General features: G+C 50.3%; 49 protein-coding genes, 1 tRNA gene and 1 pseudogene (1 of these 51 running past the window's edge). 34 read left to right on the forward strand and 17 right to left on the reverse strand.

Annotation, left to right across the window (positions count from 1 at the left end; translation table 11 throughout):
- The first annotated feature begins 27 nt into the window (after positions 1-27).
- Complete coding sequence (locus DWY25_RS15255) at positions 28-384, forward strand: RpnC/YadD family protein (RefSeq protein ID WP_147336702.1); 357 nt, start codon at positions 28-30, stop codon at positions 382-384.
- A gap of 229 nt (positions 385-613) precedes the next feature.
- On the opposite strand, the gene DWY25_RS15260 is transcribed toward DWY25_RS15255, so the two are convergent.
- The 3 genes from DWY25_RS15260 to DWY25_RS15270 are packed head-to-tail and all read right to left on the reverse strand — an operon-like array spanning position 614 to position 3,839.
- Entirely contained in the window at positions 614-1,378 is a 765-nt protein-coding gene (locus tag DWY25_RS15260; RefSeq protein WP_117895946.1) for a sugar phosphate isomerase/epimerase family protein, read from the reverse strand.
- The gene (locus DWY25_RS15265; protein WP_181981858.1) at positions 1,375-2,607 is read right to left on the reverse strand and encodes a lipid II:glycine glycyltransferase FemX; all 1,233 of its coding nucleotides are present in this window, start codon (positions 2,605-2,607) and stop codon (positions 1,375-1,377) included. Before DWY25_RS15265 ends, DWY25_RS15260 begins: the two co-directional genes overlap by 4 nt.
- Positions 2,604-3,839, reverse strand: a complete 1,236-nt coding sequence (locus DWY25_RS15270) for a peptidoglycan bridge formation glycyltransferase FemA/FemB family protein (RefSeq protein ID WP_181981859.1) — start codon at positions 3,837-3,839, stop codon at positions 2,604-2,606. The genes DWY25_RS15265 and DWY25_RS15270 overlap by 4 nt, the downstream gene beginning before the upstream one ends.
- 199 nt (positions 3,840-4,038) lie before the next feature.
- On the opposite strand from DWY25_RS15270, the gene DWY25_RS15275 reads away from it, so the two are divergent.
- The 6 genes from DWY25_RS15275 (at position 4,039) to DWY25_RS15300 (ending at position 10,451) form a co-directional block, all read left to right on the forward strand.
- A tRNA-Val gene (locus DWY25_RS15275) sits at positions 4,039-4,114 on the forward strand.
- Between the two features lie 246 nt (positions 4,115-4,360).
- Positions 4,361-5,191 (forward strand): MerR family transcriptional regulator, encoded by an 831-nt coding sequence (locus DWY25_RS15280; RefSeq protein WP_117895949.1) that lies wholly within the window; start codon positions 4,361-4,363, stop codon positions 5,189-5,191.
- A 79-nt stretch (positions 5,192-5,270) separates the two neighbouring features.
- Complete coding sequence (locus tag DWY25_RS15285) at positions 5,271-7,220, forward strand: FAD-dependent oxidoreductase (RefSeq protein WP_117895950.1); 1,950 nt, start codon at positions 5,271-5,273, stop codon at positions 7,218-7,220.
- A 146-nt stretch (positions 7,221-7,366) separates the two neighbouring features.
- Positions 7,367-7,600, forward strand: coding sequence for a hypothetical protein (locus DWY25_RS15290; RefSeq protein WP_117895951.1), 234 nt, complete (start codon positions 7,367-7,369; stop codon positions 7,598-7,600).
- A gap of 58 nt (positions 7,601-7,658) precedes the next feature.
- Entirely contained in the window at positions 7,659-9,083 is a 1,425-nt protein-coding gene (locus tag DWY25_RS15295; RefSeq protein WP_117895952.1) for an FAD-dependent oxidoreductase, read from the forward strand.
- Between the two features lie 150 nt (positions 9,084-9,233).
- Positions 9,234-10,451: a helix-turn-helix domain-containing protein gene (locus tag DWY25_RS15300; RefSeq protein WP_117895953.1), complete on the forward strand. Its 1,218-nt coding sequence runs from the start codon at positions 9,234-9,236 to the stop codon at positions 10,449-10,451.
- 36 nt (positions 10,452-10,487) lie between these two features.
- Here DWY25_RS15300 and DWY25_RS15305 read toward each other — a convergent pair whose 3' ends face one another.
- Both DWY25_RS15305 and DWY25_RS15310 read right to left on the reverse strand, forming a co-directional pair.
- A complete protein-coding gene (locus tag DWY25_RS15305; RefSeq protein ID WP_181981860.1) occupies positions 10,488-11,696 on the reverse strand; it encodes a helix-turn-helix domain-containing protein in 1,209 nt (402 codons plus the stop codon).
- 208 nt (positions 11,697-11,904) lie between these two features.
- Positions 11,905-12,219, reverse strand: coding sequence for a hypothetical protein (locus DWY25_RS15310; protein ID WP_006061121.1), 315 nt, complete (start codon positions 12,217-12,219; stop codon positions 11,905-11,907).
- 138 nt (positions 12,220-12,357) lie between these two features.
- On the opposite strand from DWY25_RS15310, the gene DWY25_RS15315 reads away from it, so the two are divergent.
- Both DWY25_RS15315 and DWY25_RS15320 read left to right on the forward strand, forming a co-directional pair.
- Positions 12,358-12,732, forward strand: a complete 375-nt coding sequence (locus DWY25_RS15315; protein WP_117895955.1) for a helix-turn-helix domain-containing protein — start codon at positions 12,358-12,360, stop codon at positions 12,730-12,732.
- A gap of 531 nt (positions 12,733-13,263) precedes the next feature.
- Complete coding sequence (locus DWY25_RS15320) at positions 13,264-15,903, forward strand: hybrid sensor histidine kinase/response regulator (protein ID WP_117895956.1); 2,640 nt, start codon at positions 13,264-13,266, stop codon at positions 15,901-15,903.
- 201 nt (positions 15,904-16,104) lie between these two features.
- Here DWY25_RS15320 and DWY25_RS15325 read toward each other — a convergent pair whose 3' ends face one another.
- Positions 16,105-16,500: a DUF2871 family protein gene (locus DWY25_RS15325; RefSeq protein ID WP_006061117.1), complete on the reverse strand. Its 396-nt coding sequence runs from the start codon at positions 16,498-16,500 to the stop codon at positions 16,105-16,107.
- A gap of 20 nt (positions 16,501-16,520) precedes the next feature.
- Positions 16,521-17,084, reverse strand: a complete 564-nt coding sequence (locus tag DWY25_RS15330) for a TetR/AcrR family transcriptional regulator (RefSeq protein ID WP_181981861.1) — start codon at positions 17,082-17,084, stop codon at positions 16,521-16,523.
- A gap of 174 nt (positions 17,085-17,258) precedes the next feature.
- On the opposite strand from DWY25_RS15330, the gene DWY25_RS15335 reads away from it, so the two are divergent.
- A complete protein-coding gene (locus DWY25_RS15335) occupies positions 17,259-17,930 on the forward strand; it encodes a hypothetical protein (protein WP_117895958.1) in 672 nt (223 codons plus the stop codon).
- 122 nt (positions 17,931-18,052) lie between these two features.
- Here DWY25_RS15335 and DWY25_RS15340 read toward each other — a convergent pair whose 3' ends face one another.
- A complete protein-coding gene (locus tag DWY25_RS15340) occupies positions 18,053-18,817 on the reverse strand; it encodes an HAD family hydrolase (protein ID WP_117895959.1) in 765 nt (254 codons plus the stop codon).
- Positions 18,818-18,939: 122 nt separating this feature from the next.
- On the opposite strand from DWY25_RS15340, the gene DWY25_RS15345 reads away from it, so the two are divergent.
- The 7 genes and pseudogenes from DWY25_RS15345 to DWY25_RS15370 all read left to right on the forward strand — a co-directional run bounded on the left by DWY25_RS15345 (position 18,940) and on the right by DWY25_RS15370 (position 23,828).
- Positions 18,940-19,386, forward strand: coding sequence for a GNAT family N-acetyltransferase (locus tag DWY25_RS15345; RefSeq protein ID WP_220412965.1), 447 nt, complete (start codon positions 18,940-18,942; stop codon positions 19,384-19,386).
- A 115-nt stretch (positions 19,387-19,501) separates the two neighbouring features.
- Entirely contained in the window at positions 19,502-20,317 is an 816-nt protein-coding gene (locus DWY25_RS15350) for an alpha/beta fold hydrolase (protein ID WP_117895960.1), read from the forward strand.
- Complete coding sequence (locus DWY25_RS15355; RefSeq protein WP_117895961.1) at positions 20,314-20,979, forward strand: response regulator transcription factor; 666 nt, start codon at positions 20,314-20,316, stop codon at positions 20,977-20,979. Before DWY25_RS15350 ends, DWY25_RS15355 begins: the two co-directional genes overlap by 4 nt.
- A gap of 150 nt (positions 20,980-21,129) precedes the next feature.
- A pseudogene (locus tag DWY25_RS17985) lies at positions 21,130-21,482 on the forward strand (ATP-binding cassette domain-containing protein); the annotation flags it as partial.
- Positions 21,483-21,485: 3 nt separating this feature from the next.
- A complete protein-coding gene (locus DWY25_RS17990; RefSeq protein WP_244925999.1) occupies positions 21,486-21,971 on the forward strand; it encodes an ABC transporter ATP-binding protein in 486 nt (161 codons plus the stop codon).
- Positions 21,964-22,806 (forward strand): ABC transporter permease, encoded by an 843-nt coding sequence (locus tag DWY25_RS15365; protein WP_117895962.1) that lies wholly within the window; start codon positions 21,964-21,966, stop codon positions 22,804-22,806. Before DWY25_RS17990 ends, DWY25_RS15365 begins: the two co-directional genes overlap by 8 nt.
- A gap of 113 nt (positions 22,807-22,919) precedes the next feature.
- Positions 22,920-23,828 (forward strand): sensor histidine kinase, encoded by a 909-nt coding sequence (locus DWY25_RS15370; RefSeq protein WP_117895963.1) that lies wholly within the window; start codon positions 22,920-22,922, stop codon positions 23,826-23,828.
- A gap of 108 nt (positions 23,829-23,936) precedes the next feature.
- On the opposite strand, the gene DWY25_RS15375 is transcribed toward DWY25_RS15370, so the two are convergent.
- The 5 genes from DWY25_RS15375 to DWY25_RS15395 form a co-directional block, all read right to left on the reverse strand.
- Positions 23,937-25,109: an FMN-binding protein gene (locus DWY25_RS15375; protein ID WP_117895964.1), complete on the reverse strand. Its 1,173-nt coding sequence runs from the start codon at positions 25,107-25,109 to the stop codon at positions 23,937-23,939.
- A 323-nt stretch (positions 25,110-25,432) separates the two neighbouring features.
- Positions 25,433-26,374: a carbohydrate kinase family protein gene (locus DWY25_RS15380; RefSeq protein WP_117895965.1), complete on the reverse strand. Its 942-nt coding sequence runs from the start codon at positions 26,372-26,374 to the stop codon at positions 25,433-25,435.
- Entirely contained in the window at positions 26,371-27,687 is a 1,317-nt protein-coding gene (locus tag DWY25_RS15385; protein ID WP_117895966.1) for a glycoside hydrolase family 32 protein, read from the reverse strand. The genes DWY25_RS15380 and DWY25_RS15385 overlap by 4 nt, the downstream gene beginning before the upstream one ends.
- A complete protein-coding gene (locus DWY25_RS15390; RefSeq protein ID WP_117895967.1) occupies positions 27,684-29,585 on the reverse strand; it encodes a sucrose-specific PTS transporter subunit IIBC in 1,902 nt (633 codons plus the stop codon). The genes DWY25_RS15385 and DWY25_RS15390 overlap by 4 nt, the downstream gene beginning before the upstream one ends.
- A gap of 205 nt (positions 29,586-29,790) precedes the next feature.
- Positions 29,791-30,774: a LacI family DNA-binding transcriptional regulator gene (locus DWY25_RS15395; protein ID WP_244925995.1), complete on the reverse strand. Its 984-nt coding sequence runs from the start codon at positions 30,772-30,774 to the stop codon at positions 29,791-29,793.
- Positions 30,775-31,278: 504 nt separating this feature from the next.
- Between DWY25_RS15395 and pflB the strand changes: the two genes are divergently transcribed.
- Genes pflB through pflA form a run of 4 tightly spaced genes read left to right on the forward strand, consistent with a single transcriptional unit; the run spans position 31,279 to position 34,595 of the window.
- Positions 31,279-33,336, forward strand: a complete 2,058-nt coding sequence (gene pflB / locus DWY25_RS15400) for a formate C-acetyltransferase (protein ID WP_006061093.1) — start codon at positions 31,279-31,281, stop codon at positions 33,334-33,336.
- Positions 33,337-33,339: 3 nt separating this feature from the next.
- The gene (locus tag DWY25_RS15405) at positions 33,340-33,579 is read left to right on the forward strand and encodes a hypothetical protein (protein ID WP_117895969.1); all 240 of its coding nucleotides are present in this window, start codon (positions 33,340-33,342) and stop codon (positions 33,577-33,579) included.
- Positions 33,580-33,593: 14 nt separating this feature from the next.
- Complete coding sequence (gene grcA3 / locus DWY25_RS15410) at positions 33,594-33,836, forward strand: autonomous glycyl radical cofactor GrcA3 (RefSeq protein WP_006061091.1); 243 nt, start codon at positions 33,594-33,596, stop codon at positions 33,834-33,836.
- 6 nt (positions 33,837-33,842) lie between these two features.
- Complete coding sequence (gene pflA / locus DWY25_RS15415; RefSeq protein WP_117895970.1) at positions 33,843-34,595, forward strand: pyruvate formate-lyase-activating protein; 753 nt, start codon at positions 33,843-33,845, stop codon at positions 34,593-34,595.
- Positions 34,596-35,130: 535 nt separating this feature from the next.
- On the opposite strand, the gene DWY25_RS15420 is transcribed toward pflA, so the two are convergent.
- A complete protein-coding gene (locus DWY25_RS15420; protein WP_117895971.1) occupies positions 35,131-36,015 on the reverse strand; it encodes a LysR family transcriptional regulator in 885 nt (294 codons plus the stop codon).
- Positions 36,016-36,167: 152 nt separating this feature from the next.
- On the opposite strand from DWY25_RS15420, the gene DWY25_RS15425 reads away from it, so the two are divergent.
- Positions 36,168-37,640, forward strand: a complete 1,473-nt coding sequence (locus tag DWY25_RS15425) for an FAD-dependent oxidoreductase (RefSeq protein ID WP_117895972.1) — start codon at positions 36,168-36,170, stop codon at positions 37,638-37,640.
- Positions 37,641-37,985: 345 nt separating this feature from the next.
- On the opposite strand, the gene DWY25_RS15430 is transcribed toward DWY25_RS15425, so the two are convergent.
- Positions 37,986-39,833, reverse strand: coding sequence for an FAD-dependent oxidoreductase (locus DWY25_RS15430; RefSeq protein ID WP_244925996.1), 1,848 nt, complete (start codon positions 39,831-39,833; stop codon positions 37,986-37,988).
- Between the two features lie 131 nt (positions 39,834-39,964).
- Here DWY25_RS15430 and DWY25_RS15435 point away from each other — a divergent pair, with 131 nt between their 5' ends.
- From DWY25_RS15435 to DWY25_RS15450, 4 genes are all read left to right on the forward strand, one after another.
- The gene (locus DWY25_RS15435) at positions 39,965-40,858 is read left to right on the forward strand and encodes a LysR family transcriptional regulator (RefSeq protein WP_117895974.1); all 894 of its coding nucleotides are present in this window, start codon (positions 39,965-39,967) and stop codon (positions 40,856-40,858) included.
- 321 nt (positions 40,859-41,179) lie between these two features.
- On the forward strand, positions 41,180-42,712 hold the full coding sequence (locus DWY25_RS15440; RefSeq protein WP_117895975.1) for a hypothetical protein: 1,533 nt from the start codon (positions 41,180-41,182) through the stop codon (positions 42,710-42,712).
- 13 nt (positions 42,713-42,725) lie between these two features.
- A complete protein-coding gene (locus tag DWY25_RS15445; RefSeq protein WP_181981862.1) occupies positions 42,726-43,604 on the forward strand; it encodes a substrate-binding domain-containing protein in 879 nt (292 codons plus the stop codon).
- A 307-nt stretch (positions 43,605-43,911) separates the two neighbouring features.
- Positions 43,912-45,258 carry an MATE family efflux transporter gene (locus tag DWY25_RS15450; protein ID WP_117895977.1) on the forward strand — a complete coding sequence of 449 codons (1,347 nt, stop codon included), beginning with the start codon at positions 43,912-43,914 and terminating at the stop codon, positions 45,256-45,258.
- A gap of 75 nt (positions 45,259-45,333) precedes the next feature.
- Here the strand turns inward: DWY25_RS15450 and DWY25_RS15455 are convergent, their stop codons facing one another.
- Positions 45,334-46,425, reverse strand: a complete 1,092-nt coding sequence (locus tag DWY25_RS15455; protein WP_117895978.1) for a YdcF family protein — start codon at positions 46,423-46,425, stop codon at positions 45,334-45,336.
- A 98-nt stretch (positions 46,426-46,523) separates the two neighbouring features.
- Here DWY25_RS15455 and iadA point away from each other — a divergent pair, with 98 nt between their 5' ends.
- The 6 genes from iadA (at position 46,524) to DWY25_RS15485 (ending at position 54,240) form a co-directional block, all read left to right on the forward strand.
- Complete coding sequence (gene iadA, locus DWY25_RS15460; protein ID WP_181981863.1) at positions 46,524-47,657, forward strand: beta-aspartyl-peptidase; 1,134 nt, start codon at positions 46,524-46,526, stop codon at positions 47,655-47,657.
- 379 nt (positions 47,658-48,036) lie between these two features.
- Positions 48,037-48,741 carry a DNA-3-methyladenine glycosylase family protein gene (locus DWY25_RS15465; RefSeq protein ID WP_117895980.1) on the forward strand — a complete coding sequence of 235 codons (705 nt, stop codon included), beginning with the start codon at positions 48,037-48,039 and terminating at the stop codon, positions 48,739-48,741.
- Between the two features lie 59 nt (positions 48,742-48,800).
- Positions 48,801-49,340 carry a methylated-DNA--[protein]-cysteine S-methyltransferase gene (locus DWY25_RS15470; protein WP_117895981.1) on the forward strand — a complete coding sequence of 180 codons (540 nt, stop codon included), beginning with the start codon at positions 48,801-48,803 and terminating at the stop codon, positions 49,338-49,340.
- Positions 49,341-49,709: 369 nt separating this feature from the next.
- On the forward strand, positions 49,710-50,342 hold the full coding sequence (locus tag DWY25_RS15475; RefSeq protein ID WP_117895982.1) for a flavin reductase: 633 nt from the start codon (positions 49,710-49,712) through the stop codon (positions 50,340-50,342).
- A gap of 53 nt (positions 50,343-50,395) precedes the next feature.
- Complete coding sequence (locus DWY25_RS15480; RefSeq protein WP_117895983.1) at positions 50,396-51,154, forward strand: SDR family NAD(P)-dependent oxidoreductase; 759 nt, start codon at positions 50,396-50,398, stop codon at positions 51,152-51,154.
- A gap of 269 nt (positions 51,155-51,423) precedes the next feature.
- Positions 51,424-54,240: an ATP-binding protein gene (locus DWY25_RS15485; protein ID WP_117895984.1), complete on the forward strand. Its 2,817-nt coding sequence runs from the start codon at positions 51,424-51,426 to the stop codon at positions 54,238-54,240.
- Between the two features lie 424 nt (positions 54,241-54,664).
- Here DWY25_RS15485 and DWY25_RS15490 read toward each other — a convergent pair whose 3' ends face one another.
- Positions 54,665-55,681, reverse strand: a complete 1,017-nt coding sequence (locus DWY25_RS15490; RefSeq protein ID WP_117895985.1) for a LacI family DNA-binding transcriptional regulator — start codon at positions 55,679-55,681, stop codon at positions 54,665-54,667.
- Between the two features lie 310 nt (positions 55,682-55,991).
- Here DWY25_RS15490 and DWY25_RS15495 point away from each other — a divergent pair, with 310 nt between their 5' ends.
- Both DWY25_RS15495 and DWY25_RS17995 read left to right on the forward strand, forming a co-directional pair.
- The gene (locus DWY25_RS15495) at positions 55,992-57,032 is read left to right on the forward strand and encodes a galactose ABC transporter substrate-binding protein (protein ID WP_117895986.1); all 1,041 of its coding nucleotides are present in this window, start codon (positions 55,992-55,994) and stop codon (positions 57,030-57,032) included.
- 83 nt (positions 57,033-57,115) lie between these two features.
- Positions 57,116-57,671: the 5' portion of an ATP-binding cassette domain-containing protein gene (locus DWY25_RS17995; RefSeq protein WP_244925997.1), read on the forward strand. It continues 125 nt past the right edge of the window; 556 of the gene's 681 nt are visible here — the first part of the coding sequence; it begins with the start codon at positions 57,116-57,118; its stop codon lies off the right edge, out of view.

Below are 57,671 nucleotides of genomic sequence, written 5' to 3' on the forward strand. Positions count from 1 at the left end.
GTTATTCGGATGATGGAAGAAAAGCGGATGGATTTTTTAAAGGACACCAGTTACGCAATTGCCAGGATGCGAATGAAGTACGACGAGATGGATGAGAAGACAGTGTATAAAAAAGGCATAAAAAAAGGGATGCGGAAAGGTGTAAAGAAAGGCGTGAAACAAGGGAAAATATCCTTGTTGAAGGAGTTACTGCGGCAGAAATGGGAATTAACGGAAAGCGATGAGAAAGAGTTGGATAGTTTAAACGAAGCGAAAGTGAATCAGATCGTCCAAGTTTTAAATAGAATAAATACCTCGGAAGATCTCCACGAGCAGCTTAAAAAGCTTTCTGATTCAAAGCATGAAGCTGAGAACATAATCCAGCTGTCCTATACTCATGACTAAGTGGATCTGGACTTCGGAGGATCGGATTCAGGATAACGTAAAGTTGGAAAAAGTTCGCTAGAGTCAAATCATGGAGATGAAAATGGAAAGGATGGAATCAGATGACGCGCAGGAGTCACAACTCACAGCTCACAATTCCAACTATGAAAAACCCCCTCGATCCGAAGATCAGAGGGGGTTGGAGAAACTGTTTTTAAGCTGCTTATAGTGGAATTTCAAGGATACTTTTCTAAAGACAGGTATTGTACGGCAGCCATTTTTGCAGCGTTTCCATGTCCTGACGGAACTGTTCCGGCTGATCCTCTTTGACAAATTCCAGAATCAGCGGGATTTCGCGGGGAATCAAAGTCAGCCAGTTTTTCCAGGCTGCTTCCTGGGCTGCGAGCGGCAGCCGGGTGTTGTCGGGTAACCAGCTGAACACATGGACGCGTGCCAGCCAGGGCCGGATTTCCTCCAATTCCCGGCTGTTTTCTTCCGCGGTGAGCTCTGGATTGGGCTGCCAGTAGGTCTTGCAATTGGAGCGGTTGACGGCCTTAAGCAGCTTCACGGCGGAAGCGCTGTTATCCGTCAGCGATTTGCGGTGATATTCAAACGCTACGTCAATTCCCACTTTCGCTGCCAGATCGCAGCATCGCTGTGTTTCCGCGACAGCTTTCTGAAAAAAGTCATCGTCAGCTTGCGCGGAAGCGGTGCGGCCGGCCCAGATCCGCACAAGCGGCGCTCCCAATTTGACGGCGGTCTCGAGATAAGCCTGGAAATTGGTATCCGGATCGAGACCTTGATTCAATTTGTAATAGCTGCCGTAAGAGAAAATCGCAAGTTGATTTAGCCGGCAGGCTTCCGCAGCCTGACCGACCTGATCCAACTGCTTTGGTTTGATATGGACGTCGCTGCCCCATTCGATACCGGTGCAGCCCGTTTCCCGGGCCAGCGCGATGATTTCATCGACGCTCAGCTGACGAAAGGTGACCGAGGTCAGTCCGACCGGTCTCATGCGTGCTTCTCCTGTTTACCATACCGCAGCGAGATGAGCTTGCGTTTTACCCGGCGGCGGAAACGATCCGCTTTTTTCCAGCGGGCAGTGCGCGCCGGTTTGCGGATATAGTCGAATTCGCCGATCCGTTCTGTATAAACTGAGCCGAATGAACGCTTGTAATCATACAAACCGTAATGTGGATCGGACTTTTCCGTCACGCCGGAGAATCCGCACATGTCATAGCGCAGGACGCCGTGATTTTTCATGTCTTCGATTGCGAACCGGTGCAGGTTATCCACCGCTTTGATAAAGTTGAAATCCTTGTGGTTATAGGTATAAAGATCCCAAGACTGCGTGCCTAAGCGCAGGAACAGGCCGGCGGCGATCGCTGGCTTTGCACCGTATCGCGCCTTTAATGCTGCGGCTTTTTCTTTTTCTTTCAGCTTGGACTGCAGCGCTTCAGGATCCTTGTTATATTTGCCGCTGTCAATTTCATGCTGGATGCCGCTGATCATTTGATCGAGGTCAATTTCGGTCACATACAAAGCGGCGTGATCACCAAAGGCGTCCAACAAGGCTTCAAAGAAGGACTGGGGATGCGGCTGAAAGCCCTGAATCTGGGATAGCTGCCGTTCAAATTCGCACAGCTGCGGCAAATCCGCTTTCGTACCCAGGCGGGTCGTCACGCCGATCACCGCATGCCGGCGCAGACTGTTCTGGCGCGGCTTGGAGAAATGCCTGACAATCTCCTCGATGGAAGGCGACAGGTCGATGATTAACGTGTACCGATTGACCCAGCTGCCGTTGTAGGCATAACCGTAACCCTTATGCACAAACCCCAGCGATGTCAGCAGCGCTGTCATGTCTTCGTGATTTTCGCCGCCTTCGATCGGATTGCCTTTGATATCCCGCTCCATGCGCAAGACGTTCGGATCGATCCGCAGAAAGTCAACTCCGGCGTTTTCCGCCAGCTGGATCAATCCCCGCAGGCCTTGTTCACACAGCTCGGGATCGTCATAATCCAGACAAGGTCCCCAGGGAACATAGAAATAGTGGATACCCAGCGACTTCCGCTCGAGGATCATCGCCGTGCCTTTCAGTTCATCGTGATCATAAAAACCAATGAAATGCGGCTGATCCTGTTTCTGCAGTGCTGCCCACATCGAGGTTTTCATGTAATGCCCATACGGATGTCCGCTGACAAACGTGTCCAGCTGAGCGGCCGGGATTTGTTTACAGATGATCAATGTGATTCCCTCCTTAACCATTGTCGGCGCAATTCCTTAACTTTCGGCAGAAGCTGAGTCCAGATTGGATATAGAACCGGCTTGCACGGGAGGCTGAATTCGCCGATATAAACGTCGATCTTCGGTGAAAACGACGATTTGAAGATGAATAATCCATCGTCCAGCGTGCCTTCTACCCCGCCGAAGTTAAACCGTGTGCAGCCTTGTTCAAAAGCCCATTGAATCCCGCGGCAGCGCAGGGCATACGCGGCCAGGTAGCGGCGGTATTTCTCGTTTAAGCCGGAGTACAACAGCTCGCAGGTCGTGCCGTCATGAACTAACAACAGCGCGCTGACCAGAATATCGCGGCCGTCTTCCTGGGCCTGCTGGCGCAGCCTGGCTTTTTCTTCGTCAAGGTCCGCGATTTGTTTTTCCAGCTGTTTGCGCTTTTTGTTTGCTTTTTCATCCAGCTCGTTTAGATGCTTGCGAAAACCTTCCTGTTTTTCCTCGATGAGCGCCAGCGCATGATCGCAATCCAGATGAGCGGCGAGGATGCAGGACTGATCGCCGAAGTTTTCCATGATCGTCCGGAAGTAATCTTCGTTGCGCAGATGGATATTTTTACGCTGTTCCGTATATTTGATCATTTCGGCTAATTCGTGGACATGCTCAATCCCCCAGACCTCAATCTGAATCCCCTTCGCAAAGCTGTTGTGGATTTTTTCGCGGGTCTTTTTCGGAAAGAGCGCTTCCCAGTTTTCCTGACGAGGGAAACACAGCTGAAACCGCGGCTGCACGGTTTCGCTGATCAGCTTCGTATAACCCGCAAAGTGCGCTTTAGCCTTCGCCAACTGTTCCGGAATCGGACTGCGGGCGTTCCAGGCCGCTTCTTTCTGATCTAACTCAAAGCTGCCGATCATGAGATACGGATCGAATTTACATTCCACCGCGCCCTGTTTCGCGCAGAAACGCCGGATTGCGGATAAGAAAAATTCAACCTGTTCGGAATCGTCATAGTCCATGATCGGTCCGCGGGGGATATAAGCCAGCTTCATGCCCATCGGCAGTTTGCGGAACAGGATCATCGCCGCTCCGCACAGCTGTCCATCCCGGGTCATGCCGACAAATTTTGAAGTCCATTCCTTTTTAACATGAGCCCAGGCTTCCGTCTGATATATATTATTACAGCGGCTGGCACGGGTAAATTCGTCCAGCTGCTTTCCTGTGATCGATTCACAAAATTGCAAATTCATAATGCTTCGCCTCCGATATTTCATTATAGCATACCCGCCCTTAACTTTCTCCAATCGTTTTGGAATCTGAGGCAGGAATCCAATCCAGAGAGGGGAAGAAAAACGGAGAAAAGGCGCGCTTCGGCCGTTCATTTTTTGACATTTTTGGTTAAAAAAGGGTTGCGGTTTTTAAGGAACAATGGTAATATATTAAAGCACCGGACGCTTAGCTCAGTTGGGAGAGCACTTCCTTGACGTGGAAGGGGTCAGGGGTTCGAGTCCCTTAGCGTCCACCATGATTTATAAGTAAAAGTTGTCGTCAAGGCAGCTTTTTTGTTTTTCTTTCCCGTTCTCCGCTTGTGGAAATCCGATGTTGATCAGCGCTGTGAACGGCATGGAGGATCATGAAGAATTGAAGATCTGAGATCTTAAAAATGTTGTTTTTAATGAACATACTTGTGATACAATACACATATAGATTGACTGACAGTCGAGAAACAGGATGATCATTCTGCATAGATTCGGCTGATTGTGGGGGAACTATGGCATACAAGATTGGAGAAGTTGCGAAACTATTAGGAATTTCTTCTGAAACCGTCCGTTATTATGAACGGGAAGGCGTGATTCAATCACAGAAAATTGATCAGGAAAGCGGCTATCGTTACTATGAAGCGCTGGATATCAACGCCTTAATGCGGGTCAGAATGTACCGCAATTACGGTTTTACGTTACAGGAAGCAAAGGAAATGTTAAATACCTGCACGCTGGAAGAGATCGCGGAGCGGCTGGCGGAGAAGAAGACGGAGCTGCAGGCGGCGGTGGCTTGGAATGAACGGCTGCTGGCGTGTGCCGACCGGATGATCGAAATTCATCGTTCCGCGGCGGAAATGCTCTGGAAGTGCCGGATCGAAGAGAGTCCCGCGATGTTTCGTTTTTGTTATCAGATCCAGGATCAGCTGATCGACGATCCTGAAATTCAGAAACGCGTCCAGGCGTGGACGGTAAAGATGCCGGTTGTGATGCCGACGCCTTTTTTTGCGAAAGACGATATCCTGGCTGGAAATAAGAATTTTGCGTTAGGATTGTGCGTGATGACGGAAGACGCTGATTTTCTGCGGATCGATCCTCAAGCCCGGGGAATGGAATACGTTCCTTCTCAGCTTTGTGTCCACACGGCCATTTCTGCGCAGGCTGGCGAACTGCTGCACTGCGGCTTATTTCAACATGTCCTGCACTACATGGAAGCGCATCAGCTGGAATTAGCCGGCGACGCGATTGGGCGCACGGTTTCAACGCTTCACCGGAGTACGACGCAGGAGCGGTTTCATCAGGTCTGGCTGCCTTTTAAAAACAAAAAGACTGGATTTCAATAGATTGGGATTGACTCTAAAGCCCCTTTAACGTGTACTCTGATAACAGGGAAAGATAACGCTTTCACACAGGGAGGGTAAGATGAAAAAATCAAATCTTAAGAGAATCGTTGTTTTGTTTCTAAGCGTGCTGCTGGCAGTTGGACTGACCGGCTGCACAGCGGCACCGAGCAATAATCCGAAGGGAACAGCTGCCGGCTATACGTCCGGCACCTACACAGGGACAGGCGCGGGACGCAATGGCGAGTTGAAAGTTGAGGTCACGTTCACCGCTGATGAAATTACCAAGGTTGAAGTCGTTGAGCATTCGGAAACCGAAGGAATTTCCGACTTGCCGCTGCAGCGGATTCCGGAAGAGATCGTGAAGAATCAGTCGCTGGCAGTCGATGCCGTCGCGACGGCAACCTTGACCAGCAATGCGATCATCGAAGCAGTCGCTGATGCGGTTACCCAGGCCGGCGGCGATGCGGAAGCATTGAAAAATGTGAAGATAGAAAAGGAAACTGCCGGAGATTTAGTCCAGCGGGAAGCGGACGTCATCGTTTTAGGCGGCGGCGGAGCCGGCGTTGCGGCTGCGTATGCGGCGGCGGAGAACGGGGCTTCGGTCATCGTGGTGGAGAAAACGGCAGCTCTGGGCGGCAATACGATGCGTTCCGGCGGCTATTTCAACGCGGTTGTTCCTGAAAATCAACAGAGCCAGGTCATGACGGCCGGGCAGCTGAAATCGGTCGAGGAATACTGCACAATGGAGCCGAAGGACGAAACCATGAAGAGCTGGCAGGAACAGCTGACAGCTGAATTTGACGCGTATAAGAAGTCTGGCGCGGAACATTTATTTGATTCCGTTTATTTACACATGCTTCAGACCTATGTCGACGGCGATTATGTCGGTAATCCGGCCTTGATTCAGTCGATGTGCGAAAAAGCGCCGCAGACTTATGCCTGGATGCAGGATATGGGTTTCGACTGGAAAGAGAAGTCGATTGTCATCGTCGGTTCGTTATGGCCGCGCGCGAATATGTCGCAAACGTATAAGAGCGGCATCGGCTTTATTGAAGTGCTGAAAAACGACGCGGATAAGAAAGCCTTTCCGATCGAATATGATCTGGAAGTCAAGGCTGAGGAATTCATTGTGGAAGACGGTCGGGTAACCGGAGTCCGTGCGGTGGCCGCCAATGGGACGCCGTATGAATACAAAGCCGGAAAAGGCGTTGTCCTGGCAACCGGCGGATTTGGCGCCAATGTGGAAATGCGCGTCAAGTATAACAGCATCTGGGCTGATTTAGGGCCGACGGTTCCGACGACCAACAGTCCGGCGATCACAGGCGACGGGATTCTTATGGCGCAGGAAGTCGGCGCCAACCTGGTCGGCATGGATAAGATCCAGCTTTTAATCGCTGATCCGAAAACGGGTGAGACTTCGACCAATGTCGGCGATACGACAAGTATGTATGTCAATCAGGAAGGTCACCGGTTTGTTAACGAATCAGAACGCCGTGATGTTTTATGCGCCGCGACTTTGGAACAGACCAATGGAATGATGTATATTATCAGCAGCTATCAGAACAGCCGCTTAGATGAGAATTATGTGAATACCTACGGCATTCATGTCGATGATTTAGTCGAACGCGGAGCGGTGTATAAGGCGGATACGATTGAAGAACTGGCGGAACAGGTCGGTATGGATCCGGCCACTCTGCGGAAAACCGTCGATGATTACAATGCTGCGATTGACGCGGGTTATGATGAACTGACGGGTCGGACGGTTTTCAATGAAACCGCAAAAATTGAGGATCATGGACCGTATTTCGCCAATCCGCGGACGCCGGCCGTCCACCACACGATGGGCGGGGTGGAAGTTGACGTCTACGCTCATGTTTTAGACGCTAGCGGAAACCGGATTCCCGGCTTATATGCGGCGGGTGAAGTGACCGGCGGATTCCATGGCGGCAATCGTTTGGGCGGCAATGCAATCTCCGAAGCGATCACGACCGGCCGGCTGGCAGGCAACAGCGTCATTTCTGATCAATAAGCAGATTTTCTTCTAATCCAAGCTTGAGTGCATCAGAACAGGCTGGCTGAGGAATAAAACCAGAATAACCGAAACAAAGGGCGTGTTGCTGCAACGCGCTCTTTTATCTTTAATGTCTTACCGCTTCTCGATGCCGGAGGATTGAAATGGTTATATATAGTGATAAAAGTACGTCCATGGCGCTTTTGGTAGAGCGCGGATTCAGTTTAGCGAAGACCTTGGCTTCTAGATTTGATCAACGAGACTGGGCTGGAATTGAAATCAAAACGAATTTCAGTGGTTGGATAGCTTCCAGACTCAATAAGGAAATAATCATTGAAGGAAAACCTATAGAAAGACAAAAGAAGAGTAAAGTCAAAAATTTGTGGGGAAAGTCATAAATTCAAAACTTGTGTAAAGTTTATCAATGCTACAATTCAACTATCAGGAGGAATTGAAATGAAGAAATTTTGGATTACTGGTTTATCCCTGCTGCTGGCGCTGAGCTTTACGGCCTGCGCTAAAAATCCGCAGACCTCGCCCGCACCCTCACAACAACCTGAGGAAGGACCGAAGGAAGAAACGACAACGACGGTTGTCATCGGCGCCGGGGGCGCCGGCATGATGACGGCGATCGAACTCAAGAATAACGGCCAGGACGTTATCCTGTTGGAAAAACAAGCTATGCCGGGAGGCGCCACACTGCTGGCGGCGACTTATTTTGTCGCCGTCGATACGGAAATGCAGAAGGAAGCTGGCATGGGACTGACAATCGACGATTACATCGCGAAGCAGACGGCTTCCAATCCTGATTTTAACGCGGATAATTTACGCCGGTTGTTGGAAAATAGTCAGGACAGCATCGATTGGCTGAATGAGCGCGGGGCGAATCTGACCCGTCCGATGTCCAACTATCAAATCGGAATCGGCGATGGCAGCTCGCTGGGCGTCACGCTGGTTAAAATCTTAAAGGCAGAATGCGAAAAAGCCGGCGTGGATCTGCGCACGGAAACAAAGGTTACAGAAATCCTGATGGATCAGGGAAAAGCGATAGGTGTGAAAGCCAACGGACCCGAGGGTGAGTTGATTATCCATGCCGATCAGGTCGTCATCGCAACCGGCGGGTATGCCGCCAATCAACAGCTGGTGAAGGAATATGCACCGGAATGGGCGGGAACGCCGTTTACAACGGCGGCCGGCAGCACCGGCGACGGTCATCAGCTGGCGAAAGCTGCGGGCGCCAATCTGACCAATATGGATGTTGTGCGGATGAATCCAGCTGTTTATACCGATGAAAACGGAAGCAGCTACAGTTTGAGCGTAGCCCGCGCCGAAGGGGGAATTCTCGTGAATCTGCAGGGTGAACGTTTCTGCAACGATTACTATCCGGATTATACTCAGCTCTCCCGCTGGATGCTGGAACAGGAAGGGGATACTACTTATATCGTATTTGACCAGAAATCGGTGGATACTTCAACCCGGCTCGCTGATTTCAAAGACCGCGGTTTCTTCCTGGAAGCGCAGACACTGGAAGAATTGGCAGCTTTGATGGAAGTACCTGCGGAAAACCTGACGGCCACGGTGGAAAAATACCGCGGTTATGTCGACAAGGGCGAAGACGCAGAATTTGGCCGGACTAACAACATGAACACCCGTCTGGATCAGGCGCCGTATTACGCAGTGAAAGTGAAGCCGGGCATCCAGGTTACGCTGGGCGGGATCCAGGTCAATGAAACAATGCAGGTTCTGAATCCGGAAGGCCAGACGATCGAAGGTTTATATGCCTTGGGTGAATGTGCGGACGACGGTTTGTTCGGCGGCGCTCCGACCAATATTGACATTACGTTCGGCCGTTTGCTTGCCCAGCATTTAATGAGTAAATAACTCGCGTCTTTATACTGAAGCAAACTTGGAAAACAAGCGGAAAATAAAAAATATGGAAAAGAAGTCGGTTAACGCTGACTTCTTTCGTGTTGAATCCAATGCGCGGTTAAAGTGAAAATTATGATATGATGAAGCAGGGAGGGATACGACGTGGAAGTTTATAATAAAGAAATATTCTGCCGGACGATGATTGTTAACGAAGCTCTGTTTGGGCAGACGGAAGACCAGTTGCGAATGATGATGAATGAAGTTGACACGGAGTTGAACTTTGATTTTCATAATTTTTATCTGTGCCTGACAGGCCTGCCGAAGAAATATTATACCTCTGACTTGAAGTTGAACCGACAGGATTTCGTGCGGATTTTTGAAGCGTTCATCCTCCGGATTCAAGCGCAGGCTCGGCAAGCCGCAGTGGAAATGATGCATGCGGTAATCAATTATGACGGCTCCAAGCAAATCGTGTTTCTGATTAAAAAAGGGGCGAAAACAGAATCAGAAATTCTGATGTTTGCCCGTCAGATTATGGAAACGCTGGAAGCGGAATATCAGAAAGATGAACGCTACCGACAATCCTCGCTCGCGAATTTTACCGTGCTCTCCGAGCTGATTTCCGATTATTCCACGTTGGCTGCCGCGTTTGAAAAGCTGCGGAAACTGAGCCGGCTGGCTTATTTTGACATGCGTCCGGTGGTTATCTGCAGTCAGGATATCCCGCAGGGAAAAGGCGACTGGAACCGGATCCGGGAACTGTTGGAACAGATAGAGCTTTTGCTTTTTGATAAGAATGTCCGCAAGCTGGAGCTGGCTGTTCATGAACTTTTCATTAAAGAAGTGAAGCCCAGCTTTAATTTTGATCTGGGCTACGCGGTGATCAACGATCTGAACCGTCTGACTATGAAGCTGAAAGACCAGCTCAATTTAACGCAGTCTTCTGCTTCGCTGCTTTTCCATCTGGACCGCTATTTCAGCGTTGAGGAAACGGAAAAAGCGGTGCTTGAGCGGCTGCGTCAGATTCATCAGGAAGCGGCGGCGGATTATCAGCGCATGAGCCCGGTTACTCAGCAGGCAATCGCCTGGATAAAACAAAACTATACGGAGGAAATCGGACTGCAGGAAACCGCGGATTATTTAGGGATGGCGCCCGCTTATGTCAGCCGGACGTTCAGCCGGGATTTAAAGATTTCATTGAGCGCTTATATTACCCGCCTGCGGATCGAAAGGGCCAAGCTTCTGTTAATGGAAACGAATATGAGAATTGCGGAGATCGCTGTCAGCGTTGGCATTGTCAACCGCGATTACTTCAGCGTGCTGTTTAAGAAAAATACAGGCATGCGTCCGCAGGCATATCGCGATTGTTACCGACAGTAGAACTGCCGGCCAGTCTAGGCCATACTCGATCAAAGCTCATCCCCCCTGCAGGAGCTCAGCCAGCCGTTGAAGACATTGACCTTTCTTTGCATAGCTGCGTTTTTCATCATAATAATCAATTAAAAGCGTCAGATAGAACCGTTTCTGATGCTGATCCAGTTTTTTCTGACCCTGTTTTAACAGGTTGATCAGCAGCTTATCCCGCCGCGGATCCTGATCGGCAACGGCCTTCATGACTTTCATTAGATCAGAAATCGGTTCAGAATAGGATTTATCTGCCGGGATCTGATTTTTCATCAGCACAATTTCGCCCTTTTTATATTTCAGAAGACACCGCAGAAAATCCAGCTCTTCGCTGGGATGGGAAATATCGCCGAAGCGCTCGAGAACGGCTTCGGCTTGTTCATAGCGTCCATGATTTATGCAGCAATAACCCAGCTTACAGAGAATGACAGACCGCGTTCCGGACATCAGGTTCAAGGTTTTGCTTTCCAGCATCGACGTCAGGATTGCCGCCGGCCGGTCATATTCCTGCATCGCCAGGATCGCCGCGTACTGGATATGACAATAGATCAGAAAGGGATAGCAGTTTGCCTGATTGAACATGCGCGAAGCGTTGGCGCAATGTTCACTGGCAAGCAGGCTTTTTCCTTTCTTAAAATAAAGAAGGGAAGCATAATAATGACCCAGCGCATTGAACAGAGGTTCTGAATTGATTTTCAGACAGCGGTGTAAATGAATTTCCGCTTCGATCAAATCCTGACTCAGATCGCTGATGCCGCAGGCAAGTTCAAACAGCGCGGCCTGTGTATCGCTAAAGCTTTCCCGTATACTGGTCAACAGGCGTTTTTGTTGAGAAAATCCGCGCTGTTTTTTTATCATGATGGCATAGACAAAAAAGGCCAGATGATAATCAAGGGCCAGGGGCGAAGCGACATATCGTTTGCGCAGACGTTGTAAATTCAACGCCTGTTCCCGTGCGGCATCCAAGTCGGAAAGCAGCGCGGTGCGGATGAACTGATCCAGCTTTTGACGAGCCGGGAGCAGCCAATTTTGATCGATGGTGTAGTCGAGATCCAGCGCTTTAGCCAATTGACGCAGAATCTGTGGGTCAGGCTGGGCCTTTCCTGTTTCAATCTGACTGAGATAACTGGCTGAGATGTGGCATTGAAAGGCCAGATCCGTCAGTTTCCGCGATTGATCCATCCGGCTAATTCGAATAAGAATTCCGGGAATTTTCATCATCATTCAACTCTCTTTCCTGTAAAAAAACTTTTAACCATGATCTTCAGCGCGATTTTTAACGGTTGTTTAATGAACGGACAATCGTTGCGGTTTATCCGCAATCCCGTATAATGAAATCGGCGGCCGGCGGGAAATGAAAATGGAAAGAGAAAAGACCGGATTCCGGTTAAAATCCGGTCACAACAGAGTTGACAAAACGAGGTTCAGCTTATTGTTTCTTGTTTTCGTAAGCTTCGTAAACTGCCAGCTTTTCCTTTGTGGCAGCGATGACTTCCGTCAGGTTTTCAAGGATGGTCTGTTCACGGAATAGCAGTTCCGTCATTTCCAGCTGATCTTCCTCGCCGTAACCGCCATATTTTAAATCATTGGTCAGATTTTCAATCGACCGTTCTTTCTTTCCGACTTGTTTCGAGATCAGGCTCAGAAAATCGGCGAGATCAGCGCTGGTAAAATCGCCGATGCCGACGATTTCATTGAGCAGCGTGTAAGCTTCTTCAGGATTGGTTGCCGCGGTGACTAACATATTTTATCTCCTTTGTTTAACGACTTAAATTGAAGAAATTTAAGTATAAAGCAAATATTGCTTCTTGTTTTATTATAATCATTTTTGCATCCGGTTACAATATAATCAAATCATGAACGACGATTTTATGAGGTAATTATGAGCAAAGAGAAGAAAGATCACGTCGATTATTGTCTTCTGGGTCAGCGCGTGCGGCGCGCTCGGATGAAGTTAAATCTGACTCAGGAGGTGCTGGCTGAAAAAGTCGGCGTATCCATTCCTACGATCAGTCATATTGAAACCGGAACGAATAAGGTTAGCCTGGAGTTGTTTGTCAGCATTGCCAACGCGCTGAACGTGACGCCGGATGAGCTGATTATGGACAGTGTGCCGAAGCTGACAGCTTTTTATATGAAAGACATTCAGGAAGAGCTGAAAGACTGTTCCCCCGCTGAATATAAAATTTTGACAGAAACGCTGGCAAGCATGAAAGCGGCGCTGCGGCGGTATCCGCGAAGGAATGAGGATGAATAACTCCCCGATAATGCAATCCAGTTTATTTATAAACGGCCGGCTTTACCGCAAAGCCGGTTTTGTCTGTTGTGATGGGGAGGGAGAACGAATCGTCGCTGATCCGGGACATAGAATGATCAACGGATGAACTAAAGTAAAATGGATCCGGAATCACTTCTTTATTTTATCAGTCATCCTGACGTTCAAACAGTTAAACCGACATTCGAAGACTGGCGCAAAGCTGAACCTCCGTGATTTGAAATAAACGAATTTTATATTCAGCCTGCCAGAAAATCAGAAAGTACGGATAATCCTGGAAATAGTCAGAAAGATTTATCCGAACATGAGATAGTTAAACAAAAAAACAAATTCTATCTTTTCCACCTTAAATTAGTATATAAAACGATAAAATAGGAATATTTTCAGGAAATTGAATTGTATTTTTTTATTTATAATTTATAATTAATGAGATTAATAAAACTACAACCATCTGAACTTAAAAAAAAGCTGAAATAACCTCGGGTGCCTGTCAAATAAATGAGGAGAAAATAAATGAAATCTTACTTTGCTTCCAAAAAAGCAACTGCGGCGGGTACCCTTATTATCTGCGTCATCTCAATTATCTTTACACTCAGCAGTATTTATTCGATTCGAAATATGGAAATTGCGGCGTCACGGATTTACGAACACCCTTACACCGTTTCCAATTCTTCCCGCGAAATGCGCTCTCGGCTTTTGGATATGAAACAATTTATCAGTATTTTCTTAACGGACAGCTTTCATTCCGTAGAGGAAACCGAGGCTTTACTGGAAGCGCGCTATGCGCTGCAGCAGGAGTCTTTGGACAAAATCACGGAGAAATATCTTGGCCCTGCCGACGATACGAAAAAGCTGCAGGAGAAAATGGATGAGCTGATCGCAGAGCAGAGTCAGCTGCTTTATTCAGTTCCCGATTATTCGGAAGCAGAGATTAACGATTATTTGAATGAATATATTTATCCGATCTATGATGAAGTCAGCGAAACCTTGACAACGATTATCACCTTTGCCAATCAGAAAGTTTTAGCTCTGGAAAAAGAGATGAAATACACGAGCGTTCTGGCGATATCGACGGCGGTTCTGCTTTCTTTGTTTATCATTATCCTAAGTATCCAGAACAGCCGGCACATGGAACGCAGGCGTGTGCATGACGTGGCGGATCGCGAGAAAATGTTTGATTTGTTGTCCAATAATGTCGACGACGTCTTCTTTATCTATAATTTAAAAGAGAAATGGATGGAATATATCAGCCCTAACTGCGAACGGATTCTGGGCTTGAACGAGGATCAGCTGCAACAATACGATGCTTTTACAGCCACGCTGTCAGAAAATGATCAGGCGGCGCTTTATCAGCTTTTCCATTCCGGGATTCTGCGCAGTCAGGCTGAAATCAGTTTAAAGATGGAAGGTCAGGGAATTCGGGATAAATGGCTGTTGTTAAAAGCCTATCCGATTCTGGTTAACGATCAGGTTGTGCGGTATATCATCAGTATCGGGGATCAGACCGACGCGCTCTTAGCTCAGCAGAATCTGCGCGACGCCCTGACGCTGGCCCAGAAAGCCAATGACGCGAAGAAGGATTTCCTTTCCCGGATGAGCCATGAAATCCGCACGCCGATGAATGCGATTATCGGCATGGCGACGATTGCGGCGGCGAATATCCACGATCAAAACCGGGTTGAAGATTGTCTGGCCAAAATTGGCTTCTCATCCAAACATTTATTATCATTGATCAACGATGTGCTCGATATGTCAAAGATCGAAGAAGGAAAGCTGACCATGAGTCATGAGCCATTCGAGTTCCGTCAGCTGATTCAGTCGATTACTTCCATTATTGATTCCCAAGCCCGCTCGCGTAATCAGAATTTTGAGGCCACCGTCGTCGATTTCACGGAGGAAATGGTCGTGGGCGACGCTATGCGTGTGAATCAGATTCTGTTGAATCTTTTGTCGAACGCCGTCAAGTTTACTCCTGAGAATGGAAAAATTCGGTTGGAAGTGCGCCAGATCGGGATCCGCAACAATCAGGTGCGGATACGCTTTACGGTCAGTGATACAGGAATCGGCATGAATGAAAACTTTCTGCAAAGGTTATACATGCCGTTTGAACAAGCTGACAGTATGATTTCACAGCGGTTTGGGGGAACGGGACTGGGGATGTCGATTACCAAAAACCTCGTCTCGCTTTTAGGCGGAACGATCCAGGTTTTCAGCAAAGAAAATGAAGGAACGACATTTATTGTAGAATTATCTTTTGAACGAATGGACGCCCCCGCGCTGACTTCGACGGTGGAAAGATTAAATCAGCTGAATGTTCTGGTTGTGGATGACGATCAGGATACCTGTATCCACACTTCGCTTTTACTGGAACGCATGGGGATTCTGGCGAAATGGGTATTAAAGGGTGAAGAAGCGGTAAAGATCATTATTGACGCGCATGGAAGCGACAACGAATATGATGTTTGCTTTATTGATTGGCAGATGCCGGATATGGACGGTATTGAGACTGCCCGCAGGATCCGGAAATATGTCGGCGCGGACACGCTGATCATTATTATCTCGGCGTATGACTGGACTCCGATTGAACAAGCGGCCCGGGAAGCGGGCGTCAATGCTTTTATTTCCAAGCCGATGTTTGCTTCCACGATCTACAATACATTGATGACGGTAACCCGCAGACCGACTTATGAGAAACCGGAAGAAAAAGAAACGGTGAAGCCGCGGGAACTGGCGGGAAAAAGAGTGTTGTTAGTGGAAGACAATGAATTGAATATGGAAATCGCGACTGAAATTTTGAAAATGGCGGACGTCAAGGTGGAATGCGTTAATAACGGCCGGGAGGCAGTGGATCAAGTGCTGAATTCCGAAGCGGGTTATTATGACCTGGTGCTGATGGATATTCAGATGCCGATAATGAACGGCTATGAAGCAACGCAGGCTATTCGTAATTCCAATCATCCCAACGCGAAGTCGCTTCCAATTCTGGCGATGACGGCCAATGCGTTTGTCGAGGATATAGCGCTGGCGAAGGAAGCGGGAATGAACGCACATATTGCCAAGCCGATTGACGTCAGTCAGCTGTATACAACGCTTACCCAGATTCTCCAGGAGACGCCGGACGGGGATTCCGATAACGGGGTGTTGGAGAATTAAAGCTTATTGAATCCACTGATGATTTGCGGAATAACATTCCGGCAGAAGCTTCAGTACAGAAAAAGTGAAATCGGGGAATAAAAAAAGCTGGCAGTCAGGCCCTGAAGGTCCTGAATTGACCAGCTTTTTATCTTTTCCCGGAAGCGGAAACTCACTGTGAATTTTCTAAGAGCGGCGTCCAGGCGGAAATCAGTACGTTGATCAAGCGCGGGAACGGATCAGGTTTAGAATCCAGACTAAGCCGACGCCCCATAAGATATGACCCAGACCGGCGATCCCGGCGATCATGGCGCCGACTTCCATGCCCTGGACTTCCATCCAGCCATGGACCAGGAATAAGGCGACGGTCCAGATCAAACCAACATTATAGACTAGATAAGCCTTGCGGAAAGAGCCGGTTTCGGCAAAATCAATGAATTTGCTTAACAGGGCGACGATTAAGAAAAACAAGGTGCCTAATAAAAACAGATGACCATGGGCCAGCGACAAATAGGTCCGGCTTGTATAATTGAGCATCCGCGTGACTTCACGGAAGAAAACGCCGGCGGCCATGGCGCCCAGGGCGTAGACAAAAGCAGTGTTGATTAATTTTTTCATGGATAAATTACCTCTCTTTTCTATTGAATTTCATCGTTGTTCAATGGGGTTAAGACATTTTCCAGCCAGCGCCGCAGTGATTCATAGCGATAACCGCGGTTTTCCAGGCAGCCCAGCAGGCTGTAAAACAGGAAGGCGGCGCGTTCGTCCAGCTGATCGTCCGTCTCGTCAGGGAAACTGGTCTTCAGGGCCAATGCCAGCTGATGCGTCAGATGCTTCTGAGCGTGCAGTTCACGGCTTTTCGCTTCTTCCAACGCCGCGGGCGACAGGCCGGACGCGGCATGCAGAAACTCGGATGAGAATTCATCGACGCTTTCTTTCATGACGGCGTAAAGCCAGTCCAATTTGACTAAGACGTCGCCTTCGGGAAACGACTTCTGATGAAAACAGTTCTGCCAGAACTGTTGGACGACGTCCAGAACCAGACTGTCCTTGGTCGGGTAATAGTTATACAACGTACCTAAGGCGATGTTGCATTCGCGGGCTAAATCACGCAGCTTGAGTCCGCTTAAGCCGCCGGTGCGCGACAGCTCGATCGCTTTTTCAATCAAGGTCTGTCTTAGATTAGGCAAAAGTTTAGGCAAAGTCTCACTCCTCTCAAGATATGAACTGTGTTCATTATAAGAAGAAGAATCATGAAAGTCAACGCAGACGCTCAAAATGAATGAAAAAGAATAAACAGGAAATGATCGCAAAAGGTGTTGACAGAAACAGCTTCTGAATCTATAATGAACAACGTTCATAAAGGAGGAAAATTTATGCAAGCAATTGTAGAAACTGTGTTTGATATTGTTTATCTTTGTACGGTGATCACGCTCGGGCTGATCATGATCCGCCAGGGCCGCGGTCATCGTCAGTATGTCCTGTTCGGCATCATGGCGGTGACGCTGGGCGCGGGCGATGCGTTCCATCTTGTGCCGCGGGCCATCGCGCTGTGCACGACGGGTTTGGAAAATTATACGTTCGCGCTGGGGGTCGGAAAATTCATCACCTCGATCACGATGACAATTTTCTATGTTTTATTATATTATGTCTGGCGTCAGCGTTATCAGGTATCCGGAAAGCAGGGCGTGACGATCACCATCTATCTGTTGGCGGCGCTGCGGATCGCGCTGTGCCTGTTCCCGCAGAACGGCTGGACCAGCGCCAACGCTCCGCTATCCTGGGGGATTTACCGCAATCTTCCGTTTGCCCTGCTGGGAATCTTGATCATCGTGTTGTTTTATCAAAGCACGAAGCAGCATCAGGACGCGGCTTTCCGTTTCATGAGCCTGACGATTCTTCTCAGCTTTGGCTTCTACATTCCGGTCGTCTTGTGGGCGGATACGATTCCGCTGATCGGCATGTTGATGATTCCGAAGACCTGCGCTTATGTCTGGACGGTCTGGATCGGATATTCCGCGATGCGCAAAGAACTTCAAGCAAAATAAAGATAGATGTGCCAAACAACGCAAACAGCCGCAGCCTGAAGAAATCCAGGCGCGGCTGTTTTGACTTTATTCAGATTATAATAAGATCTGCGAGGTCACGGTTTCATGTTTGGCGGAGAGGATTATTGAAAATCAGCGAGATGTTCCTTCAGCCAGACGGCGACGCCGTCTTCCTCATTGCTCAGCGTCCGCTGATCAGCCGCTGCAGAAATTTCCGGGACGGCGTTGGCCATCGCGACGCCGCAGCCTGCTTCCTGAAGCATTTCCAGATCGTTGTAATCATCCCCAAAAGCGACAACCTGACTTAAATCCAGCCCCAGATGATCGCAGAAGGCCTGCAGCGCGGTGCCCTTGTTGACCTGTTCGGCAGTGACGACAAAAATATCCAGGTTCTCGCTTAAGGGAACGGCCTTCATCCCATAGCTGGAAAAATCAATCGCTTCCACCGCCGCGTGGTTGGGCGTCACGACGAAAATCTTCTGAATTTCATGCGTCTCAAAATGATCGAGATCCAGCCGCAGTGATTCCCCCTTGTTGATAAAATACTCGTTAGTTGTATAGCCCTTGGTTGGGTAAAACAAGGTGAGCTGCACCGGCTCGATTTTTCGAACGGTCTGGATCAGATCGATCACTTTCTGACTGTCGATTTCCGTGCGGTGGATGACCTGCCCTTGATGATAGATGATCGAACCATTGGTGCAGATCATGGAACGCGCGTGGATGAGATCGGCATAGCGCTGCGTCCGTGTGATTGCCCGGCCGGTTGCCACGACAATTTCCGTTTTTGGCGGCAGCTGAGCGAAGACTTCTATCGTTTCCCGGGACAACGACTTATCTTCATGCAGCAGCGTCTGATCGAGGTCGACGACGACACATTTGTATTTCATTGGAACATTCCCCCCTTTGTAGTCATTAAGTATAGCATTTCAAAGGAACGCGAACAAGCCGGAGCGGATCGAAGCAATCATGGTATAATGGAGAAAAGATCCAGGAACAGGAGGATGCGGTCATGATTCAAATCCGTGAGGCAAAAGCGGAAGATCAAAACGAGGTGGCCCGGCTGATTGAACAGCTGGAGGAAGCGCCGGTCCATCGGGAAGCCTTGAACGCCGTTTATCAAGAAAATTTAAACAATCCCCAGATCGTCTATCAAATTGCGCTGTCAGAAGGAAAGATCTGCGGGTTTGTCAGCGTGCATATTCAAAAGCTGCTTCATCACACCGCGCCGATTGCTGAGATTCAGGAACTGGTTGTCGATGAAAAATGCCGCGGTCAGGGCGTGGGAAAGCTGTTATTTGGGAAAGCGAAAGAAATTGCGGCTTACGCCGGCTGTCCGCAGCTGGAATGTGCGTGCAATCAACGCCGGACTGCCAGCCATGCCTTTTATAAAAAGCAGGGAATGACATGCCGGCATTTCAAGTTTACGCTGCCGCTTCATTCTGAAACAGAAGAATGAAAAGTATTCGGGTACATCAGAGGAATCAGGAATATTGTAAACAAAAGTAATCAGAAGGAAACGGCAGTCTTAAATCAGGAATGCCGGAAAGGTTAGGAAAGCGAGGCGTAAACAAATGATCCAGGAATTTTTCAGCGCATCTGCGCAGTCCACGCTGCGTTATCGAATCATTGATGGGGAAGGCCCGTTATTGATCATGATCCACGGCTTAGGCTGCACAGGACTTCTGGACTATTCGCAGGCGGCGTTGATGCCGGCGCTGCAAGGAAGAAAAATCGCGCTGATCGACTTGTTAGGTGCGGGTGAAAGTGAGAAACCGCTGAATTTTGCCTATACCGTTAAAGCCCATGCGCAGGTTGTCAGCGAATTGATTCAGAGCCGGTTTTGTGAACCCATCATTCTATATGGTCACAGTCTGGGCGGTCCCATCGCTTTATGCGCGGCGGAAAACTGCCGTGACCGTGTCCGGGGTTTAATTCTCAGCGAAGCAAACCTGGATCCCAGTCCGTCGGATCAGCCCAGTTATAAAACAGCCCGGTTCAGTGAAACAGAGTTTGTGGAAAATGAATATCCGCGCCTGCTCGATTCGGTGGGAAAACCGCAGGGGATTCCGCCGACCTGGGCGGTTACGCTTAAAACGTGGCTGCCGGAAGCGGTGCACCGGCTTTCCGTCGACGCAGTGCGGGGCGGAACGCCGTCATGGCGGCAGCGTCTTTATGATCTGGATTGTCCGAAGATGTTTTTGTTCGGCGCGAATTCGCTGCCTGATCCCGATATCGAAGAACTGGAACGAAAGGGAATTCCGGTCCGGATTCTTTCCGGCGTGGGGCACAACATGGCCTATGAGGATCCATCGCAGCTGGCTGGGGCGCTGGCTGATTTTATGGCGGCGTGTCTGGCAGCCTTAATAGATAAGGAGGGCAACGGATGAAAACTGTACTTATCGTTGAGGATGATCCGGCAATCAGCGATCTGATCGCGGAGGTATTAACGACTGGTGGAATTCAGCCGATCCGGGCGTATTCGGGAAGCGAGGCGCTGTTGGTTCTGCAGCGCCGCCATCCGGATTTGATTCTGCTGGATTTAATGCTTCCGGGAATTTCGGGCGAAGCTGTGATGGAAAGGGTTCCGGATATTCCGGTGATCATCGTCAGCGCCCGCGGCGAAATCGACGATAAAGTGGATTTGCTTCGCAGCGGAGCGGCCGATTACATCACCAAGCCGTTTGATACACGCGAATTGTTAGCCCGGATTGAAGTCCAGCTGCGGCCGGCAGCGGGACGCCGGAGTCCGGATCTGACCTGCGGTCCGCTGACGCTCAGCCCCCTTTTGCAGCAAGTTTCCGCCGGCGGTCAAACCGTCAAACTGACGCGGACGGAAACCGCGATCCTGAAGCTGCTGATGCGAAATTCAGGGCAGGTGATCACGAAGTCGGAAATGCTCGAGCAGATCAGCGAGGATACGCCTGACGGTATGGAGAATTCATTGAAGGTGCATATCAGCCATCTGCGCGCCAAGCTGCGGAATATCTGTGATCAGGAAATCATCGAATCGGTGTGGGGAATCGGATTTAAGCCCGCACTGAAATCTTAACGAAATCTTATCGTTTTCCTTATCCGGTTTCTTAACTGTTTTCCGCTATCCTAGAAATACAGACAGGAGGCAGAAAGAATGGAAATGATGTTGACAGTTCAGGATCTGACCAAGCGGTACCATGATTTTAAGGCGCTGGATCATTTTTCGATGAACGTTGAAAAAGGGGCGATTTATGGGTTCGTCGGCCGTAACGGCGCAGGAAAAACGACGCTGATCCGCACGATCTGCGGTTTGCAGGCGCCCTCGCAGGGAACCTATACGTTGTTAGGCCGAAAGCACAACGATCCCAAAATTGCGAAGTCCCGGCGGAAAATGGGAGCGGTGATCGAAACTCCGTCGCTGTACCGCGAGCTGAACGCGCGTGAAAATCTTGAGGTGCAGCTGCGCATGCTGGGGTTGGCGGAGTCCGCGGAAACCGACAGACTGCTTGCGTTAGTCGGCTTAAGCGAAGCGGGACGGAAAAGGTAAAGGATTTTTCGCTGGGAATGCGGCAGCGGCTGGCGATGGCGGTGGCTCTGGCAGGGGATCCGGATTTTCTTGTTTTGGATGAGCCGGTCAACGGCCTGGATCCGCAGGGCATCATCGAGGTCCGGGAATTGATTTTAAAGCTGAATCAAAAGCATCAGGTGACGGTCATGATCTCCAGTCACAATCTGGATGAGCTGGCCCGGCTGGCGACCGTTTACGGGTTTATCGACCACGGCCGGATGGTGAAGGAAATCGCGGCGGACGAGTTGGAAAAAACATGCCGGAAGTGCGTGGAGCTGATCGTCGGATCTCCGGAAGCCGCAGTTGAAACGCTGGAATCGACCGGCGCGGACTACCGGGTCACGGCGGCGGACACCGTTGAAATTTACGGTGAAATTGGACTGAGTGATCTGCTTTTGAAACTGGCGCAGAACGGCTGCGCTGTCCTTTCGATGAAAGCACGCGATGAAAGTTTGGAAAGCTACTATCTTTCCTTAGTCGGGGGGCGGTATCATGAGTAGGATGCTCGCTGCCCAGCTGTACCGCCTGCGCCATGATAAAGTGTTTTGGGGCGGTTTGATCTGTATGGTTTTCTACGCTCTGGCTGTTTTGGGGATTGCGGTCAACGGTCAGATCCGTCAGGGTTATCAGGTGGCGCTGGATCAGCTTGTTTTCTATGGCTATGGATTAGACAGCTTCATCCCGGTTGCCGGGCTGGTGCTGTCCGCGGTAATCAGCTTTTTTACCGGCACGGAATACAGCGACGGAACGCTGCGCAACGCTCTGATTGTCGGGCGTACCCGCGCGGAGATTTATCTGAGTCATGTTCTGGTCAGTTTGATAACGGCGCTTACGTATAATCTGGCCTACATCGTCATTGTGATCGTGCTCGGCGGGCCGGTGTTCGGCGGGTTTCATTTGAGCGCGGCGGCGCTGGCGCTGGGGATTTTGACGGGGATGCTTGCGCTGACTGTTTACAGCGCGCTGTTCACTGCGGTCAGCTTGCTTTGTTCCTCGCGTACAGCGTCCGCGATTCTCTGCCTGAGCGGCGTGATGCTGTCGATGTTTCTGTGCACCTATCTGAACATGCAGCTGCAGGAGCCGCCGATGATGGAAGTGCTGGAAATGCGCGACGGTGATTCGGAAGTGAAGGTGATGGAAAATCCCCGCTATCTCAATCCAAGTCAGCGAAAATGGGCGCAAGCGGTGATCGACGTTTTGCCAAGCGGACAGAGTCTGCAGCTGGGCGGCTTGAACAGCGCGCACTGGCCGGGGCTGCCGCCGATCTCCCTGACCTTGATCGTGCTCGTTAACGGCGCGGGCTTGGCCCGATTCCGGCGCAAGGATATTAAATAAAAATATTGAATAGGAAAACGAATCAGAAAGATTCAGGGACAGGAATTACACGCAGTCCGGCAGGCGAAAAGAAGCCTGCCGGTTTTCCAGTTTACAAGAAAGGGGCGAAAAGAATGCTGGAGTGGCTTTGCGGCCTGACCGCGGTTCTGGCTGGGATTACAGTTGGACTGGCGGTCAAGCTGTTTTTGATGAAAAAAAGCCTGCGTGAAATCCGGCAGGGCTTGGATGAACGGCTGAACCAGGAAACGAACACCTTGCTGGACACCGCCAGCCGGGATCGGGATCTTCTCGCGCTGCGGGAAGCGCTGAACGATCAGCTGCGGAGATTGCGGGAACAGCGGCAGCGTTATCAACAAGGCGATCAACAGCTTAAACAGAGCCTTACCCAGATCACGCATGATTTGCGTACGCCGCTGACCGCAATCTGCGGATATTTACAGCTGGCGGAGGCGGAGCCGGCCAGTCCGCGGTTAAAGCAGATCCTTGCGATTTTGTCAGAGCGGGCGCAGACGTTAAAGCAGCTCAGCGAACAGCTGTTTCATTATTCTGTCGCCGTTTGCGATCCGCCCAAGGCTGTCCGCCAGCTTATCGATCTGCGGGCAGCGCTGGAGAAAAATCTCGCCGCCGTGGTCGGTTTCTTTGAGAAGCAAGGCCTTTGTCCACAGGTCACGATGCCGGATGTCCCGGTGCGGCGGACGCTGGATCCCAAGGCGCTGGACCGGATTCTGCAGAATTTACTCGATAACGCTGTGAAATACGGCGGATCAGAACTGACGGTGAAGCTTGATGCCGAAGGCCGGATGGAATGGATTAATTCGGCCGGATCCTTACGCCCCGTTGATGTCGAAAAGCTGTTTGACCGGTACTATACTGTGAATACCGGAAGGCAGGCGACGGGATTGGGATTAACGATTGCTAAAGGACTGGCTGAGCAGCAGGGCGGTACCCTGCAGGGCGAACTGCGCGGGGGACATTTGATCCTGACGCTGTCTTTTCCCCCGGAACGGGGTGAACTGAAATAAACGATCTGGAAAATCATCCGGACAGTTTATGAATAAGTCATAAAGAAAAAAGGCTGTAACGTTTAGGTTTTTACCTTTCACGTTCCAGTCTTTCTCTTTGTTTTCCGACTATAAACCGTTGTAATATTCGACCGCGAACTGAACGGCTTTGATCAGTCCATTGGACGTCAGGGTTGCCCCGGCAACCGCGTCGACGGAATCCAGCGCGTCCTGATTGTCGATCAGCTTTTGAATGAATTCTGAACCTTCCGCAGTTAACAGACCGCCGACGGTGTCGGTTTCCTGGTCGTCGCGGACGGTGATCGCCGTGATTTTCTTCGTGCTGTCGTCGAAGCTGACATGCGTTTCAATTTCTCCGGCATAGCCCTGTGTTACGACTTCTACTTTGGTGACGCCTTCTGCGGTGCTGTGGGTGGTAACGCCTTCAAACAATTCGCCGTGGATCGCCATGTAGACCATCCGCTGGAAATCGCCGACAAATGCGATTGTCGCGCCGGTGATTGTGTCGCGTTCCTCGATCGGTTCGCTCTGCTGGTTGACCGTTTTGAACATTTCATAGACGTCTTCCAGCGTCATGTTGTTAGCCAAGATGTAATCCGCGATCGCGTCGATCTGTTCGCCATAGCTGCGTCCGCCGTTGAAGCCGGCAAAGGAAACGCGCTTTGTGCCTTCAATGAACGCGCCGTCTTTATAGAGATCAAAAATCGCAAGCAGATCTTTCAGCGGCGTGTCTTCTGTCAGCTGGATCTTGGCTTCGTTGGCCAGATATTGATAAATCATCAGCGAATCTTCCATGCTCAGCTGTTCGCCGGTGTAGTTGGTGATCGTCAGATCTTTAAACGTCGAAGCTTCGGTCAGATCCTTGCAGACGGCGGTGATCATGTACTGCCCGAATTTCGTTTCGTATCCATTGATCCCCAGGTTTGTCAGCTCATAGCCATCGCCGACTTTGGTTACGGCTGCGTCGGAGACGTTCATCAGGTAGCCCATGATGTCTTTCTTGGAGTATTCTCCTTCCAGCCCCTTGTTGCGGATGATGTCGAAGTTCAGCTCGGTGATGATGCCGTCAGTCGTTTTGCCTTCAAAGATAAACGTATCGTTCTTCGGCTTGCCGGCCGAGGTGGTGCCGACGATTTCATATTCGGCGGAAAAGCTTTCGACCACAGGAGCGGTAGATTCCTCTGGCGTCGGCGTCGTTGTTGTTTCTTTCGGGGTTGAAGCGCAGGCTGTCAAGCCCAGAGCCATGGCGCAGGCGGCCAGGATGGCGAGTAGTTTTTTCATTTCTTAATCCTCCCTTTGTTTAACTTTTATCATATCTGAAAAATAAAAACAACTTGATAACGAATGAACGAGACGTTCTGAAGCATAAACATAAATTTCTGGTTTGAAAGCTTAAACCCGCGGACAGCGTAAGGCAGGAATCTGGGATTTCCCCTGAACAGAAAGTATCTCTCAAGATAGAAGCGGAGCGTCAGGTTAGAGAAAGGCGAAGATATAAAAAGATCCCGCTCAGGCAGGATCCGGTGAAAAGGGAGGAGGATGCGCGGTTGCGCTCGTTGTTGTGCTGGCCAAAGCATCCGCGGGAGAAATCAGAAAGTTTGAAATTATTCGGTCAGTCGGGTCGGATAGGAAGAAATCGCGCCTTTCTGTTGGATGCTGGCGGCGCAGAAAGCGGCGCTGGCCCGGAGATAGCGGCGCAGCTGTTCTGAGGAACAGGCGGTCAGATCATCGACGTGATCGCGGGCGCATTGATAGAGGAAGGAGCCGATAAAACCATCTCCCGCGCCGGTTGTGTCCAGCGCTTCTACGGATAAGGAAGGTTCGTAAATCTCAGCGCCGCGCGTCAGCGCATAAGCGCCCCGGCTGCCGCAGGTATACAGCACCAGCTGAGTCCGCTCGGTAAACAGGAACGCTTTCACTTCCCGCAGATCAGTCGTCCCCGTGATGAATTCCAGTTCTTCGTCGGAAATCTTGATGATCTCCGCCTGCGGCAGAAATTCCCGTACCGCTTTCCGGCAGGCTTCAGCATTGGGCCACAAGGGCAGGCGGATATTCGGATCGAAGCTGATCAGCGCGCCTTGCTTACTGGCCAGAGCGATCGCCTGACGATGGGCCTGGCGCATTGGAAAATCACCCAGGCTGACGCTGCAGAAATGCAGGAAGCCGCAGTCCTGAAAACCTTCTTCGCGGAGCTGGTCCGGCCGCATCAACATATCCGCGCCGGGTTTGCGATAGAAGCTGAATTCCCGGTTGCCGTCCGCTTGCAGCGCGACGAAGGCCAGCGAGGTGTTGGCTTCGGAAGTCCGTTCGATCATCGCCGTGTCGACACCGTAAGTTTTTAATTCGCTGATGATTTTATCACCGAAGCCGTCCTGACCCAGCTGCGTGATCATCGCACTGGTTCCGCCCAGGCGGGCAAACGCGCCGCAGACGTTGCACGGCGCGCCTCCGACATGCGGCTCAAACGAAGTCACGTCCTGAAGCCGGCCGGTCTGGGCGGGGATGAAGTCGATCAGCGCTTCGCCGATCGCGATGAGTTTTTTCATGCGGAATCCCTGCTTTCTATTTCAATTCGCGGCGCCTGATACAGCGTGAAGTTACAGCTGGCGGCGACGTTGCGGACGGAATCGTCAAAGAAACACCGCGAGGTCAGACTGACTTCGCCGTCATTGATGAAAATTTCAACACTGGAAACGTCGAGATACAATTCCAGCTCGTCCAGTTTGTCCAGCTCGACGTGCCGCCGGGTCCGTCCAGCGCCGCATTGCGAACAATCCAGCGTCAGTAAGCCGTTTTCATAAACAAGTTTCAGACCGTCGATCGTCAAGGTCAGCGCTCCTTGCGGACAAGCTTTTAAAACGAAGGTTTCCGGCGCTTTCGTCTGCTTGACCGCTTCTGTCAGCGCGGGTCCGGGCCGCAGCTCTTCGATCACCCGCTGCTTCAGCCGGCCGTCTTCAAAGCGCAGCTCACGCGGTAAGGTCAGCGCGTGCATCCAGGTTTTTGTCGGAATCGTATAGTCCGTATCCGGCAAGCCCAGCCAGCCGATCAGGATCCGCCGGCCCCGGGGATCCAGAAACGTCTGCGGAGCGTAGAAATCAAAGCCATGATCGAGCGTGCGGTACGTGCGGGCTTCATCGCCATGGAGGATAAAGTAGCCGTTGTCGTAAACATTTTCATAGCGGTAACCCTGGCGCTTTAATCCCTGCGGGCAGCAGAGCAGCACATCGGCCTGATCAAAATGAAGCAGATCCGGGCATTCCCACATATAGCCCATTTTCGTGGCGGAACGCAGCACGGCATCCAGCCGCCATTGTTGTAAATCGCAGCTGCGGTAAAGCAGGGCGCAGCCTTCGTCGTCCAGTGTGCGGGCCCCCAGAACCATTTCATAGCCGTCGGCGGTCGGATTGACCTTCGGATCACGGACATGGCACGAGCAGAAATCAGGATAATCGGCGTTGGTCAGAACGACTTGTTTCTGATCAAAGCGCAGCCCGTCTTGACTGACGGCGTGGATCGTATTGTGCTGACGCCCGGAGCGGATGTAATCATGATCGCCCGGTTCCTTGACGTTGCCGGTGTAGAAGAGGTGCAGCTGTCCGTCCAGCGAAAGCGCGCTGCCGGAATAGGCCCCGTGCGACTCAAAGCGTTCCACCGGCTCCACCGCCAGACCGCAGTCGGTATAATGGCGGAAATCAGTCGTTGTGAAGTGACCCCAGCACTTGCGGCAGCTGCCGGTCAGGCTGTCGGGATCCGCTTGATAATAGATCTGGATTTCCCCGTCATGGACGCACAACCCGTTGGGATCGTTCAGCCATCCCTGCCGGGGCGCCAGATGATAAGTTAAGCGGTAATCGTTCATTGTTTCTCTCCTAAGCTGATGATCGGCTGGGCTTGTGCGACTTCGCCCTCAGCGGTCCAGGAAAATGGCGTCGGTGCGGTGAAGATGCAGCAGATTTCCGTGGAACAGCCGGCGTCTTCGATCTGTTTCAGATTCATGGCTGCCAACGGTTCCCCGGCGCGGACGTTCTGGCCTTCCTGAACGAGAATCGTGAACGGTTCGCCGTTTAAGCTGACGGTGTTGATGCCCATGTGGATCAACATTTCCACGCCGTTCGCATTGATCAGACCGATTGCGTGTTTGGTCGGAAAGATGAATTTCACAGTACCGTTGATCGGTGCGCAGACTTCTCCGCGGGTTGGGAAAACCACGAAGCCGTCGCCCATCAGCTTTTCACTGAATGTCCCGTCAGTGGACTGCTCGATCGGTCTAACCGTACCGGCAGCCGGCGCTAAGAGCGTCTGGTTGTCAACCGCCGGCAGCGCGTTCCGTTTGTCTGTCTGCGCATTTGTTTTCGCGTTTGGATTTTGTTGCTTTTTCGTGAAGACCAGCGTCAAGATGAAGGCCGTGATCATGCTTAACGCCAGACCTATCGCGAAGTGCAGCCAGTCAGCCGGACGGATTGAGATGAAGCCCGGCAGGCCCGCGGCACCCAGCGCGACGGCTAAGACATGGTGGAAAGCGACGTAGGCGGAACCCACGGCGGAGCCGATGATCGCTGCGTAAAACGGGGTTTTCAGCTTCAGGTTGACGCCGAACATCGCCGGTTCGGTGATACCCAGCAGCGCGCTGACGCCGGAAGCTGAGCACAGGCTTTTTAACTTGGCATCTTTGGTTGTCGCCAGAACAGCCAGCACGGCCGCACCCTGCGCGACGTTGTTCATGGAGGCCGTGACGAAGATGAAGCTGCCGCCGGTGACCGCGGCTTCCGCCAACAGCTGTGTTTCAATCGCGATGAAGCTGTGGTGCATGCCGGTTAAGACGATCGGGGCATAGAACAGGCCGAACAGACCGCCGCCGATGAATCCGAGCGAATGATACAGCCACGAGATGCCGTAGGCTAACAGGTTGCCGGCAGTCCGCATGACCGGTCCGACCGCAAGGAAGGTGACAAAGCCGCAGACCAGAATTGAAATTAACGGCGTCGTCAGATTATCCAGCCAGCTCGGCGTGATTTTATGCAGCCGGGTTTCCAGCTTGGCGAGGAAAAACGACATCACCAGAACCGGCAGCACCGTGCCCTGGTAGCCGACCGCTTCGATCGACAGACCGAACAGGTTCCAGGTCGGAACAGCCGCGCCGGTACCGTAGCTGTACGCGTTCATCAGCTCCGGATGAACCATGATCATGCCCAGGACCGCGCCCAGGTAAGGATTGCCGCCGAATTTCTTCGTCGCGCTGAAGCCGATCAGCACCGGCAGAAAGGTAAAGGCGGCGTTGGAAAACAGATTGATCATGCCGGCTAAGTCGGCAAACTGCGGGTATAATTCGATCAACGTTTTCCCGCTGACAAACAAGCCCTCGGCGGTAAAGATATTGTTGATGCCCATCAACAGACCGCCCGCGACGATCGCCGGAATGATCGGCACGAAGATATCGCTGAGCATCTTGATGAAACGGTTGATCACGCTGCCTTCGGCTTCCGCTTTCGGCTGCGGCTGAACAGGCTGGCCGCCAGTCAGCTTTAAGACCTCGTCGCACACCTGATTAACGGTGCCGGAACCGAAGATGATCTGAAATTGTCCCTTCGCGTTGAAGACGCCCTTCACGCCTTCGATCTCGGCGATCGTGTCGGCGTCGATTTTGGATTCGTCCAGGCAGGTTAAACGCAGCCGGGTCGCGCAGTGCATGACGTTGCTCAGGTTTTCCTTGCCGCCGACTGCGGCGACGATCTGAGCGGCGATAGATGGATAATTCATAGTTTCTTCCTCCTTGTGGTACCGTTCCCATATTTAATATAAGACTGTCTGAGTGAAATGTCAACAGAAAATGTGGTACCGTTCCCATGTTTTTTTGAAGTTTCTTTATTTTTGACTGTTATCGCTTGTTTTCGTTTGTTTATCGTTGCTTTCCAATTTCTACTCTCTGCGGTTCATCAAGCAGAAAAAGCGGAGATAAAAAGCGTTATCGTTCGATAACGCTTTCGCCTTCAATCATAGTATAGCCAATCTTAACGGATTCTACCGGATTGCCCGCGATCAGTTCCAGAATCAGCTCAGCGGCGGTGCGGCCTTCCAGCTCATAGTCAAACCGCACCGTGGTTAACGCCGGGGTCAGGACTTCGGAGACATCGTAGCCGCCGAAACCCACTAACGAGACGTCCTGCGGAATCCGCAGCCCTGCGCTGTGCAGTTCCTTAAACGCGGCCATCGCCAGATTATCCGTGGCGCAGATCAAACAATCCGGGCGGTGAGTTTTGAGGTATTCCCGCACAACCTGACGGCTCGTTTCAAAGCTGAAATCCGTTTCCAGAAAATCAATCGAAGAAACGCCGGTTTCCTGTAAGCCGTCCAGAATTCCCTGTTTGCGCGTAATTCCGACGGCTTTGTCCGTTTCGCTGACGCCCAGCAGACAAACCGCTTGATGATGGGTCTGCCCGATCCGCTGTCCGACCTCGCGGCCAGCTTCGTAATCATTCAGCGTGATCGTCACAACGTTCGCCATCTCCTGGGCCAGCACGATTACCGGCAAGCGCAGCTTGTGCAGGATCCGTTCATGTTCCGGCGTGATTTGCGTCGCTAATAAAATAATCCCCTCGACGTTCATCCGGCTGAAGCTTTCGAGGCTGGACAGCTCACGGATTTCGTTATGATTCGTGTTGATCAGCAGCGGTGTATAACCTGATAAGCGCAGCTGTTCGTCCAGCGCCGTCAGCACCCGTGCGCTGGTGCGGGAATCGATCGACGGCGTGATCACGCCGATCTGATAGGAATGGCGGGCTTTCAGCGTCTTCGCAACGGAATTGGGCTGATAGTGATATTCCCGGCAGACCGCTTCAATCCGCAGCCGCGTTTCTTCCTTGACATAACCGCCGTTGAAGTAGCGGGACACCGTGCTCTTGCCCACGCCCGCAAACTCGGCGATTTCCTTCATCGTTATTTTCGTCATTCTGTCGTCTTCCTTTATGCGTTTCATCATAGCATAACCGCCGGCCCGGATTCAAGGCATGCGGTGAAACCTGACAAGGATTGCCGGTCTTCGTTAAGAATCTTATTCTAAGGACAGCCGGCTGAGCGTCGTAGCTTGATTATAAATCTTGAATATAAAGAAGAGGAAACCATAGGAAGAAACACTACCGGAATGAACACCGGAATCAGACTGGCAAACCATGACAGGAGGCTTGTGGAAAGGGCCGGGAAAACAGGATTAAATTGTCTTGAAAAAGAGTAAAAAAGAGCTCGTTCACCAGAGAGTCTTGCTTGACAGTGAAGTTTAAATTGGATATTCTATCGGTGTTAGAAAAAACTAACAAAAGTTTTACATTTGTAACCGATTACAATGGAAAATGATGTTTCCGACCTCTGTTTTTTTATTCTCAAACACGGTAAAATAAAACGGTCTTGTCCCCTGCGACAGGAAAGCTATCAAACCAAGGAATTATAGGAGGATACTATGGAAGACTGCTACAAGGGATTTGTTGAAGGCGTCTGGTCCCGTGAGATCAACGTCCGCGACTTCATCCAGAAGAACTACACCCCGTATGACGGCGACGATTCATTTCTGGCGGGGCCGACGGAAGCCACGCTGAAACTGTGGGATCAGGTCATGGAGCTGAGCCGCCAGGAGCGCGAAGCCGGCGGCGTCCTGGATATGGATACCAAGATCATCTCGACGATCACTTCCCACGGCCCGGGTTATCTGAATAAGGATCTGGAAAAGATCGTCGGCTTCCAGACTGACAAACCATTCAAGCGTTCCCTGCAGCCGTACGGCGGCATCCGCATGGCGCAGAAAGCCTGCTCGGACAACGGCTATGAAGTCGATCCGGAAATTGTTGATTTCTTTACGATTCACCGCAAAACTCACAACGCGGGCGTGTTTGACGCCTATACCCCGGAGATGCGGGCCTGCCGTTCCAGCCATGTCATCACCGGTCTGCCGGATGCTTACGGCCGCGGCCGGATTGTCGGCGACTACCGCCGGATCGCACTGTACGGCGTCGACCGTCTGATCGCAGATAAGCAGCATCAGAAGGATTCGACGCGCGTCATCATGTATTCCAACGTCATCCGTGAACGGGAGGAGCTGTCGGAACAGATCCGCGCGTTACAGGAACTGAAAAAGCTCGGTGAAATCTACGGCTATGATATTTCCCGGCCGGCCAAGGATACCAAGGAAGCGATCCAGTGGCTGTATTTCGGCTATCTGGCGGCCGTTAAGGAACAAAACGGTGCGGCGATGTCGCTGGGCCGGACCTCGACCTTCATTGATATCTACGCTCAGCGCGACCTGGACAACGGCGTTTACACCGAGGAAGAAATCCAGGAATTCATCGATCATTTCATCATGAAGCTGCGGCTGGTCAAGTTTGCCCGTACCCCGGAATACAACGAGCTGTTCTCCGGCGATCCGACCTGGGTCACGGAATCGATCGGCGGCGTCGGCATCGACGGACGGCATCTGGTCACCAAGTCTTCCTTCCGCTACCTCCATACCTTAAAGAATCTGGGCACTGCGCCGGAACCGAACCTGACGGTGCTGTGGTCGACGCGGCTGCCGCAGAACTTCAAGCGGTTCTGCGCCAAGACCTCGATCGAGTCTTCATCGATTCAGTATGAGAACGACGATCTGATGCGCGTTACCCACGGCGACGATTACACGATTGCCTGCTGCGTCTCCTCGATGCGCATCGGCAAGGAAATGCAGTTCTTCGGCGCCCGCGCGAATCTGGCGAAGTGCCTGTTGTACGCGATCAACGGCGGCGTCGATGAAATTTCCGGCAAGCAGGTCGGACCGGAATACCGGCCGATTACTTCGGAGTATCTGGATTACGACGAAGTTATGCACAAATACAAGCAGATGATGAAGTGGCTGGCGCAGGTCTATGTCAACGCGCTGAACATCATCCATTATATGCACGACAAATATTGTTACGAAAAGCTGCAGATGGCGCTGCATGATAAGGACGTTAAGCGCTGGTTCGCCACCGGCATCGCGGGCCTGTCCGTTGTCGCCGATTCACTCTCAGCGATCAAATATGCCAAGGTCAAGGCGATCCGGGATGAACGCGGCATTGTCGTTGATTATGAAGTCGAGGGCGACTTCCCGAAATACGGCAATGACGACGACCGCGTCGATGCGATTGCCAGCGAGATCGTCCATACCTTCATGACCTACATCAAGGGCAACCACACCTACCGCGGCGGTATCCCGACAACCTCAATCTTAACGATCACCTCCAACGTCGTCTATGGCAAGAACACCGGTTCCACGCCGGATGGCCGCAAGAAGGGCGAACCGTTTGCGCCGGGTGCCAATCCGATGCACAAGCGCGACAGCCACGGCGCAGTCGCTTCTCTGGCTTCGGTTTCCAAGCTGCCGTTCGCGGACGCGCAGGACGGTATCTCCAACACCTTCTCCATCATTCCCAACGCGCTGGGTAAGGATATCATCACCAGCGGCGATCTGGAAGTCGAGCTGGAGCTGGATGAAATAGAAAGCAACGAATAAGCAATGAAGCAGGAACAGCTGATCGACGATTTGATCGCGCAGCTGGACCGGTCCTTCGCCGCCGGCGTGGGTCATGTCAACGTCAGCGTCGAGGGATCGGCCGTTCAGCTGGAGAAGATTGATAAAAATGAAGAAAGCCTGGTTAAAGAAGTGGAAACGCTGGGCTGTCTGGATTGTGAAAAACAGAATTTCGCGTGCAAGACCCCGACGTTAATGGAGGGGCTGGACCGGAACGAAGAATAAAGGAGGAAACGAATATGAGTACGATGGATCAACAGATCGACAACCTGGTATCGCTTTTGGACGGTTATGCCGAAAAGGGCGGACATCATCTGAATGTCAACGTTTTCAACCGGGAAACGCTGCTGGACGCTCAGGCGCATCCGGAAAAATATCCGCAGCTGACCGTGCGCGTCAGCGGTTATGCGGTCAACTTCAACAAGCTGACGAAGGCGCAGCAGGATGAAGTCATTTCGCGGACCTTCCACGAACAGATTTAACGGCGTATGAGCGAAGGACGGATTCATTCGCTGGAAAGCTTCGGCACCGTCGACGGGCCGGGCGTCCGGCTGGTTGTGTTTGTCCAGGGCTGTCCGATGCGCTGCCGGTATTGTCATAATCCAGACACCTGGCGGCGTGAGGGCGGTCAGACGATGAGCGTGGCGGAAATTCTTCGGACATACAAACGCAACGAAGCGTTTTACCGCGGCGGCGGAATCACAGTGAGCGGCGGGGAACCGCTGGGTCAGTTAGAATTTGTCACGGAGCTGTTTGCGGCGGCGAAGCAGGCTGGAATTCATACGTGTCTGGATACGTCGGGGATTTTATTTGATCCGTCCCATCCGGAAGCGTTTGATTCTCTGATTAAGGTCACGGATCTGGTGCTGCTGGACATCAAGCAGATCGATCCGGCTCAGCACCGCTGGCTGACCGGACAGGACAATGAGCGGATTCTGGCATTCGCCAGGTATTTGAACTCGAAGCAGGTTCCGGTCTGGATCCGGCACGTCTATGTCAACGCGTCCCTAAACCCGCCTGAGCAGTTATTCGCGCTGGGTGAGTTTTTAGGCACGCTGCACAATGTCAAAGCGGTTGACGTTTTGCCTTATCACACGATGGGCAAGGTCAAGTATGAGCAGCTGGGGCTGGACTATCCGTTGGAAGGAATTCCGCAGGCGACGATGGACCAGGCCCGCCAGGCCCGCTCAACCATTCTTCAAGGCATGCGGAAAGTGCGGCGTGAAGAAAAAGCAGAATGAAATCCGCAGTCAGAGGACTGCGGATTTTTTCTATCTATTAAGAAAGTGCTGCACGGGGGAAAGGGAAAAATAAAAACCCTTTAAAGTTATATTGCTCTAAAGAGTTTTGAAGTGATGGAATTCATTTTTAGGTACGCACTGAAAAGAAAGAGAGGTAAAATTATTTTGTTCAGAAACTTTCTCCAGGACATCCACAGGAAGCATCAGAGAAACAGAACGATACAATAAACTTAAATGAATTGAAAAGAGAGCAAGCTAATTGTATATTTAACTCACTAGAGAACTGGCGCATTCTCTGAAAGCGAGGTCTTGTTCATGAAAGTGATATCATATTCTGATGAGTCTCTTATAAAGAATTGCTTTCAGAAGAAGCGCGGGCCATTCGCCAGGATATTAAGCTGCGCCATTTGATTACTCTATGCTGCTTGTCGTTATCTGACATAGAAAGCTGGGCTAATCCCAATTGGAATAAAGAGGTTCATGGAGACATTGATGCTGAAAGTTCATTTATCGGTAAGAAAGATAAGGATCTGATTTACTTATTATAATTTCTAAATATTTTTTCTATTAATTCTTCAACAATTGGAATTAATGGACTTGACTCATCATTGTAAACGAAACCGAGTTGAATGTTATTTTTTGTATCCAACGGAACACAGGCTAATTCGTCTAAATGTGATTTAGCACTATCCACAGTTAAAAACATAATCTGAGATGATATTGCTGAAACTTTAGTGATATGACTATAATTTTTTTCTACAACCAGTGTTGGTACAGTTTTAATAATATTTGAAACTAAATGATCATAAGAATCGCTTAAATGCTTTCTTGCAAAAGAAACATGCTGCCCTTTTAAATCGTCTAATTTGATTTTATCTTTATTGGCCAACGGATGATTTTTTGACATTGCAAACATATAATTTGTGGTGATTACTGGTTGAAAGTACATTGACTTCGATATCATACTAAAACAATCCCCGACAAAATACATATCAGCCTCTTTGTTATTTAACAGATGAGCAATATCCCCGGTAGGATCTAGTAACAAACTAATTTGGATATTGGATAATTTTTTTGAAAGTTCGGCATAGAATTCTTGTGGTAAAAGATCTACATCATAAATATCGCAACAAATTGATAATTGAGAATATGTTGATAAATCCAATGTTTTGCATTTTTTTATTCCTGAATCTAATATGGACAAAGCATTTTGAACATAATTAAAGAATTCTTCACCGCTTTTAGATAATATATTTGCTTTTGATTTGTTACGAATAAACAAACTAAAACCTATTTCTTTCTCCAGACTTTGAATTTGTTGAGATAAAGCCGATTGAGAAACATAAAGAACCTTAGCAGCCTTAGAGAAACTCCCTTCCTGAACGATTGTAATAAAAGACTCTAATGATTTTATATTCACGTAATCACCTCAAAAATACAATAAATGAATTCAGCCACTTTTTCAATCATATAAGAAAATCTTATATATTGTTTAATAATACAGATAACACGCAGAAGCCATTGTATTTTAAGATTATAGAGAAATAATGCAGTAAATAAGGAGGAACAAGAATGAAGAAATTTGTGCAAGTATTATTAGTTTCATTAATTCTATGCTTGAGTGCATGTTCTACAGGCACACCAAAAGAAGAAGAAACTACAAACATCAACGCCTCATACGATGTAGCTATTGTTGGAGGTGGAATGGCAGGTATGATGGCTGCCGCAGAACTAGCAGAAAACTCGGATTTAGAAGTCGCAATTTATGAAAAAGCAGCTAATTTAGGAGGTAATCTTCCATACACAGGTGGAGTAATTATGGGCTTTAATGAAAGCACATATCCTGAAGTTGCTGATTCTGAGGAGTTTGTAAATTATTTTAGAAATTTATACCAAGAAAATATTAATTTGGGATTTATTGAAAAAGAAGATTTTACTATAAATGAGGAATTAATTTATAATGCATTTTCTTTATACGGTAAGCCAGTAAAATTTATGCTGGATGCGGGGGTCCCTTTCCCAGATTCTGAAAATTTTAATACTAGAAATTATGGTGGAACAATCTATTCAAATTTCTTATCTATCACTGGAGCTGATGAAGGTTCAGATACATGCTTTAACTTTCTGCAAGCAATCACTGACAAACTGGAAAATTATAGTAATGTTCATATTTTTACAAACGCTGAAGTTATAGAAGTCTTGAATAACGAAAACACAGTCACTGGTATTAAATTAAAAGATGGTTCAGAAATCAATACGCCTAACGTAATTTTGGCTACTGGCGGGATTGCCGATTCAGAAGAATATATGAAAGAATACAACCCAGGATATATTGGGCATATCAACTATACAACTGGACTTTCAACTGGCGATGGAATCACGATGACTCGTAAATTTCGGACAGAAATTTTAGGTATTGGCGCATTAGGTGGATTTGTTTCAAGTGATTCGACTTGGGTTCCACTGCGAAGTTATTTTATGATCGATGGCACGGGAAATCGCTTTGTAAACGAAGCTTATTCTGATTACATAACCTCTTATATCGCTTATTCTGAAAAACGAAATAATATTTATATGATTTGTGACCAAAATTATGCAGATGCGAATCCTGAAGAAATTGAATTAAAACTAAACGAAAATGATTTATTGGAATTTGATTCTTTAGAAAGTCTTTGTGAAAATTTAAATATTCAATACGAACAATTTCAAAAAACAGTTAATGCTTATAATGAGGCAATTGCAAACAAAGCGAATCCTGAATTTGATCTAGATTATACTCTAGGTAATCAAATTACCAAAGCTCCTTTTTATGCTGAAAGGCAAGAAGATTATTTCTTCGATACATTTACAGGAATTAAAGCTAATGAAAAAGCTCAAATTTTAAATGGAAACAATGAAATCATAGAGGGGTTATACGGAGCAGGCCAATTGATTCTGTGTAATGCAATTGAAATCGTATATGCTCAAGGAGGAACTGGATTGTCATTTGCAGCTGCAACAGGAACACTTGCCGCCAATACTATTATTGAGAAAGTATCTAAATAACATTATAATCGTTTATGAAAAATTTCTAGCTAGTTCCATTAATTAATGAACTAGCTTTTTTTGGAAATTCTAAGAATTTTTTATTTCTCTAACTGTATGCTGAAGTTGCAGTTAATGACTAAAACTGAAATATACTGGATACTTTTGTGCGCTTAGTTTTTACAGAAGTAAGTCAAGATAAAGTAATCGTAATGAACTTCGAAATTCTATACGTTGATTTTCTCATAGAATTTGGAAATGTAAAGGATTCCTTGTGTATTTAGACCTTATAGTAAGAGCTGCTTGTCATACTGGATATAAAAGAAAAGAGCGATCCGGACGGATGCTCTCCTCGTTATTAAATTGTTATTTCAAAGCTTCGGCGATCGCTTCCGCGGCCAGCTTGCCGGAGGTCAGCGCCCAGCCGTTGTTGGCGCCGGATGGGGAATCGTCGCCCATGACGCCGCCGACGGTTTCCCCCGCTGCGTACAGACCTGGAATAACTGTGTCGGAAGTATTCTTCACTTCCAGGCTTGTCGTTACAACAAGGCCGCCCATGGTGGTCGCAAAGCGCGGCTTCTGTTCGACTAGATAATACGGGCCTTCGCCGATCTCTTTTGTCAGATACTCGGCAGCACGTCCGAATTCTTCATCTTTGCCGTTCTGCACGAAGGTGTTGTACGTCTTGACGGTATTTTCCAGCGTTTCCGCGTCCATGCCGACGATCCCGGCCAGTTCCGCCAAAGAATCCGCATGCGCGAAGACCGGCGTCGTTTTGCCGTTATTGTCCAGCCAGCCGTTGATATCGCCTTCGGAGATTCCGCCGGTAGCCAGCTTGCCCTTAAAGATATCGAAGGTGGCGGCGTCCATCAACAGATATAACAGGCCGTCCGTCTGCTTCAATTCTGTTTCCAGGATTGTCCGGTTCGACGCTTTTTCATTGACGACGCGCTGTCCTTCCTTGTTGATCAGAATTGCGCTTTCGCTGAAGGCCGCGATGTTGCCGGCAATCGTGGACTTTGCGATGCCCTCGGAGACTTCGATGCCGTTCGGATAGCGCTTGCCGTATTCCATCAAACGGGTTGCCGCGTTAACATTTTCCGCCGTGGCCATCACGATGCCGTCGCCCGTAGAGGAGGCCGGTCCGTAATAGAGCGCGCTTTTCATCTCTTCGTTTAACAGATCTTTGTTATTGCCATAACCGCCGGTCGCTAACAACACAGCTTTGGCGTTAATCGTATACTCTGTTTTTTCATCTGCCGCTTTGACTCCGACGACCGCGCCGGTCTCGTCGGTAATCAGCTCGCTGGCGCGTGTATTCAACAAGACTTCCGCGCCGCTGGCTTCCACGTCTTCCCGCAGCACTTTCGCGGCGCTCGCGCCGCCGCCTTCATACGCTAATTCGCGGTCGTGCGAATATTCCGCCAGCTTGTGCAGTCCGCCGTCCAGATCAAAGTTCAGCTTGGCGCTGTCGTGCAGCCAGTCGGTTGTTGCACCGACATTCTCCGCGTACAGCTGGATCAGTTCCGGAACGTTCAGGTTTGCGCCGTTGGCCATGAAATCCTCAACCATGCTTTCGACTGAATCATCGCTGACGCCGGCCTGTTTCTGCAGATCGCTGCCCATTACGACCTGATTGCCGCCGCTGATGGAAATTGCGCCGCCCATAAACGACATCTTTTCCACCAGGACAACGTTTAAGCCTAATTCCTCAGCCCGGATTGTCGCGGCCATGCCCGCAGCTCCGCCTCCGACGACGACCAGATCGGTATCCAAGGTTTTAGCTTCCTTTTCTGCCGCTGTTTTGTTTCCTGCCGTCTTTAACGCTTCCACGTCGCCTCCGGCCTGCGCGACGCAGTCTTCCGCGGCGGCTAAAATCGCTTCGCTGGTATGGGTCGCGCCGGATACGACGTCAACCGCTAAGGTTTGTCCGTCGACGATTGCCTGTGGAATCGAGGTCAGCGGCGCGGAAGCGATCGCTTCGGTTTCCTGTTGGTTTTTGACGACGACGCTGGTAATCGCGTCGGCGGTGAAGGTGACTTCCAGTTCCACCGGACCGTTATTGCCCTGCGCGGAAGCGGTGTAGGTTCCTGCTTTGTACTGTCCGGCTGCCGGTTCTTCGTTTTTCGGCGTTCCGGAACACGCCGCTAACGAGAAAGCGAGCAGACAGGCGGCCAGTGCTTTGCCGGTCTTGATTGTCCAATTCTTTTTCATTGCTTTTCTTTCCTCCTGATTTGCCTTTTTATTGTAAGCATAACGATTTTGTGAATAAAGAAACAAAATGGAAAATATTCATAGCTTGAAGCTATGAATTTAAGTATAATAAAGAAAAAGAGGAAGTTGTCATGAATCTGAATCAGCTGATTTATTTCGCTACACTGGCTCAGCTCCAGCATGTTACCCGGGCTAGTGAAAAATTAAATATCGCCCAGCCCAGTTTGTCCAAAGCGATTGCCAATCTGGAACAGGAATTAGGCGTCGATCTGTTTGAGAAGCAAGGCCGCAATGTTGTGCTGACCCGCCAGGGAAAGCTTTATCTCGACTATGTTGAGAAAGCGCTCGAAAGTCTGGAGGAAGGGCGCTCAGCGTTACAGCGGATGCAGACTGAGCTGGATCAGCGGATCGACATCGGATTTGTGTCTTCCCTGCAGGCCCGGATGATGCCGCAGCTGCTTGCGGATTACCGCAAGACCACCGGTTCGCAGACGCGTTTTGCGTGTTATGAAGGAACGACGGTCACGTTGCTGGAACAGCTGGAGGAAGGCACGCTGGATCTGGCGCTGGGCTCTGAGCCGCAGGATTCCGTGAGGTTTGGATCGGACCCGGTGTTCCGTCAGGAGCTGGTCGTACTGACGCCGAAAACGGCACGCTGGCAGACTGTTTCCTCCTTATCGTTAGAGCAGGTAGCGGCGCAGCCGCTGATCCTGCATACCCGCAATACCGGAATGCGGAAGATTGTGCTCGATCTCTTTGACGAAGCCGGATTAAAACCCAATGTGGCTGAAGAAGCGACGGAGGAGAGTATGATCGCCTCGCTGGTCGCCATGGAACTGGGCGTGGCGGTGGTGTCGTTGTCGCCGGCTGTCCAGCTGCCGACTGTGCATATCGTCAAGCTGGATCATCCGAAAAACTACCGGTATATCCATCTGATTTATTTGCGTCATCATTATTTAAGTCTGGCGGTCCGGCATTTTCAAAATTATGTTTTGAAATGGGCAAAAACTTCTTCCGCACGCTGAAGTGATCTTCTTTTCGATCAACGATATTCTCGAGCGGTAAAAGGCGGGAAGCGGAAGCCCGTTTCTAAACGCAAGCAAAGGGAGACTGGTTATTGATTATTTCCAGCAACAGGACCGTAATAAAAGTGTAAGAGTCAGATTGTTCGGATAATGGTAAAATAAAAGTGAACCAGAGAACTGGTTTTATCCGCAAGGAACTGTTTTCAGCGATTTCTTATTGAAGAGAAATGGCTGTCCGTTCTGTGGAAATAGATAAATATCAGCCTTCTGCGCCGGTTTTTCCACCGTCAAAAAAGGCTCAATAAGAAAGAAGGGATGGCAATGGCGCATGATTGGAAACAGCTGCAATGCTTTCTCTTGGCGGCTTTATTTTTGGTCAGCGGCTGTGCCGCTGCACCCTCCGAAACCCGGGATTCTTCAAAATCCGAATTCGCCGCAGGACATCCGGATCTTTCCGGGGAAGAAAATTTAAGTCTGACGGAACAGCTGCGCGTTTATCCGATCGAGCTGACGCCGGGAAAGCAATGGCTGGTAGACCGGACGGGGAAGACGATCGGTGCGGAAGCCCAGTCCGCCCTGATTTATGACCAGCTGACCCGCAAGCCGCAGTACAAAGTAAAAACACGCCGTTTTCTGAGCGGGAAAACGGACGAATACGGACAACCTGTTTATACCAACCAGTCGGCGCTGTTCTCACTGGACGATCAGTGTCTGGCGGAGTGGGACGATGTGATCTATGAGGGAGGCATGGGGGATCTGGTGATCCGCCGGGATTACGCTGACGAATTTGATTCCATGATGGACCTGCCGGAAGACTACCAGACCGCACTGATCGACGGACGGACGCAGACCGTGATCCAGGCCGGCGTTTTTCAGCTGAAAGCGGTCGATGAGGAAGCCCTGATCGCGTTGGATAAAGACCGCCGCCTGTTAGGCGTTGTGGACGCAAACGGACAGGTGATTTCCGGCTTCCCGGCAGCGCAGACTTATTATGATCCGGAAGCCGCACAGGGCCGGATTGTCGCCAGCTCCGTCAGCTTTCTGGACAATGAAGCGCGCCGGACGGATACCCTGCTGGATATTCATCTGAATCCGCTGTACAGCGCGCCGCGCATCAATACCGTATATAAAGGGCTGCATGGCTCCTATTTTATCATCTATCAGAAAAATCGGACCGCGATCGTCAGCGTGGAAACGCTGGAGCCGGTTTACGAGATTGATCCCGAACTGGAATTTACTTATTTTGACGGCGAACGGCTGCTTGTTTATCTTGAGGATGAAAAGACCGGGGAGGAAACGATGTGTCTGCGGGATCGGGACAACAGGACATTATTTGAGGCTGAGGTTCTGATCAGCGCTCAGCCGCAGTCCTCCAAAGATCGCGCCGGGCAGTTTCTGGCGGTGGAGAATGAAACCGCCATGTTGATCAGCCGTGAGGGCCAGGTTTTAAAGCGTCAAACGATTCCAGGGCTCACCAGCTTGTATTGCGACCGGGAGGGTTTGTATTTTTATGAAGCTTATAATGAAAAGGGGCAGATCCGCACCGGCCTGCTGGACGAAGAGCTGCGGATCGTGATTCCGGCGGAAGCGTATGAAACGCTGTCTGTCGCTACGCTGCAGGATTATCTGATTGAACCGATGGACTACCTGCTTGCGGTGCGTCGGGATCATGCCGCGGAGCTGACCGATATTCTGGATTTGAAGGGCAATGTGATCTTTTCCGGCGCAACCCGGATTTACAGCCGCGGGCAGGACCGCTTTGCGCTGCTTCAGGGGGAATTTGCCGGGTTGATCAACGGGCAGGGCGAATGGATTGTGAAACGTTCGATTTACAGCCTCGGCTGGGATGATTAAGGAGGGATGCCGAATGCGGCGAATAAGCCGGATTTTATTGATTGCCGGGCTGCTTTTGAGCGGCTGTCAGACAAAGCCGAAACTGGAAAACCTCTATCGGGTGGAAGATTTCCCGCAGGCTGACGCTTCCTGGCCGCTGCAGCTTTTGCTTAACGATTTACACCGGGAACTGAGCCCGGACCCCAATTGGCTGCCGGAAGAAGCCAGCGGCAGTACGCAGGCGGCCTGGCGCAGCCTGATTCAGGTTGTCAATCCCCAGCCGCGGATGATTCTGGCCTATGAACCGTCGGCCGCGATGCGCCGGGAATTACAGGATTACGATACGCTGTGGCAGGCGCAGACGATTGGCTATGACGCACTGGTGATGATCACCGGCAGCGAAAATCCCGTGGATTCGCTGAGTCTGGACCAGGTTCGCGATATCTATGCGGGGAAAATTACGAACTGGAAGCAGGTCGGCGGGCAGGACCAGCCGATTGAGATTTACGTTCAGGATGAGAACAGCGGCTTACAGACGGCGTTTGAACGTCATGTCATGCAGGGCGTTCCGGTTGTCAATCCAACGCTGGAATGGGTTTATGAACGCGCGGGCGTCGTCCGCCAAGCTCCGGCTGCGTTCAGTCCCAAGGAAGGGGCGCTGGGATTTTCCAGCCTGATCATGATTACGCAGGTTCATCCGCAGCCGGAAATTAAAACGCTCCGGATCGAAGGCATCGCCCCGAATGAGAAAACAATTGGAAACGGGAAATATCCTTTGAAATTACCCGTGCTGCTGGCAAGCAACACCGCCTCGGACGCAACAATTGCCGGAATTACCGACTGGCTGCTGAGCGCGGTGGGGCAACAATGGTTAAGTGATCAGGGGCTGATTCCCATTCCAGAGAAAAAATGAGCTATAAGCTGCTGAAAAAGCGCTGGTCTTCACAGCGGTTTGCCTGCTTTTAACCCGTTGTCCGCTTTCGGATAGAAATGAGAGTTCCAGATGGAAGCCGGCAGGATAAGGCTTAATTTCGTGCTTTATTCTGCCTGTTCTTTTCATCTCTGCCTAAATTCAAGTAAGCGCCTTGACCCCGGCCTGTATTTATTGAAATCTTTATTCATCTAACCTTTACAAACGCAGGAAATTCTTACCGGAAACGGGTGACTTTTCCAGATTGATATGCTACACTGAATTCTGTTTTCGGGATAAGGAGAAGGTTATGGAGAAAGAAGCAACATTATTATCGGGGGATATTAAAAAGACGTATGTTTCCTATCTGATTCCGACGATCGTGGGGATGCTGACCAATTCAGTGTACTGCATCGTCGACGTCATGTTCGTCGGTTTGTGCATCGGCGCGCAGGGCTTGGCGGCGTTTAACATCGCGATGCCGGTCTATACGATTTATTCTTCATTAGGTCTGATGCTGGGGGTCGGCGGCGCGGTGACGATTTCCGTGCTGATCGGAAAAGGCAAAAAGGAACAGGTGGACAAGGTGTTTACGCTGACCGTTTTGTGCAGCGCGCTGATCGGCATGGGGATGAGCGCCTACGGTTTGCTTTTCCCGGATGCCTTCGCGCGGATGCTCGGCGCCAGTCCGCAGCTGATGCAGGGAGTGAAGGATTATTTACAGCCGCTGCATTGCGTCGCGCTGATCTATATTCTTAACTGCACAATGCAGGTCATCATCCGCGCGGATTACAATCCGAAGCTGGTCATGGTAGCGGCGGTGTGCGGCAACGCGACCAATATACTCTTTGACTGGCTGTTTGTTTCTGTCTTCCAATGGGGACTGTTCGGCGCGGCGGCCGCTACGGCGCTGGGGCCTTGCGTTGCCATGAGCATCTGGATTTTCCATTACCTGTTAAAGAAAAATACATTCAAGTTTACAAAGCATTTCTGGGATTTCTCACTGCTTCAGCGGATCTTTAAAAACGGCGTCGGCACGTTTATTCTGGAATTGAGCTTAGGCTGCGTCGTGATTTTCTTCAATATCGTGCTGCTGGACGTCAGCGGCCAGGACGCTGTTGCGGTATTTGCGATCATCTCGAATATCGCCTATGTCGGAAAAGGCATTTTCAACGGGATTTCCCAGGCGGCCCAGCCGATGCTTTCGGTCAACTATGGCGCGCGGAAGATCAAGCGCGTACAGGCCACACTGAGAACAGCGTTAGTCTGTGCGTTGATTTTCTCGCTGGGCTGTTATCTGTTGATTTTAATTTTTCCACAGCCGATTATCGGTTTCTTCATCAGCTCCTCGGATGCCGGTTTGATCGGCCATGGTGTCTGGGCGGCGCGGATTTACTTTATTTCGTTTGTATTTACGGCGGTGAATACCGTTCTGATGTATTATTTCCAGTCGGTGGAAAGCATCAAAGTGACGACGATGATCGCGCTGATGCGGGGTTTGATCTTCATCCTGCTGGGACTGGCGGTGTTCCCGAAGCTTTTGGGTGAACTGGGCGTGTGGCTGACGATTACCTTTGCGGAGGTGGCGACGTTGCTGATCACGCTGCCGATCAAGCGGAAGCTGGACAAGTTGTTAGCGAGCGAAGCGGTTGAATAGCGGCCGCTGGCGAATAAAATGAAAAAGACTGGCTTTCCGAACAGAGAGAACCGGTCTTTTTTTGCGAATTTGATCTTAAAGCAGGCGGAGGATCAGTGCCGTCAGAAGCAGCAGTGCCAAACTGATCCAGGGCAGACATAAAATTCCGGCAACGATCAGATGAAATTTCTTATGCATCACCATCGCCGCGACATATTCCCGGATAAACGCGTTATAGGAGAAATAAGCGACGGTGCGCGAACCGATTCCGCTGCAGCGGCGGATTCCGGCCTTGCGGGATAACAATCCCGCGCGGAAGACGTGATAATCACTCGTGCAGAACAGACACTTATAGTTCTTTTTCATCGAATCCATTATTTTTTTGGAGAAGACCATATTTTCATAGGTGTTGACCGATTGATTTTCCACCCGGATCCGCGCCTCCGGCACGCCCTGTTCCAACAAATATTCTTTCATCACTTCCGCTTCCGCCCGCGGTTCGTCCGGTCCCTGACCGCCGGAGGGAATCAGGATCAATTCTTTTTTTCTTCCTCGGAAAAACCGGGCTTTTTTGGCTTCCTGCCGGCGATAGAAAGCTAATGCCCGGTCGCAGCGTTGTTTTAACAAGGGCGTCAGGCCTTGAGCGGTCACCTTGCAGCCGAGGATGATCAGAAAATCCTGATTGAGCCGCGGCCGGTTCAGCTTAAACAGCCAGCTGGAAACCAGATAACAGACGAAGGTGAAGATCAGATATAAATACAGGACCGCGCCGGCTAGAAACGCCAGGTTAAGAATCCAGGGCAGCGATTGGGAGTGCGAGAGTCCCATGGGGATAACGAACCAGCCGAGCAGAAACGCCAGACCGAAGATCAGCGACAGGCTGTGCTGAACGCTGACGCCTTCCTTTGCCCATAGCTGCGGCGAACGCATCAACAAAACCGCACCCAGAATCAGCGAACCAATCGGGAAGAGGAACAAAGTGAACAGGAAGATCCCGATTCCCGCTAAAAGCCAGAAAGAATTCTGCGTATTCAGCGCCAGGATCGTTAAATCGCCCAGAATTAAAAACAGGCCGAATGTCAGCAGCACACCGTTGAAAATCCGGCGTTTATCGCTGAGATAAAAAATAAAAAAGATTCCGAAATAGACGATCGTCGCTTTTCCCGCGAAATCCAGAAGTTGATCCATTGTTCGCTCCCTCGCTTTATTCTGATTCCATTATACCCTTTCCACACTGTTCCGACACGTCCTGTCGTGATAAAATGAAAGAAAAACAGGAGGCATTTATGATTGTTTTACGACAGGCAGACGTTTACGCCCCGCAGTTTGCGGGACGGCAGGATATTTTAATCGCCGGCGGCGAGATTGTAAGGATGGCGCAGCATCTCGACTGCGGGGAGGCGGAGGAGATCGACGCACGGGGAAAGATCGCGGTGCCCGGTCTGATCGACCAGCACATCCACATTACCGGCGGGGGCGGCGAAGGCAGCTTCCATACGAAAACGCCGGAGGTTCAGCTTTCTTCTTTAATTGAAGGCGGAATTACGACGGCCGTCGGTTTGTTAGGCACCGATGGGTTTTCCCGTTCGGTGGAAAATCTGGTTTCCAAGGCTAAGGCGTTGAAAGAAGAAGGGCTGAGCGTGTATTGCCTGACCGGCTCGTACAGCTATCCCAGCGTGACGCTGACGGGCGATGTAAAAAAAGACATCTTGTTTATCGACGAGATTCTCGGTGTGAAGCTGGCGCTGGCCGATCACCGCAGCTCCAATGTGACGCTGGAAGAGCTGATCCGGCTGGCTTCGGATGTCCGCGTCGCGGGGATGCTTTCCGGCAAGGCGGGGATTGTGACGCTGCACATGGGGGACGATCCGCAGGGCTTGAACAAGGTGTTCGACGCGATAAAACAGACGGCGATCCCGGCGAAGGTTTTTCACCCGACGCATGTGACGCGCAATCCCGTCCTGTTTGAACAGGCGCTGGATTTTCTGGAGCTGGGCGGGTGGATTGATCTGACTGCCGGCTCCCGTAAGGAAAAGAGCTGCGGTGAGGAGATCGCGTTAGCGAAACAGCGAGGGCTGGATACCCGCCGGATCACGATCAGCTCGGACGGTCAGGGCAGCTGGTCTAATTATGACGCGCGCGGCAACCTGACCCAGATCGGCGTGTCCAGCGTCAAGACGCTGCATGAACAGTTTGTGCGGATGGTGAAGGAAAATGATTTCGATCTGGCCGAGGCGCTGAGTTATGTCACGAGCAATCCCGCCGACGCCCTGCAGTTAAGCCGCAAGGGCCGGCTGCGGGAAGGCATGGACGCGGATATCGTGCTGCTGGACAACGATCTGGCGATCGATACCGTGATCGCCCGCGGACAACTGATGATGAAAGACAAGCAGCTGCGGGTGCGGGGAACCTACGAATAGCGCTGCGCAAAACAGAAGTCCGCGGCAAAAACAGATGGGAATCCATGACTCATGGACAAAGTCAAGCAGGCGTGGATTGTGCTGAACCCGCCGTCCTTCGTATAATAAAAAATCACTGAGGGTTGGGATCGAATTCATCTGTTTGTGCAGTGGGATCGTTCGTTCTGCCTAGCGGGGATGGGCTGTCTGGGTTTGTGTCTGTTTTTGATTTATCGTCAGGAAAAAACACAGAATGCAGGAAAATGGGATAAAAGGCTTTCAAATCTGCGGCTCTTGCGCGGGGTTGGAAAGCGGAAGGGATGCTGAACGGCGCGTTTCAAAGCTGAAACTTCCAGAGTTTAATGAGAAGAAAAGAAGAAAATAAAGAAAGGAACGCAGAATGAGCGAAGGGAAAGAACCGATTTTCCGCTACGGGGAAACGGAAATTCAATATTTAAAGCAGCGGGATCCGAAACTGGGCGCGATTATCGATCAGATCGGCCCGATCGAGCGAACCGTCGATGACGATCTGTTTTCGGCGATCGTGCATCATATCGTCGGACAGCAGATTTCCACCAAGGCTCAGCAGACGATCTGGCGGCGGATGCGGGAGGATCTGGGCGAAATCAACGCGGAAACAATTCTGGCAGCCGGTACCGAGCGGCTGCAGGGGTTTGGCATGACGTTTAAAAAGGTGGAGTATATCGAGGACTGCGCGCGGAAAGCAGCGTCCGGCGAGCTGGATCTGAAGCAGCTGCCGCAGTGTTCCGACAAGGAGATCATCGATCAGCTTGTTTCGTTAAAGGGAATCGGCGTGTGGACCGCGGAAATGATTTTGTTGTTCTGCCTGCAGCGGCCGGATGTGTTCAGCTATGGCGATCTGGCAATCCTGCGCGGCTTGCGGATGGTGTATCATCATCGGAAAATCGAACGGAAATTGTTTGAAAAATACCGCCGCCGGTTCAGTCCCTACGGCAGCGTGGCCAGCCTGTATTTATGGGCGGTCGCCGGCAGGGCAGTGGAAGGCATGAAGGACTACGCGCCAAAACAGCTGAATTCCCAGCGGACAAAGTCCAAAACGCCGCGAGCGCAGGCGCTTAAATAGTCCGGCTCTCCGCAGGCATTAACAAGCGTAAGAAGAACGTTGGAAAGGACGATTTATATATGATTTATACCACGCATTACACTTCTCCGCTCGGCGACCTGCTTCTGGCAGAGACTGAGAATCAGCTGATCGGGTTGTGGCTGGAAGGCCAGAAGTATTATCGCGGCTCGCTGCGGGAAGCGGCGCAGGAACGATCAGACCGTGCCGTCTTCGCCCAGACCGCGGACTGGCTCGACCGCTATTTCGCGGGGGAACAGCCTGCGGTCTGTGAATTAAGTCTGGCGCCCCGGGGAAGTGAATTCCGTCAGGCAGTGTGGAAAATCCTGTGTAAAATTCCTTATGGAGAGGTTACAACCTATGGAGAAATCGCCCGTCAGCTGGCCCGTCAGTCCGGGTTGACGGCGATGTCGGCGCAGGCGGTCGGGGGTGCGGTCGGACACAATCCGATCTCGATTATCATTCCCTGTCACCGGGTCGTCGGCACCAACGGAAGTCTGACGGGATACGCCGGCGGTCTGGAAAAGAAAATCCAGCTGCTGCAGCGGGAGGGTGTCGACGTCAGCCGTTTCTCAATCCCGAAGAAAGGAACCGCGCTGTAAATTGTTTGCGGTTCAGCGGATGAAACAGGACAGCTGACTCGTCAGCGTCAGTAAGGCTTCTGTCTTGTGATTTGAGGAACAGAGAAGCATAAGAGAAGAATAACGAAGCAGGACGTTTGGGAAACGCTCTGCTTTTTTGTTGTTTCTTCCGCACCAGACAGATTTGAATTCCATCAGGGGTGGGTTTAAAAAGGAAATCAACGGGGGATAACGAAAGAGAAATCCATTCGGCGTTGACCGGGGTAAGCGGATTTTTCAACTTGTTAAACTCTGAAAATAAAATTGTATTTAAATTTGTTGACAAACAGATCTGAATGGAAGATAATGTTAATAGAAAATGATAATCATTATCAATTAAGGAGGACAACGATGGATCCGAAAGCATTTTTCAAACTTAGTTATGGTTTGTATATCATCAGCACAGAGAACGAAGGCAAACAGGCTGGCTGTATCGCCAATACATTCAATCAGGTGACCAGCTCGCCGGCGCAGGTCAGCGTGACGTTGAACAAAAATAACGCGACGGAACAAATGATCGAAAAGAGCGGAAAATTCGCCGTGGCGGTTTTAGAACAGAGCGCCACAATGGAACTGATCGGCCGGTTCGGCTTTCACTGCAGCCGCGATCTGGATAAATTCAGCGGACTGGACTGTGGTATCGACGAACAGGGTCTGCCATTTGTGAAAGAACATGCGGCTTCCCGTTTTTCCTGCAAGGTTGTCAAAACAGTGGATTTGGGAACGCACGTGATGTTTATCGCCGAAGTCGCCGGTTGCGAAGTACTGGATAACGAGCCGGTGATGACCTACGAATACTATCATCAGGTCAAGAACGGCAAGACGCCGAAGAACGCGCCGAGCTATCAGGAGGAACCGAAGAAGGCCGGCGGCTGGCGCTGCTTGTTATGCGGATATGTCTATGAAGGTGAAATTCTGCCGCCGGACTTTATTTGTCCGATCTGCAGCGCACCGGCTTCCGCTTTTGAAAAAATTGAGAATTAAGCTGGCGGACTGACCGTTCGCCGTCAAAATAACTTATAGAAGGAGAAGAACTTATGAAAATGAAATCAAAAACCGTCATCATCACCGGCGGCGGCAAAGGCATCGGCTTTGGCGTAGCGACCGCCTTTGCGAAGGAAGGCGCCGACATCGTGATCACCGGGCGTCAGGAATCCGCGCTGGCGGCCGCGAAAGAAAAATTAGAATCGGCTTACGGGATCCGCGTCGGGTATGTCGCCGGCGATCTCGGCCTGGAAGAAACCGCACCGAAAGTCGTCGCTAAGGCGATTGAAATGACAGGCCGGCTGGACGTGCTGATCAACAATGCGCAAGCCTCCAAATCCGGCGTGATGCTTGCGGATCACACCAAGGCGGACTTTGATCTGGCGATCAATTCCGGCTTGTACGCGACGTTCTTCATGATGCGCGCCGCGTTTCCTTATCTGAAAGAAACGCAGGGCAGCGTCATTAATTTCGCTTCCGGCGCGGGGTTAGCCGGCCGGCTGGGTCAATCTTCCTATGCCGCGGCAAAAGAAGGCATCCGCGGGTTATCGCGGGTGGCGGCGACAGAATGGGGCGAATACGGGATTAACGTCAACGTTGTTTGTCCGTTAGTGGAAACCGAGCAGCTGAAAAAATGGAAGGAAGAATATCCGGACGTTTACGCCAAGACGATCAAAGGCGTGCCGCTGGGACGGTTTGGCGACGCGGAGAAGGATATCGGAAGAACCTGTCTTTTCCTGGCGAGCGAGGACGCGTCCTATATCAGCGGGGAAACCATTACACTGCAGGGCGGTTCCGGACTGCGGCCGTAAATAAAAGATCATCACGTTGTGCTTCTGCGCGGCGTGATTTTTTAATATATAAGTTGCCCAACACTGCGGTGATGGAACGTGCTTTTCGTTTCCCGCTTTCCCAATAATCGTAAAAAAATGAATAATATGGTTATTCGCGAAATGAAATATAATTGAAAGTTGCTTTTACTATTTCAAATTGATCGGGAATAGCATAAAATAAGACTTAAATAGGATCATGCGGGAAAATTGTTTTTTTTCAGGGCAGAGGATGCAAAAAGGAGAAAATTATGCGAAATTGGCGGAAACTATTCATTTTGGGAATCCTCACCTTATTGGTAAGTAATTTAATGACACCGCTGACGCTGCGCGCAGAAAACGCAGCGGATCAGAATGACGGGGAGCCGGAAGGCGAGGTAATAAAAGTATCCTTTCCGATCAGTCCGGGTTTGAACGAAGTTTATGAGGATGGTACCTACGGCGGTCTGGTTTACGACTGGCTGCATGAAATCGCCAAGTACACAGGTTGGAAGTACGAGTTTGTCACAGGGGATCCGGACACGCTGCTAACAGATTTCATGGCGGGAGAGAACGATATCATGGGCGGCATGTATTATTACGACGGCTATGAGGCGATGTTTAACTATCCGGAATACGTAATGGGTTCCAACTATAACTTACTGATTTATCCGCAAAGCGACACATCGATCAAAAGCTTTGATTACACAACGCTCAACGGCAAGCGGATCGGTGTTTTGCGCAAAGCGACAAGCAAAATCGAACGGCTGCAGAAATTTTTGGATTTTAATAATCTGGAATGTGAACTTGTTTATTACGAGGACGCGGCTTCCTATACGCAATGTCTGGATAACGGCGAAGTGGATCTGCTTCTGGGCAGCGATGTGTATCTGAAAGAAAACTATAACGTAGCAGCCCGGTTTGAAGCGGATTCCTATTATATGGTAACCACGCTGAACCGGCCTGATCTGTGCGAACAGCTCAATGAAGCTATGAACGCGATTTATTCCGCGGATCCGAATTTCGCTGATAAGCTGTACGAAAAATATTTTACGGCGGATTACGCCAACGCGATCGATTTCACGGAAGAAGAAATGACTTATCTGCGTTCGTCGCCGACTTTGCGCGTCGCGGTGCTGAAGAATAATTATCCCCTGTTCTATGAAGAAAACGGAGAAATCCACGGGATTATCCCGGCTTGTCTGGCGTTGATTGAAAAACGCACGACGCTTCATTTTGAATATGTTTACGCCGCGACCTACAAAGAGATGGGGGAATTGGTGAAAACCGGTCAGGCGGATCTGATCGGGGCTTATCTGGATAACGATACGGTCGCCGATCAAACCGGCTGGACACGGACGCCGGCCTATGCCCAACTGGACATGGTCGCGCTGATGAACAAGCAGACCGGGACGTCGCAGCCGATGCGCATGGCCGTACCTTCAGGGCTGGCGGGGACACCGCTGCAGAACGGCGATACGATTCTGACTTATGATTCCTATGAAAAATGTTTAGATGCGGTGAATAACGGAAAGGCCGATTATGTGCGGCTGCCGGCTTCCTTCGTTGAGGATCTTTATTCGCGCAAATACTACGCCAACCTGAATCTGATCACGATGAATAACGTCCAGGAGGAGATTGCTTTTGCCCTGCCTTCTCCGGCCAACGTTCTGCTTTATTCGATTTTCAGCAAGTCGATTCATAATTTTTCAACCTCGGAAAGTGAAAATCTGATCTCGGAGAACCTGCTGAAGGTGCGCCAGAGCGCGGCGACGCTGGAGTCTCTGGTTTATTCCAACCCGATGATGGTCGTCATGTTCTGTGCCGGTCTGATCGCTTTGGCAGCGCTGGGGATACTGATTTACTATCGGTTTCAGCTGAAAACCCGGATGATGCGGCTGCAGCTGGAGAAGGCCGTGGAAACCAGCCAGGCGAAATCTGATTTTCTCTCGCGGATGTCGCATGAAATCCGCACGCCGATGAACGCGATCATCGGGCTGACGCATCTGGCGCTGATGTCAGAGGAAGCCACGCCGGCTTTAAAAGAAAATTTGACAAAAATTGAAACATCCTCGCAGTTTCTTTTAACGCTGTTAAACGATACGCTCGATATGTCGAAAATCGAAAATGAAAAAATGCAGATCCTGGCGCAGCCCTTTGCCTTGGGGCCATTGCTGGATCACATGCTGGATATCTTTGAAATGCAGGCAGAGACCAACGGCAACTCGCTGCTCTTTGACACGCAGTTTGAGCATGCCTGTTTCTGCGGCGACGCGATGCGGATTTCCCAGGTGCTGACCAATCTGTTATCCAACGCGTGCAAATTTACGAGTCATGGAAAAGTGACGCTGAAAGTCTGCGAATCCGCGGGTCGGGAAGGCCGGGCGGTTTTGTATTTCAGCGTGCAGGACACGGGAATCGGAATCAATGAATCCGATTTAAAGAAAATTTTCCTCTCTTTTGAACAAGGGGGAAACCGTGATCAGAAAACCCCGGGGACAGGGCTGGGGCTGGCGATCAGCCGCAGTCTGGTGCAGCTGATGGGCGGTGAACTGGAAGTCCGAAGCGAAGTGGGCAAAGGCTCGGAATTCTACTTTTCCATCGAGCTGCCGATCAGCGAGGAAGCCGCGCTGCAGGAACCTGAATACGCAGTTCCTCAAAAGGGACAGCTGGAAGGCTTGCGGATTTTATTGGCGGAAGATAACGATATCAATGCTGAGATCGCGATTCAGCTTCTGGAACGGAAAAAGATACAGGTCGACCGGGCTGAAAACGGCCAGATCGCGCTGAATTTGTTCGCGGAGCATGAGGAAGGGTATTATGACATAATTCTCATGGATATCAATATGCCGGTGATGGATGGTTTAACGGCAGCGCAGCGGCTGCGGAAGCTGCCGCGCAGCGATGCTCAGACGGTGTTGATCATCGCGATGACGGCGAACACCTTCCAGGAGGATCGCGAGCGGGCGAAGGCCGCCGGCATGAACGATTTTCTGCCTAAACCTTTTGAAGTCGATCAGCTGTACGCTGTGCTGGGGCAGAACGATCTAAACTGTAAGCATGCGCCCTCTGCCGCAGAAAAGAAATAAACGTGAAGCATCAAGGAAGAAGGAATGAAATCCGGACTGTGAAAGCTCCGGATTTTTTTGTTGGTGTCCCAGCTTTTTGGGCGAATCCTCAGTGGTTTGAGAAAGAACGACTGAAAGTCAATCCACAAGTTCATTTAGAAACTGAGCTGAAAACGCGGTGTGGGACAGGCTGATTTAAAAAGCAGAGGGAAAGAGAAGCGGCGATGGAATTTACCAAGAAGCTGCGGCAGTTAAGAAGAGAACGCCAACGGATATTTCCTGTCGGGCGTGTCCATTAGGGCAGCCGGTATTCGATAGGAAGCAGGTGAACTCCGCGCCCTGCCATCAGAAGCCTGCGTCCGCCGCTAACAATGTTTCAGTGCAAAAACGAAAATAAAAACCACCGGCAGGGTTTCAAGTGAACCTGACCGGCGGTTTTTCTCATTCATTCTTTTTTGGAGCGCGGCTGAGTGCAGGATTGACGCAGGATCAGGGAGCAGGGAAGCATGATCTGCATGGGATAAACTTTTTCCTTCGCCGCAAACTGCGTGATAAACTGCGCGGCCAGTTCTCCCATCTGCCGGGCCGGCGCATAAATCGTGGTCAGCGGAGGATTGGTATAAGCGGTGTTCTGGTTGTTATTGAAGCCGAGAATGGACACATCCTCCGGAACGCGGTAATTGTTTTCATGCAGCGCCCGCAGCACGCCCATCGCAACGGCGTCGCTGGCGCAGAACAGCGCGGTCGGCACCTGATGCGCTCCGATCAGATCCAGCATCATCGCGTACCCGGATTCGACGGAAAACTGATCCCGCCGGACATACCGGCTGTTGTCCCAGCCTTTCTGCCGGCAGAATTCCTGATAATAGTGATAACGCTGCTCGAAGTAAATTTCACCGTCGCTCGTATGCTCGATGCCGCCCAGAAAGCCGATGCGTGTGTGGCCCAAACTGGCAAGGTATTCCAAACCTTCCAAAACCGCGGTGCGAAAATCCATGACAATGGTATTGACGAAGATTTTCGGCATGAACAGATCGACGAAGATGACCTTATCGGTGAGCTTGCGGAATTCGCTGATTTCCTGGGGCGAAAATTTACCGATGCAAATCAGACCGTCCAGCATCGAAAGCTTGCTTAAAAAATCCGGATCACCGCGGAAGGAACGGATCATTTCAATGTTATTCTGATTCAGATAGCTCTCCGCGCCGATGCGGATGGACAGGTAGAAGGGATCGTTCAGTTCTTTTTCGATCGAATACCATTGCACAATGCCGATCCGGATCGGATTATAATTATTTTTCGTTTTGATTTTCCGTTTGATATAATTCTGTTTCTTGGCTTCATCAAATACCCGCTGGCGCGTTTGCTCCGCCACCTTCAACGTTGGATCATAGTTGAGTATCCGCGATACCGTGGCGACGGATACGCCCGCTTGCTGCGCGATTTCTTTGATCGTAGACATAGTTATCAACTCTCTCTCAAACTTACTCTAACGAATTTAAGTGAACAAGTCAAAATAATTTACTAAATCAGTTAACCTGAACTGATAGTTTTACTAAAACTGATAACGCTTACATTTTAGTTACAACTGGTTAAAATTGGTAAAAACTCATTCAATAAGCCAGTTTTGAGCTATAATTTTAACGATTTCACAATCAGAAGTTTACTAAAACTAGTTAAAACAACTGAAAAGTTTATCTTGGTTTGTTGACACAGGCCCTTATAACGGCATAGAATGAAAGCGTATACAGAAGCTATACGGAGGGAAAAAGATGAAAAAACTATTTGCTTTTCTTGCATCAGCATTGATGGTATTATCCCTTGCTGCATGCTCCAACAACGGCGGCGGTAATAATGACAAGCCGACGGATGACGGCGGGGCCGGAACCGGGACCGACAAGAAGGTTTATAATGTCGGCGTTTCCATCTACAAATTCGACGATAACTTCATGACGTTGTATCGTAAGGAAATCGAAAGCTATTTCAAGACGCTGAACACGGACGAAGTCGAATACAAAGTCACGATTCAGGATGGCAAGGGCGACATGGCCGAACAGACCAACCAGATCGACAACTTCATCGCACAGGACTATGACGCGCTGATCATCAACCTGGTTCAGGCGACATCCGCAGCAACCGTTATCGACAAGTGCGAAGCGGCGAACAAGCCTTGCATCTTCATCAACCGTGAACCAAGCGAAGAAGATATGAAGAAGGATCCGGGTATGATCACCTATGTCGGTGCTGACGCTCGTCAGTCCGGTAAATTCCAGGGTGAACTGATCGCTGATCTGCCGAACAAGGGCGATCTGAACGGCGACGGCGTCTTACAGTATGTCATGGTTGTCGGCGATCCGGAAAATGTTGACGCGAAATACCGCACGGAATTCTCCATTTCCCAGTATCAGGAAGTTTCCGGCTTGAAAGTTGAAAAATTAGACGAACAGCGCGGCGATTGGGATCAGGCAAAGGGCCAGGAAATCGTAGCGAACGCTTTAACACAGTACGGCGATAAGATCGAAGCTGTCTTCTGCAACAACGACGCAATGGCGTTAGGCGCAGCGCAGGCGATCACAGCGGCAGGCCGTAAGGTCGGCGAAGACATCTATCTGGTCGGCGTTGACGCGCTGGCAGAAGCGATGGATTTAGTTTCCACTGGCGGCATGACCGGCACCGTTCTGAACGACCACATCAATCAGTCGCACAAAGCGGTTGACTGCACAGTTCAGGCGATCAACGGCGAAAAGCTGGACGCTTACTACTGGATCGACTACATTAAGGTCACTCCGGAAAACGTAGCACAGTACAAATAAGCAGAAAGAATCCGAAACCAAATTAAGTGTGCCTTCGCGCACACTTAATTTTTCTGGATTATTAAGAGGAAGGGGATTTACGAATGAGCGACTATATTTTACAGATGAAAAATATAAGTAAAAGCTTCCCTGGCGTCAAAGCGCTCGATCACGTCTGTCTGAATGTCCGCCCAGGAACCGTGCATGCCTTGATGGGCGAAAACGGCGCGGGCAAATCCACACTGATGAAATGTCTGTTCGGGATCTACAAAAAAGATGAGGGACAGGTTATTTTCAACGATGAAGAAGTGGATATCAAGGATACGAACGACGCGCTGCATCGGGGCATCGCGATGGTTCATCAGGAACTGCAGCCAATTCCGGACCGCAGCATCGCTGAAAATATTTTCTGCGGCCGTTATCCGATGAAAAACATCGGTCCGGTACAAATTGTGGATCATGCGCGGATGTATAAGGAAACGGAAGAGCTGCTGAAAGAAGTTAACCTGGACTTTAATCCGAAGGTGAAATTGGGGACGTTGTCCGTTTCGCAGATGCAGTCGGTCGAAATTGCCAAAGCGGTTTCCGTGAACGCCAAGATCGTCATCATGGACGAACCGACATCGTCGCTGACTGAAAATGAAGTTGAGGGACTGTTCG

Source organism: Holdemania filiformis, from assembly GCF_003459085.1.
Classification (GTDB): Bacteria; Bacillota_I; Bacilli_A; order Erysipelotrichales; family Erysipelotrichaceae; genus Holdemania; species Holdemania filiformis.

What these genes read in the sequence shown, in the direction of transcription:
- DWY25_RS15490 (WP_117895985.1), bottom strand. Translation starts at nt 55,681, where the DNA reads ATGTCTACGATCAAAGAAATCGCGCAGCAAGCGGGCGTATCCGTCGCC.
- DWY25_RS15355 (WP_117895961.1), top strand. Translation starts at nt 20,314, where the DNA reads ATGAAAACTGTACTTATCGTTGAGGATGATCCGGCAATCAGCGATCTG.
- DWY25_RS15390 (WP_117895967.1), bottom strand. Translation starts at nt 29,585, where the DNA reads ATGAATTATCCATCTATCGCCGCTCAGATCGTCGCCGCAGTCGGCGGC.
- DWY25_RS15450 (WP_117895977.1), top strand. Translation starts at nt 43,912, where the DNA reads ATGGAGAAAGAAGCAACATTATTATCGGGGGATATTAAAAAGACGTAT.
- DWY25_RS15375 (WP_117895964.1), bottom strand. Translation starts at nt 25,109, where the DNA reads ATGAAAAAACTACTCGCCATCCTGGCCGCCTGCGCCATGGCTCTGGGC.
- DWY25_RS15405 (WP_117895969.1), top strand. Translation starts at nt 33,340, where the DNA reads ATGAAGCAGGAACAGCTGATCGACGATTTGATCGCGCAGCTGGACCGG.
- DWY25_RS15335 (WP_117895958.1), top strand. Translation starts at nt 17,259, where the DNA reads ATGCAAGCAATTGTAGAAACTGTGTTTGATATTGTTTATCTTTGTACG.
- DWY25_RS15425 (WP_117895972.1), top strand. Translation starts at nt 36,168, where the DNA reads ATGAAGAAATTTGTGCAAGTATTATTAGTTTCATTAATTCTATGCTTG.
- DWY25_RS15480 (WP_117895983.1), top strand. Translation starts at nt 50,396, where the DNA reads ATGAAAATGAAATCAAAAACCGTCATCATCACCGGCGGCGGCAAAGGC.
- DWY25_RS15270 (WP_181981859.1), bottom strand. Translation starts at nt 3,839, where the DNA reads ATGAATTTGCAATTTTGTGAATCGATCACAGGAAAGCAGCTGGACGAA.
- DWY25_RS15475 (WP_117895982.1), top strand. Translation starts at nt 49,710, where the DNA reads ATGGATCCGAAAGCATTTTTCAAACTTAGTTATGGTTTGTATATCATC.
- DWY25_RS17990 (WP_244925999.1), top strand. Translation starts at nt 21,486, where the DNA reads ATGGCGGTGGCTCTGGCAGGGGATCCGGATTTTCTTGTTTTGGATGAG.
- DWY25_RS15340 (WP_117895959.1), bottom strand. Translation starts at nt 18,817, where the DNA reads ATGAAATACAAATGTGTCGTCGTCGACCTCGATCAGACGCTGCTGCAT.
- DWY25_RS15435 (WP_117895974.1), top strand. Translation starts at nt 39,965, where the DNA reads ATGAATCTGAATCAGCTGATTTATTTCGCTACACTGGCTCAGCTCCAG.
- DWY25_RS15485 (WP_117895984.1), top strand. Translation starts at nt 51,424, where the DNA reads ATGCGAAATTGGCGGAAACTATTCATTTTGGGAATCCTCACCTTATTG.
- DWY25_RS15445 (WP_181981862.1), top strand. Translation starts at nt 42,726, where the DNA reads ATGCGGCGAATAAGCCGGATTTTATTGATTGCCGGGCTGCTTTTGAGC.
- DWY25_RS15280 (WP_117895949.1), top strand. Translation starts at nt 4,361, where the DNA reads ATGGCATACAAGATTGGAGAAGTTGCGAAACTATTAGGAATTTCTTCT.
- DWY25_RS15455 (WP_117895978.1), bottom strand. Translation starts at nt 46,425, where the DNA reads ATGGATCAACTTCTGGATTTCGCGGGAAAAGCGACGATCGTCTATTTC.
- DWY25_RS15320 (WP_117895956.1), top strand. Translation starts at nt 13,264, where the DNA reads ATGAAATCTTACTTTGCTTCCAAAAAAGCAACTGCGGCGGGTACCCTT.
- DWY25_RS15365 (WP_117895962.1), top strand. Translation starts at nt 21,964, where the DNA reads ATGAGTAGGATGCTCGCTGCCCAGCTGTACCGCCTGCGCCATGATAAA.
- DWY25_RS15385 (WP_117895966.1), bottom strand. Translation starts at nt 27,687, where the DNA reads ATGAACGATTACCGCTTAACTTATCATCTGGCGCCCCGGCAGGGATGG.
- grcA3 (WP_006061091.1), top strand. Translation starts at nt 33,594, where the DNA reads ATGAGTACGATGGATCAACAGATCGACAACCTGGTATCGCTTTTGGAC.
- pflA (WP_117895970.1), top strand. Translation starts at nt 33,843, where the DNA reads ATGAGCGAAGGACGGATTCATTCGCTGGAAAGCTTCGGCACCGTCGAC.
- DWY25_RS15370 (WP_117895963.1), top strand. Translation starts at nt 22,920, where the DNA reads ATGCTGGAGTGGCTTTGCGGCCTGACCGCGGTTCTGGCTGGGATTACA.
- pflB (WP_006061093.1), top strand. Translation starts at nt 31,279, where the DNA reads ATGGAAGACTGCTACAAGGGATTTGTTGAAGGCGTCTGGTCCCGTGAG.
- DWY25_RS15465 (WP_117895980.1), top strand. Translation starts at nt 48,037, where the DNA reads ATGAGCGAAGGGAAAGAACCGATTTTCCGCTACGGGGAAACGGAAATT.
- DWY25_RS15285 (WP_117895950.1), top strand. Translation starts at nt 5,271, where the DNA reads ATGAAAAAATCAAATCTTAAGAGAATCGTTGTTTTGTTTCTAAGCGTG.
- DWY25_RS15260 (WP_117895946.1), bottom strand. Translation starts at nt 1,378, where the DNA reads ATGAGACCGGTCGGACTGACCTCGGTCACCTTTCGTCAGCTGAGCGTC.
- DWY25_RS15470 (WP_117895981.1), top strand. Translation starts at nt 48,801, where the DNA reads ATGATTTATACCACGCATTACACTTCTCCGCTCGGCGACCTGCTTCTG.
- DWY25_RS15315 (WP_117895955.1), top strand. Translation starts at nt 12,358, where the DNA reads ATGAGCAAAGAGAAGAAAGATCACGTCGATTATTGTCTTCTGGGTCAG.
- DWY25_RS15255 (WP_147336702.1), top strand. Translation starts at nt 28, where the DNA reads ATGGATTTTTTAAAGGACACCAGTTACGCAATTGCCAGGATGCGAATG.
- iadA (WP_181981863.1), top strand. Translation starts at nt 46,524, where the DNA reads ATGATTGTTTTACGACAGGCAGACGTTTACGCCCCGCAGTTTGCGGGA.
- DWY25_RS15430 (WP_244925996.1), bottom strand. Translation starts at nt 39,833, where the DNA reads ATGAAAAAGAATTGGACAATCAAGACCGGCAAAGCACTGGCCGCCTGT.
- DWY25_RS15345 (WP_220412965.1), top strand. Translation starts at nt 18,940, where the DNA reads ATGATTCAAATCCGTGAGGCAAAAGCGGAAGATCAAAACGAGGTGGCC.
- DWY25_RS15440 (WP_117895975.1), top strand. Translation starts at nt 41,180, where the DNA reads ATGGCGCATGATTGGAAACAGCTGCAATGCTTTCTCTTGGCGGCTTTA.
- DWY25_RS15295 (WP_117895952.1), top strand. Translation starts at nt 7,659, where the DNA reads ATGAAGAAATTTTGGATTACTGGTTTATCCCTGCTGCTGGCGCTGAGC.
- DWY25_RS15380 (WP_117895965.1), bottom strand. Translation starts at nt 26,374, where the DNA reads ATGAAAAAACTCATCGCGATCGGCGAAGCGCTGATCGACTTCATCCCC.
- DWY25_RS15395 (WP_244925995.1), bottom strand. Translation starts at nt 30,774, where the DNA reads ATGACGAAAATAACGATGAAGGAAATCGCCGAGTTTGCGGGCGTGGGC.
- DWY25_RS15350 (WP_117895960.1), top strand. Translation starts at nt 19,502, where the DNA reads ATGATCCAGGAATTTTTCAGCGCATCTGCGCAGTCCACGCTGCGTTAT.
- DWY25_RS15310 (WP_006061121.1), bottom strand. Translation starts at nt 12,219, where the DNA reads ATGTTAGTCACCGCGGCAACCAATCCTGAAGAAGCTTACACGCTGCTC.
- DWY25_RS15290 (WP_117895951.1), top strand. Translation starts at nt 7,367, where the DNA reads ATGGTTATATATAGTGATAAAAGTACGTCCATGGCGCTTTTGGTAGAG.
- DWY25_RS15495 (WP_117895986.1), top strand. Translation starts at nt 55,992, where the DNA reads ATGAAAAAACTATTTGCTTTTCTTGCATCAGCATTGATGGTATTATCC.
- DWY25_RS15305 (WP_181981860.1), bottom strand. Translation starts at nt 11,696, where the DNA reads ATGATGAAAATTCCCGGAATTCTTATTCGAATTAGCCGGATGGATCAA.
- DWY25_RS15325 (WP_006061117.1), bottom strand. Translation starts at nt 16,500, where the DNA reads ATGAAAAAATTAATCAACACTGCTTTTGTCTACGCCCTGGGCGCCATG.